Consider the following 57,671-nt stretch of genomic DNA (forward strand, 5'->3'; position numbering starts at 1 on the left):
TGCCATCTTCAAAAATATCCTCGTCCATCGCAGAAGCAGGGTAACTTACGTGCTGTTCTTTGCCCTTAGTGTCTGTAAAGCGAAAATCCACCCATTTTGCCCCACTGGATTGAATTAAGTCTAAAAATTTGTTTGCCATAATGATTTTCCTTTGCTGTTTAAAAATTTGTTGCTTAAAAATTTGTTGCTTAAAAACAAATCGGTTAAAAATAAGTTGCTACAAAACATAAAAATATGAACACTTTATACACTTTTTTGTCAATTGACAAGGGTTAAACGCATATTTTTATACCAATCCAACCAATCATCAAATTGGCTAAATGTAATATTTCAAATTTTATGCCAAAATTTTTTGCTGATTTTTGTTAAAATTTTGCCAAAATCCATTAAAATTTCACCAAATTCGCCCAAAACGCTGTTTTTATTCATTCAGCAAGCACTATTTTGGTGCAATCGCCAAAATTTCACCAAAACGGTGCAACTGGCAATATCTTTAAAAATCATTTTATTGTGTTCTCATTTAATGATACACTAGGTTTATTTTTCACAGTTAACCCAGTCATTTATGCTTTTATTCATTGATAATTTTGACAGTTTTACTTACAACCTTGTGCAATATTTTAGCCTCCTTGGACAAAAAGTCATAGTATGGCAAAACAACCAATATCAGCACGATTTTGCAAAACAAATCAATAAGTTAGCACCAAATTATATCGTTATTGGGCCTGGTCCTTGCACGCCAAATGAAGCAGGAATTTCACTAAATGTTATCCGTGAATTTGCAGGAAAAATTCCGATTTTGGGTGTATGTTTGGGACATCAGGCAATCGGCCAAGCATTTGGAGCATCAATTACCAATGCACCCACTGTCATGCATGGACGCGTATCTAAGATTTTTCACCAAAATCAAGGGATTTTTCAAAATTTGCCCAGTGGGTTTTTAGCAACACGCTATCATTCGTTGGTAATTGATCATCATCATTTACCAAAATGCTTGACGGTAACAGCTTGGACATTTGAAAATGACAATAAGCAACGCACCATTATGGGAATTGCCCATCGCAAGTTAGCCGTGGTAGGCGTGCAATTTCACCCCGAGTCGATTTTGAGCGAACAAGGTCTTACGATGTTACAAAACTTTTTAACTTATTATAATTTAGACAACTAATTATAATTTAGACAACTAGTGTGATAGGAAATAACCCATATGAAACCCAACGATTTAAGCGAAATTTTACAATTAATCAAACAAAATCAACCGCTTAACCAACAACAGATCAGTATTTTATTAACCACAGCACTGGATAAAATCATCAATCACATTGATTTAACTTTTGACGAAATGCAAGCGGTCATGCTCGTGATTATGCAAGGCAACTGTCCTGATGCAATGATGGGGGCAATACTCACCGCGTTGCGAATGAAAAGCGAAAGCATTGATGAGATCAGTGCCGCTGCCAGTGTCATGCGTAAATTATCAACAAAAGTTGACTTATCAGGAATTGATAATTTGGTGGATATTGTGGGAACAGGCGGTGATGGGGCAAATTTGTTTAACGTCTCCAGTGCGTCTATGTTGGTTGCAGCAGCGGCAGGCTGTCATGTTGCCAAACATGGCAGTCGCGGAGTTTCCACCAATTCAGGCAGTTCCAATTTGTTGGAACAAGCGGGTTTATACCTTGGTTTAACCCCAGACCAAACAACCGAGTGCATTAAGACACAAGGTGTGGGTTTTTTGTATGCCCCCAATCACCACACGGCTATGAAACATGCCATGCCAATTCGTAACACTTTGAAAATACGCACGTTATTTAACATTTTAGGACCACTAACCAACCCTGCTGGCGTAAAAAATGCACTCATTGGCGTTTTTAACCAAAAACTTTGTAAGCCACTGGCAGAAGTTTATAAAAATTTGGGCGATCATCACGTTATGGTTGTTGCATCGGCAGATGGCTTAGATGAAATTTCATTGGCCGCCAGCACTTATGTTGCTGAGTTAAAAGACGGACAAGTTAAAACCTACGAAATTTTGCCAGAAGATTTGGGAATTGCATCACAAACCTTACACGGTTTAACCGTCAATTCACCGGCAGAAAGTTTGGCATTAATCAAAGAAGCCTTAGCAAAAAACCCACAAAAGTCAGAAGTTGCCAAAAAAGCAATGGCTATGATAGCGTTAAATGCGGGAGCTACAATTTATGTTGCAAAATTGGCAGACAGTCATCAAGCAGGCGTAGCAAAAGCCTTAGATGTGATTAACAGTGGCAAAGCCTTGGAAAAATTAGAAAATTTGGCAAAATTTACCCAACAGTTTAACAAAAATTAATCGTATCGTAACAAATTATATTTTTCAACTCATACTTTAAGTGAACAATTATGCAACAATTACAAACACCCTCTGTATTAACAAAAATCATCAACACCAAACACCAAGAGCTTGCACAAGCTAAAAAAACCCACAGTTTTTATGATCTGGAACAAATCGCCCATAGCAAAAAAACCGATTTACGCAATTTTGCCAATGCCTTACGCACACAAAAACGCGTAAACATCATCGCTGAAGTCAAAAAAGCATCGCCGTCTAAAGGCATTATTTGCCAAAATTTTGATCCGGTTGCCATCGCACAAGGTTATGAAACCGCAGGGGCAAGTTGTTTGTCCGTATTAACCGATGTTCAGTATTTTCAAGGGGCAGATGATGATTTGGTACAAGCTCGCCAAGCAGTGTCATTGCCTGTTTTGCGCAAAGATTTTATGCTAAATCCGTATCAAATCATGCAATCACGCGCACTTGGAGCGGATGCAATTTTACTGATTATGGCATGCTTATCTCACTCACAAGCTGAAGAATTGCAAGCATTGGCATTAGAACTTGGCATGACGGTATTGGTAGAATGCCACAACCATGCCGAAGTAGAACGTGCATTAAAATTAACAACCCACGAACGCACCATTTACGGTATTAATAACCGTAATTTAAAAAATTTTGAAACTGATCTTAACACAACTGTCCAGTTACGCACGTTGTTTGACAGCAGTCAGTTGCTTGTAACCGAAAGTGGCATTCGCAGTGCAAACGATGTAAAATTCATGTTACAACATAACATTAACACGTTTTTGATTGGTGAGCAGTTTATGAAAACAGACAGTCCAAAACAAGCATTAAGCACTTTATTAACAAGCATTTAATTATTAATAAGCATTTAATTATTAATAAGCATTTAAAATTGTTTTACGCCAATTAAGGCAACAAACGCTTAATTTGCCAATGGTGATCAACCTTTTGGTATACAATGCGATCGTGCATGCGATTGGCTCGCCCTTGCCAAAACTCAATTTTATCCACTGTCAACTGATACCCACCCCAAAAATCCGGTAGTGGAATGTTGCAATTTTGGTATTGTTTGGCAAGTTGATTAAATTTTTCGTTCATTGCACTACGGCTTGCCACAACACCGCTTTGTGGCTGGCTTACCCACGCACCAAGCTGGCTATCAATTGGACGAGTGTGAAAATACCGAGCAGATTGTTCACGACTAAGGCGATCTACTTTACCTGTCAAGCGGATTTGTTGCTCCAAACTTGCCCAAAAAAACAAGGCCTCGGCATTTGGATTTTCGGCCAAATCCTGTCCTTTTTCGCTGTCATAATTGCTATAAAACACCAACGCAATTTCGTCATCACGTGTGATAATTTCTCGCATTAATAAAGTGCGAACGCTTGGTTTATTATCAGCCCCACAAGTTGCCAATGCAAAAGCATAAGCCTCGCCTTGGTAGGTATCTAGGGCTTCATTAATCCAACGCTGCAATAAAGGATAAGGCTCATTTGGCAAGCAAGTTTCATCAAGTTCGCCTTTTTCATACGACAAACGTTTGGCACTAAAGTCAATAGACATGATCGCTCCAATGTAACATTAAGTTAACAAATTAGATAAAATTAATTTAATTGTTCTACATAATGTTGAAAATACTCACGATGTTGCATAAGCTCATCAAAATCAATCGCAAACACGCCACTACCCCCATTGGCAAAGGTTAACCAATCAAATTGAATGTCAGGATAAGCCTGACGCAAAGCCCATTCACTATCGCCCACTTCACACACCAATAAACCATTACGCGTTAGGTATTCTGGAGCACGGTATAAAATCTTATGCACAATGTCCAAACCATCTTGCCCTGCCGCCAGTGCATGATCCGGTTCGTGCAAAAACTCAGGAGGCAATTCTGCCATCGTCGCAGCGTCCACATACGGCGGATTGGTAACAATTAAATCATACTGGTTTTCGGCCAAAATTTTTTCAAATAAATCAGACTCGATAAGATTTACCTGATGGGCAATGTCTTCATGATGTTCTACATTGACACTTGCCACCTCTAACGCACTTTTGTCAATATCACTGGCATCTACATGGGCATCAGGAAAACGACTGGCCAGTGCAATACCAATACAACCAGAACCTGTGCATAAATCCAAAATTCGTTCAGGTTGTGCCAGTTGTTTTTCATACAAACCATGTTGAAAAAATTTTGGTTCTTTTTTACTGCCACTTAGTTTTTCCACCAAATCATTGCTTTCAAAATACGGATAAAACTGCTGACGAATAAGCTCATTCATCGGCGAACGTGGAATAAGCACACGCTCATCAACATAAAAAGGCAAATCACAAAAATACGATAAATTTATCAAATAACTCAAGGGCTTACGTTCAATAATCCTACGCTGCAATAAACTCAATACTTCTGCTTTTTCACTGTCAGTCAAACGACAATCCAAAATCTGCTCATCTGCTGACCAATCAAGCGATAATGTATGCAGCACAATGGCGGCCGCTTCTGCAAACACATCGGTTGTCCCTTGTGCAACAACCACATCGTATTCACGCAATTTACTCACACAAAACCGAATAAAATCGCGAATGGTTTTTAACGATTGTATTGCTTCATCAAACTCATGCTTCATTTCTGCCAATGCGTCATCGTCCAATAAATTGGCATGATTGGCAGCAATTTCGCTTAACAAATTATCAATGTTAATTGTGTTACAGGTTTGTTGTTTGTTTGCAACATTTAAATCATTGTTTAGATTATCGTGTAAATCATTGTTTGGATTATCGTGTAAACTGTCTATCATCGATGACTGCATAATCATTCCACTTTTTTAACAAAATTTTATTATAGGCAATTAAAATAAGGTTTATTGATCTTCAACAACAATTGTCATGCCAGCTGTTTTTGCCCCACGCGTACCGCCTGTTAAATGCACAATTTCGCGCTCTGGATCAAGTTCATTTAGCAAACAAGCCGCCTTGGCTGCTTTTGTTCCGCCACCACACAATACATAAATTGGGCCGTTTGTGCTTGCCAACAGATCATCACTTAATGTCTCCAGTGGCTGATTTTTGGCATATTCAATATGCCCTTCTTGGTAAGATTTTTGATCGCGCACGTCCCAAATAATATCTGTAGGTTTTGGCGTAAAGTCGGTAATGTGTTTTTCAGTTATCATAAAATTTTCCTTAAATAAATGTTAATCTGTTTTGCGTGAACGATGAACTCGGCGGGCTTTAAGTGGTTTTTTCTCTAAGCGTTCTTTACGCCGTTTTGCCTCTGTGTTTAATCCTGCAATATGGCGCGGACGTAACTTAACCAAATTGGCAAGTTTGTCAATCTCGCTGCGATCAAGCTCTATATAGCGACCTGTACGCAACTCTCTTGGTAAACTTACCGTACCGTAACGCACTCTAAGCAGGCGACTCACCTTTAAGCCTTGGCTTTCAAACAAACGACGCACTTCACGGTTACGCCCTTCTTTGAGTTTGACTTGATACCATTTATTAATGCCTTCGCCACCTTTTTCTACAATATCGTCAAATTTTGCCAAACCATCATCAAGCTCCACCCCTTTGGTTAAGTTGTGCAAAATCTCTGTAGTTACATCGCCCATGACACGCACGGCGTATTCACGCTCCACTTCATTAGATGGGTGCATTAAGCGATGTGCCAGTTCGCCATCATTGGTAAACAAAAGCAACCCCGTTGAATTGATATCCAACCGTCCAACCATAACCCAGCGATCATGACTAAGTGGCGGTAACCGTTCAAATACCGTCGGACGCCCTTTAGGATCGTGCGACGAACAAATTTCACCTTCAGGCTTATAATACATTAAAATGCGACGGCGTTTTTCGTTTTCGGCCGTATAACGCAATTGACGACCGTCCACACGAATTTCATCTGATTGTCCAACTCTATCACCGATTTTGGCAATTTGACCATTGACACTCACCCGCCCTTCTTGGATAACAATCTCCATTTGGCGACGCGAACCTAAACCCAAACGCGCGAGGGCTTTTTGTAATTTTTCATCTTTTATAGGCGTGGTTTTCATAAAGTCATTCCTGTACAACATTTCACAATGTGATTAAAACGCTTATTATACGCTAATTTGGCAAAAATTTGGGATTATTTTTGGCAACAACTTGGCAATAACTTGGCAACAATCAATCACATCATGGCCGCTACATCGGGCATTGTTGGCAATTCATTAAGACTTGTCAAACCAAATGCCTCCAAAAATACCGATGTCGTATGCAATAACGCAGGCCTGCCTAACGTGTCCTTATAGCCACGCTCTTCAATCCAGCCTTTGTCAAACAATTGGCGCAAAATATGACTTGACACGGTTACACCACGCACCTGTTCAATATCTGCACGCGTAACCGGCTGCTTATAAGCAATAATGCTTAACGTTTCTAATAACGCTTGGCTAAGTGTTTCTTGACGCTGTGGAAAAATTTGTTGAATCAATGGGCTAAATTCAGTTACAATTTGCAAACGATAGCCATTGACTGTTTTTGCCAACATCAACACGCCTGCCGATAAGCGTTGTTGCAATACGATAAGTGCTCTGTCCAATTCATTTTGGCTAATTTGTAAATATTGGCGCAACTGTTTGTCAGTAACAGGAGATTCCGATGCGTGCAAAACCGCCTCTATCATGCGACTGTGATTAAAAGCGGTTTGGTGTTTGTGTTGAAAGTCGTTCAATTGAAGATCGCTCATTGGTTTAGTTTGCCACCGTTTTTTTGTTAAACACGATTTTTTGCAACAAAAAATCTTGTGCTGAAAAAGTTGCTTCATTTTCGCCCATGTTAACAACTTGCCAAGTACCATCAGCACTCAATTGCCACGCACTGGCGTTGTCTTTTAGATAGTTTTGCAAATCTTCATGAATGCGTTTAAACACAACAGGATCATCAATCGGAAATGCCACTTCCACGCGGTTAAATAAATTACGTTCCATCAGATCGGCACTGGCACAATACAGTTTTGCTTTTTGCTTACCATCATCAAGCGAGCCATTGGCAAAATAATACACGCGTGTGTGCTCCAAAAACCGCCCAATCACAGAACGCACGCAAATATTATCCGACACGCCTAGCAATTGTGGACGCAAACAACAAATAGAGCGAATAATTAAATCTACTTTTACCCCAGCTTGCGATGCTTCATATAGTTTATCAATGATCTGTTTTTCGGTTAACGCGTTGACTTTGATGACAATTCTTCCCTGCTTGCCTGCTTTGGCTTGAGCAATTTCATTGTCAATTAATTGCAACAAGGTATCATGCAAACTAAATGGTGCATAAAGCAACCGCTGTAATTTGGCAGGTTTACCCATACCGGTTAAAATATTAAAAATTTTATGCACATCTTCTGTAATGGCTTCATTGGCGGTAAACAACCCATAATCGGTATAGGCTTTGGCATTGCCAGCGTGATAATTCCCTGTGCCAAGATGTGCATAACGGTGCAATTTACTCTCTTCGCGGCGGATAATGAGCATTAATTTGGCATGAGTTTTATAACCAACCACGCCATATACCACAACCGCTCCAGCTTGTTGTAATAAATTTGCCACTTCAATGTTGGATTTTTCATCAAATCTGGCTCTAAGTTCAATCACCGCCGTTACTTCTTTGCCGTTACGAGCTGCCTCTGCCAAGGCTTGTACGATTTCAGAATTTGCCCCGGAGCGGTATAACGTTTGTTTAATTGCCAATACATTGGGATCGCTTGCTGCCTGGCGTATCAAATTGACAATGGGTGCAAACGCATGAAAAGGGTGATGCACCAGTACATCTTGTTTGCGAATGGCGTGAAACACGTTTTCATTTTTTTCCCACATTTCACGGCGAAACGCTTTTGGAATTTCGTGATTAAATGCCTGATAACGCAGCTTTGGAATTTTAAAATCAAACAAAAGCCGCGTTAAATTAACCGGGCCATTTACCCGATACAGTTGCTCTTCGGTCAGATCAAATTCATTTAACAAAAAATCTGCAATAACTTGTGGACAATTTTCGGTTACCTCTAAGCGCACTTTTGCTCCAAAACGGCGATTATCCAGTTCACCCTCCAATGCTTTGGCATAATCGTCAACATCTTCTGCCAAATCCAAATCTGCGTTGCGCGTTAGGCGAAATTGATGACAACCGGTAATTTTGATGTTGGGAAACAAATCACCAATATGTTCATGAATGACTGCAGTGAGCATAATGTGATGTTCTTTACCCTCTGTCAATTCATCAGGCAAGCGAATAACGCGTGGCAAACTGCGCGGAGCTGGCACAACCGCCAAATCAATCTCACGTCCAAAAGCATCTTTACCATCTAAAGTTACCATAAAATTTAGACTTTTGTTGACCAATCTTGGAAATGGGTGTGCCAAATCAATGCTAATCGGTGTTAACACGGGGGCAACTTGACTGTCAAAATACTCTTTTACCCACTTAGCTTGGACAGGGGTTAATTCATCGCGTCTTAGATACCGAATATCCTGTTTGGCAAGATCAGGCAAAATGCTTTCATTTAAAATCCGATACTGTTCATCAACCGCTTCATGGGCAATTTTAGAAATTTGCAACAACACTTCACTCGGCGGTATGCCATCAATGCTGCTTACCACATCGCCCATTTGTAGATTTTGCATTAAACCTGCCACGCGAATTTCAAAAAATTCATCAAGGTTTGATGAAAAGATAATTAAGAAAAACAAACGCTCTAACAATGGGTGGCGCGGATCGGTTGCTTGCGCCAATACCCGTTGGTGAAACTGCAATAGTGATAATTCACGATTAAAATACAGATCACTGTCGGTATCGGCAAATACATTTGGATAACGGATATGGCTTAAAAGCGTAGTTTCAGTAAGTTCTGAGGTGATTGACATGGCTGTTCCTTAATATCAACACATAAATCTTGAGACGACTTAAAATTGCAAAATCAACCAATCAAAAGATAAGTAATGAACAATGAATAGTTAATAGACAGTTATAATCATATAAGATAAAAACTTAATTTTCAATCTATTTCTTAACAAACTTCAATCAGGCAAATCCGCCCCACCCATGCGACGCAAAATAATCTTGGTTTTATTGTTAAGCCGTTGATTTTTTCGGTTTTTTTGGTAAAATTTTGGATTTGGCAACATCGCAACCAGTGATGCCGCCTCACGCTTTGTTAAACGTTTGGCTGGTTTGTTAAAATAATGTTGCGTCGCTTCTTCAATGCCATAAATGCCATTGCCAAATTCTACCACATTAAGATACGCGGTTAAAATTCGCTCTTTTGTCCACAATTGTTCAATCATCAAGGTAATCAATGCCTCCTCGCCCTTACGGATATAAGAACGTTGCGGAAATAAAAACAGATTTTTAGCAAGCTGTTGACTAATCGTTGAGCCACCGGCAGAGATTTTACCTGCTTTTTGGTTGGTTTTAATTGCGTTTTCAATCCCTTGAATGTCAAAACCTTGATGATTGGCAAAATTGGCATCTTCACTGGCAATCACCGCCCGTTTGACATTGATTGAAATTTGGTCATCGTTTATCCATGTTTGTTTTACATCATTAGACGTAGAAATTCGGTGTAAAATCATAAACATACTGTGATTAATCGGCTGTGTTTTCCAGATCATTAATAACGCCAAAACCATCAAATGCAAGGCCAAAAACACCGTCAATATCCCCAAAAATAAGCGTTTTAACCATGTGTTAAAGCCTACAACAAACTTGGTTGGCATCTGAGAATCGCTATTGGATTTTGACATACATTAACCATTAAATCGCAACTTGTTAAACCAAAAAATATACCTTATTATAGCAGTTTTGGCTATCTTTTATTAGCATACTTTTATCATCATACTTGCAGAGCAACCCTATGAAACCTATACATACTCCAATGATTTGGCAATTATATGGCACGGTCGGCTGTCATTTGTGTGAATTGGCAATCGCCGAACTAACAAAAGCCCAAAAAATCGCAGATATTACATGGGAGTATGTGGATATTGCCACGTTTGACAATCCGTTAACGCACGCATGGTCGGACAAAATTCCTGTTTTGGTAACCCAAAATCATACTTTATTTTATCCGTTCTCTGTCATGGATATTTTAGCTTGTCTTTAAAATTTAGCTTGTCTTTAAAATTTAGCTTGTCTTTAAAATTTAGATTTACTTTAGTTATTTTGCATTTCATGTTATCATTTGGTGGCAAGTTTTTTTTAAACAGTTTTAAACAATCTTTTTTTTAAACAATCTTTTAAAACATTTTTTAATGCACATTTGGAGCAAATATGCCGTTCACAAAACGCATGATAAGTTACATGGTAAGTTTGGGTGCGATCATTGGCAGTTTGGTATTGCCTGTTTCTGCATTTGCCAAAAACGTCGCAACCGCTCAAATTCAAACAGCACAGCACAGTTGCCAGTATTACCTACCAGCAGGACAAGTCGGTTTTTATCACTTTAAATTCCCTGAAGCATCGAGCCGTGATTTGGTAACCGTAAAGGGCTATAAAGTACATCGCATGGCCGCTGATGAATTACGCCGCATGATGGCCGATGCACGCAGTCAAGGGGCAAATTTGACGATTGGATCGGCGTTTCGATCGGTAGATTATCAACGCGGTATCATCAAACGCAAACAAAAAGCCGGGCAAAGCGATCAACAAATTTATTCCGTCTCATCACACCCTGGTTTTTCTGAACACCATACAGGGCTTGCGATTGATTTTGCTCCGATTAATGACAATTTTGCCAAAACCGCAGGTTATCGTTGGTTGCAACAAAACGCCCACAATTACGGCTTTGTGCAAACTTTTTCGTCTACTTATTCAAAAGCCACAGGCATTTCCCAAGAATCTTGGCATTGGAAATATACAGGCACACCTAAGGCCAAAGCCATGCTTGCCAATGGCGAATGTTACGCCAAACCAAAAACAGATTGGCAAGGCGTAACCGATTGATTATTAAGGTTGATTATTAAGCGTTTTCATTTAAAAAAATTTATAAAAAATTAAAAATTACAAATTAAAAAATTAAAAATTACAAAACGATCAATTACGATCTGTTTTGTAATTTTTAACACGCTTATTTTGCTAAAAATTTTAACAAATTCCCCACTTTATCAAAGCATTCTTGATACTCCGCCCTACAATCTGATGCAATGGTTACACCACCGCCCGCCCACAGTTCTACCCTGTCATTATAGGCTTGTAGCGTACGAATTAGCACATTCCATTGCCCACTGCCGTCAAAATTCAGATAACCAAGCGTGCCACAATACGCACCACGATTATCACTTTCCAGTTCATGAATGATCTCAACCGCCCGTTTTTTTGGCGTGCCTGTGATTGACCCTGCAGGCAAACTTTGTAACAGTGCTGTCATTGGGTGAATTTTAGGTTTAAGCGTGGCGGTAACCGTGCTGACCATATGATGTACATTGCTAAAACTTTCAATATCAAATAATTTTGGCACAGCAACCGAACCTGTTTTGGCATATTTACCCAAATCATTGCGCAACAAATCCACAATCATCACATTTTCAGCAATATCTTTTTCACTTAAACTTAATTCATGTTTTAGTTTTTCATCAATATTTGCATCAGCATGTCGAGGACGCGTGCCTTTTATTGGCTTAGTAATTAATTCTATCTGATGATTTTTTTTAACAAAAGTAAAAAATAATTCAGGCGAACAGCTTAAAACTTCCATGCCCTTAACTTTTAAATAACCTGAAAAATCGGTCTGCATTGGCAATTGTAAAGGCGTTAAACAGTCGGCTAATGTTTGGTTTTTTAATTTGGCTTGCCACTGCTGAGTTAAATTAATCTGATAACAATCGCCTGCGTACAGATAGCGTTGCACCTTATCAAAAGCACGCTGATAATCGGCATATTGCCAACTGGCAGACAATGTTAACGGTTTATAGACATGCGTTTTAACCACCAAATTTTGCTCAAAAATCTCGGTAAGCTGCTGTCTTATTGCCACCAAATCAGTTAATTCTGTTGTATAACTTATTAAATACCAATTGTGATTAAGTTTTTGTAAAAAGTAAGGATAATGAGCAAAAAAAGCACAGGGCTTATTATAATCAAGCGAATGTTTTGCCAAATCCGCCAGTGCATGTGCCGAAAAATCATAACTCACAAAACCAATTAAACCATTTTGATAATAATTTAAATCGGCATTGTGATTTTTAACAACAGTGTGATATTTAACAACAGATTGATTTTGCTCACAAAAATCAACCAATAATTGATTAATTTGCTCAAAATTCAATACATAGGTTTTGTTTTTTTGATTGGTTGTAACGTCATTGATCGTAACGTTAAACAAGTTTGGTTGCTCACTAAAATAAACCACAAAACTGGTTTTTGGCAAAAATGCAATTAAATTTTGCCCATGATTATTAAGAAAAACAGGATAAAAATCAGGCATTTTTGCTAAAATTTTAACAATATCCACTTGATGCCAAGGTTGCAAAAACTCGCATGGCAATTGATTGGCAATATTTAGCACAGTTACATCACCATTGTTCAAGTTTAATTTCACCACTTAAATAATCTTGAATTGCAGGAAAATTAAAACCATCATTTTCACCAACAAAACTGATACTAACCCCTTTATTACCTGCACGCCCAGTGCGTCCAATGCGATGCACATAATCATCAGGGCTATCTGGCAAGGTAAAATTCACCACGCACGCCACATCATCTACATGAATACCACGCCCTGCCACATCGGTTGCCACCAAAATATCGGCTTTACCGCTACGAAATTGTGCCAAATATTTTTCGCGCTTGCTTTGTATGACATCACCAGATAAAACAACCACATTGTATTGACGGCTTAGTTTTTCGTATAAACGGTGAACTTGATCTTTACGATTGGCAAAAATAATCAACTTTTGTCCGCTAAAATTTTGAATTAATTGCTCTAATGCCTGATATTTTTCATTTTCAGCAATCATATAAAACTTTTGTTCGATATTTTCACTGGTTTTTTGTTCAGGCTCAATCTCAACAAAAGTCGGTTTATACAACCAACGATACGCCAAATTCATCACATCTTGGTTAAAAGTTGCCGAAAACAACAACGTTTGTCGATGCGTATTTGTAGGCATCATGCGAATCAGTCGTTTAATGTCAGGAATAAAACCCATATCAAGCATGCGATCGGCTTCATCTAGCACCAACACCTCCGTCCGATCAAGGTATACATAACCTTGATGGCAAAAATCAAGCAACCTGCCTGGAGTTGCAATGACAATATCCACAAATTTTTGTTGCAAAGGGCGAGCTTGTTGCTCATAATCCATACCTCCCAACAAACACACTGTGTTTAACTTGGTAAATTGAGTCAATTGCAAACAATCTTGGTAAATTTGCTGTGCCAATTCACGGGTTGGTGCTAAGATTAACGATCGAGTTTCCCCCAAATATCGCTCACCATCTTGATCTTTTTTTAAAGGATTGGTTAACAATTCGTTAATAATGGTTAATAAAAACGTCGCTGTTTTTCCTGTTCCTGTTTGAGCCTGTCCAATTGCATCCTGCCCTGCCAATGTATGCGGTAAAATTTGGGATTGAATGGGCGTTAATTGGGTATAACCGAGTTTGACAATGGCTTTTAACAAAGCAGGGTGAAGCGGTAATTGGGAAAATAATTGAAACACAGCATGCCTTAATATAAGTATGAAAGAATACGAGTATGAAAGATGAATTTGTTATAAAACTTAAGCACCAAGGCTTAAAAATTGATTAAAAAACCAAAACACAAAAAACCAAGCCAACTTGCTTGGTTTAGCTTAAGCAGCTTAGTTTTTTAACATTGGTTTTTAGCATTAGTTTTTTAACATTTGCTTTTAAAAAATATTAATAAAACCGTCAAGCACCATGTATTTACAAACGATTAGCCAAGTTTGGTTACTTCTTCGGCTTGTAAGCCTTTTGGACCTTCAGTAACGATAAATTCTACACTTTGTCCCTCACGCAAGGAACGGTAGCCCTCGCCTTGAATGGAGCGAAAATGCACAAAAATATCCTCGCCTGTGTTGCGTTGGATAAATCCAAAACCTTTTGAATCGTTAAACCATTTAACAATACCTTGTTCACGAACTGACATATTAAATCCTCAATTAACAAAATAAACTAAAACTTGGATCGTTTAAGCAAGCTATCCGTCTGTTAAGTTTTTGTAAGAAAATTTGCTATATTTTTACAAATATTACAGATATTTGCTAAGGAATAATATAACACGGTAAGTGGCTAAAAAAAAGACTTTTTACAATTTTTCACGTTATTTTTTATTCTGATTTGGCATATATTTGGTTAATTTTATTAAACATAAGAATAATTACAGCGAGCGTCCCACCCACCAACCGCATTGGAAGTTTGGCAAAAAACCAATCACGGCATTTGCCAAAATCAGCTCATTGTAAGGTTTGTTGTTTTGCAACAAAAGCCCCAATTCATTAAACCTAGCCCATTGCAATACATTCACACCAAGCCCTTTCGCTAAAGTTAAATTTTGTTGGCTATTTTGGTTCGTTTGCTGATTGTTTTGTTGGTTGTTTGTCGCTTTGTTGTTTGTCGCTTTAATATGGCTTTCTTTTAACGTCCACAATAACGTTTTTGCCAATTGTGCATGCTCCATATCGATTTGGCCAAGCCACTGATTTTCCGCTTGGCTAAAAAATCGCCTAACAACGCCAGATTTTATTGGTTTATTTTCAATGTCCACGCCAATATTTGCCACATTTGCCAACAATACCGCCACTTGGTATTGGCTATGACTAAAACTTACAAACCATTTTTGTGAATTTGCAATGAAACAATACGGAAATTCAGATTCGTTTAATTCACCAATTTGGTGAATTGCTATTTGCAATTGGCTTAACAATTGTCGACAAGCAAGCGAAGATTTGGATTTTGGTTTTGGTTTTGTAAAATTTGTTGTTGCAAAGTTTGTTGTGGCAAAACAGACATCGGAATCAATCGCAACTTGATTTGCCAATATTTCATCAATAAGCATTTCATCAATATTGGCAATTGCAAGCCACGCATTTGCAAGGGTTAAATGATAAATTTGCATCAATCACAAATTTTAACAATGACTAAAAATAATAGCTAAAACCTATCTGTCAAATAAACCTAATCTGTCAAATAAATTAGTAGCTTAATTCAACACGACGGTTTTGAGCATACGCATCTTCGGTTTCGCCCTCTACTGCAGGCTGATCTTCACCAAAACTTACCGCTTCAGTACGAGATACATCGATGCCTTGTGAAACCAAATAAGCTTGGGCTGATTTTGCACGACGCTCACCCAATGCCATATTATATTCACGGCTACCACGTTCATCGGTATGACCTGAAATTTGTACGCGAGCTGATGGATCGGATTTTAAAAATTCAGCTTGCTTGTTAAGCACTGCTTGACCTTGTTCGTCAATTTCACTGCTATCAAACGCAAAATACACCGTACCAACCTCACTCATAGCAGCCGCTGCATTCACAGTTTCTGGACTGTTATTTACAGCAGCACCGCCATTATAGTAGCCATTTGCATTTGCATTTGTATTTGCATTTGTATCTAACACAGCCACCGGTGAAACCACAACCTCTGAGGTTTTTTGTTTGGCAGAGCAACCCGTGAGTACCAAACCACCCACAACCATCGAAACTGTCAATACATTTTTGATATTTAACATGATCTTTCCTTACAAAACCGTAAAAATAATTGCTATAGATTAAACAATTAATGATTTTTTGTAAATAGTTTTAAGCAAAATTTTTAACAATATTGGCTAAATTTTAACAAAAATCCTATAACCGCTAATTCACCAACGAAACTTATCCCAATTTTCAGGATTTGCCCAAAACTTACTGTTTAGCCAATCTGGCAATTGTTTATAATCAAACAGATTAAACTGATAAAGGTTAAAATTTTGTTGGTTAATTTGACAAAAGGTTTGGCAAAAATACCGAAAACCAAATTCAATGGGATTAAGAGGGCTATTTTTGGCATTAAAAACCAAATTGTATTTGGCAAATAAATCACGACAACGCTGTAGGTTTTGTTTAGAAACCGCAATATCTGGTTGATTTAAAATCAAAATGGCTACATCGTACTGCTGATAAAATTTAATTTCATTAAATACATCATTTGGATAAAATTGATAATCAAAATCCGTAAAGTTTTGCTTAAGCATTTGAAAATAATCATGATTTTCAGCAATTAACAAAATACGCACAGGTTTAACTTGTCCATCATCATGCAAAAACTGTAAAGTTTGCTCCAATGCTTGACAAATTGGATTCTTGCTAACGGCTTGATTGGTGGTTGATTTTGGCATGGTTTTGATTCATTTAGATATAACAAAACCTATTTTAGCAAACTTTTTCTTATAAATCAGTAAGCAAATTTAACGCTTTTAACGCTTGTTTGCCCTACCAATTGGGTTTACTGATTTGGCTTTTAACGGTAAAATAAGAAATTTTAGCCCTTTAGCCAATTTTAAGGATTATGTATGCCAACTTACCGCTCCAAAACTTCCACTCATGGCCGCAACATGGCAGGTGCCAGAGCCCTTTGGCGAGCCACAGGCATGACTGATGATGATTTTAACAAGCCGATTATTGCCATTGCCAATTCATTTACCCAGTTTGTGCCGGGGCATGTGCATTTAAAAGACATGGGGCAATTGGTGGCGCGCGAGATTGAACAAGCAGGCGGCGTTGCCAAAGAATTTAACACCATTGCCGTAGATGATGGCATAGCAATGGGGCATAGTGGTATGTTGTATAGCTTGCCCAGCCGTGATTTGATTGCCGATAGCGTGGAATATATGGTGAACGCCCATTGTGCCGATGCGTTGGTGTGCATTTCTAATTGCGATAAAATCACGCCCGGTATGTTAATGGCGGCTTTGCGACTGAATATTCCAACGATTTTTGTGTCAGGCGGGCCAATGGAAGCAGGCAAAGTTTTGGCAAGTACTTTGAGCGATGGACATAGCGTGCATGAAACCGTAACCGATGACAAAGGGCAAAAAGTGCGTAAACTTGACCTTGTCGATGCCATGATTGACGCCGCCGATGACATGATTTCAGACAGCGATGTGGCAACCACCGAACGCTCGGCGTGTCCAACCTGTGGCTCGTGTTCGGGCATGTTTACCGCAAATTCGATGAACTGTTTGACCGAAGCCTTAGGTTTGTCTTTACCGGGTAACGGCTCGCTGCTTGCCACGCATGCCAAGCGTAAAGAGCTGTTTTTAACCGCCGGGCGTACCATTGTCAATATTGCCAAACGTCATTATGAACAAGGTGATGACATGGTTTTGCCACGCAACATTGCCACCAAGGCCGCTTTTGAAAACGCCATGAGTCTTGACATTGCCATGGGCGGTTCTACCAACACCATTTTGCACTTGCTCGCCGCTGCCAATGAAGCGAAAGTGGATTTTAAAATGGCGGACATTGACCGCTTAAGCCGCCGTGTGCCTTGTTTATCCAAAGTCGCCCCCGCCACGCAAAAATACCACATGGAAGACGTGCACCGAGCTGGCGGCGTGATGGGAATTTTGGCCGAACTTGACCGTGCTGGCTTATTACAAACCGATGTGGCAACCGTGCATGAAACCACGTTAAAACACGCCTTAACAAAATGGGACGTGATGAATCCTAACAACACACAGGCTCGGGATTTATACATCGCTTCCCCTGGCGGCGTACGCACCACGCAGGCCTTTAGCCAAAATAAACACTATCCTAACCTAGACTTAAACCGTGAAAGCGGCTGTATCCGCTCCAAAGAACACGCCTATTCACAAGATGGCGGTTTGGCGGTATTATTTGGCAACATTGCCAAACGTGGCTGTGTGGTAAAAACCGCAGGCGTGGACGAAAGCATTTTAACCTTTACAGGACGGGCCCGAGTATTTGAAAGCCAAGACGATGCAGTGGCAGCAATTTTGGCGGACAAAATTGTCGCAGGTGATATCGTCATTATCCGCTACGAAGGCCCAAAAGGTGGCCCTGGCATGCAAGAAATGCTTTATCCGACCAGTTATTTAAAATCCAAAGGGCTTGGCAAAGTGTGTGCATTACTCACCGATGGGCGGTTTAGCGGTGGCACGTCTGGACTTTCAATCGGGCATGCAAGCCCCGAAGCGGCTGAAGGCGGGGCAATTGGTTTGGTTGAAGAATTTGACCGCATTCATATTGACATTCCAAAACGCAGCATTCATTTGGATATCAGTGATGACGAGCTTGATAAACGCCGTGTAAATATGCAAACCCTTGGCAAACAAGCATGGAAGCCTGTTAAGCGTGAACGCTATGTTTCACAAGCCTTGCGTGCTTATGCGGCTTTAACCACCAGTGCCGATACAGGGGCGGTAAGAGATGTGGGGCAAGTGGAGCGATAATTTTAAATAAAACTTGCCAAATCAATAAATTTAGCGTAAAATATTGCACTTTATTGTGTGTTTGATAAACTTTAGCTTTTATCAAAACCATCTCCTTGCTGTTGGCATGGGGTCAATGGCTATTTAATCCGTAAGGAGTCTTTATGAGACATTATGAACTGGTGTTGTTAGTACACCCAGACCAAAGCGACCAAGTGGTTAGCATGGTTGAGCGTTACATGAACCTTATCAAAGAGCAAAATGGTATTATCCATCGCTTAGAAGATTGGGGACGTCGTCAATTGGCATATCCAATTAACAAAGTACACAAAGCTCACTATGTGTTGCTTAACATCGAAGTAGGCCAGCCTACTCTTGATGAATTAGAAGAGCTATTCCGTTATAACGATGCGATTATTCGCAGTCTGATTATCCGCCGTGATGAAGCAATTACCGAAGAGTCACCATTGGCAAAATCCGCTGAAGAAAAGCGTGCACGCAAAGCATCACGCCGTAACGACAGCCAAGAAGATTACCAATCAGCCGATGATGAGTCATCTGACGACGCTGACAATAACGACGAATAATTAAGGAGACTAACCATGGCACGTTTTTACCGCCGTCGTAAATTTTGCCGTTTTACTGCTGAAGGCATTACCCACATTGACTATAAAGATGTAGAATTGCTCAAACAATACATCAGTGAAAGTGGCAAAATCGTACCAAGCCGTATTACTGGTACCTCAACCAAATACCAACGCCAACTAGCGACTGCTATCAAACAAGCTCGTTACCTTGCGTTAATCCACTACACTGACAGCCAAAAATAATCTAAGGAGTGATATATGCAAGTTATCTTATTACAACGTATCGCTAACTTAGGCAAATTGGGTGATACTGTGAATGTAAAAGCAGGTTACGGTCGTAACTTTCTTGTACCACAAGGCAAAGCATTGCCTGCCACTGAAGCAAACGTTCAAAAATTTGAAGCACGCCGTGCTGAATTAGAAAAACAAGAAGCCCAAGAATTGGCAGAAGCCAACAAACGTGCAGAAGCATTGCAAGATGTAAACGTCATTATCCGTGCAAAAGCAGGTGATGAAGGCAAATTGTTCGGTTCTATTGGTACGCGTGATATCGCCGATGCATTGACAAAATCTGGCTTACCAGTTGATCGTTCAGAAGTGAAATTACCCGAAGGTTCACTGCGTAATGTTGGTGAGTACAATGTAACTATCCAACTACATCATGACATTAATACCGATATTTTGGTAACGATTTTAGCAGAAGACAGCAATGCTTAATTGCTAAGTTTAATTGCTAAGTTTAGCTTAAAATTGCTTGGCTTAAATGTTGATTTTCTAGACGCATAAGACTAGAAGCATAAAAAGAGATGACTTTGGTTGTCTCTTTTTTTTGTGGTTTTTGTTTTTGGTTTTTTTTGCAAATTTTGATTAAAAATATTTATTGGTTTTTTGGCAAAAAATTAAGTATAGTGGCTTGCTAAAAAATAATTCATTGATTACCAAACACTTAGAAAATTTTGAGAAAAAAATGCCAGACAATCACTTGCCCAATACACACACTTTACCCAACAATCAGTCGTTTACAACCACCGAAAAAACCGAAAAATCAGCACAACCTATTTTATCCCAAAATACACTACATCAGCCTCACAGCATTGATTTGGAAAAATCTGTGTTGGCAAGTTTAATGTCTTTAGAAGAAAGTTTTGAACGCATTTCTGACAGCATTAACGAAAAAGATTTTTACGCCCAACGGCATCAGTTGATTTTTAATGCCATTATGCACCTTGCCAACAGAAACGAGCCTTACGATGTGGTCATGGTATCCGATTGGCTTGAATCACAAAAACAACTCAACGCCGCCGGAGGCACGGATTATTTGGCAGAAATTTTATCGCAAAGCCCTGCAACTTTGTTTAATTTATCCGCTTATGCCCAGCGAGTGCGCGAGTTTTCGGTATTGCGTCAAATCATCAAGGCGGGCAACCATATGCTCAATCTTGCCTATGACAGCAAAGGGCAAAGCGTTAGTGATATTTTAGATGTTGCCGAAAGCGAGATTTTTGCAATTAACGAACAATACAGTCGCAGCTCACAAAGCAAAGGCCCGGTTCGTATCAATACTGTAATTACCAGTGTGATGGACACCATTCAAACCCTAAAAGGACAACCTGACGGCTTGATCGGATTGCAAACCCCATTTGCAGAATTAAACAACAAAACTCAAGGCTTGCAACGCGGTGATTTGATCATCGTTGCAGCCAGGCCATCTATGGGTAAGACTACTTTTGCGATGAATTTGGCAGAAGCGGTTTTAAATCATACCGATTTGCCCGTGATAGTATTTTCTATGGAAATGCCCGCTGAATCGATTGTTATGCGACTTTTATCGTCCTGGGGTGGCATTGATCAAGGCAGTTTACGCTCGGGCAAATTAACCGAACCTGATTGGTCAATGTTAACCACTGTTATTGCCCATTTGCACAACAAAAAACTGTACATAGATGACAGCACCGCCTTGCCTCCATCTGAGGTGCGTTCGCGTTGTCGCAGAATCGCCAAAGACAATGATGGCAAACTTGGGCTTGTGTTGGTAGACTATTTGCAATTGATGAAAGTACCCAGTTTAGATGGCAACCGCGTTGGTGAAATTTCCGAAATTTCACGCAGTTTAAAAGCCTTGGCACGCGAAATGAACTGCCCTGTCGTTGCTCTATCCCAGCTAAATCGCAGTTTAGAAAACCGCCCCAGCAAACGTCCAATTATGTCAGATTTGCGCGAGTCGGGAGCCATTGAACAAGATGCCGACTTGATTATGTTTATTTACCGTGAGGAGGTGTATAATGAAAAAACCGATGCCAAAGGCATTGCCGAGATTATCATAGGCAAACAGCGTAACGGTCCAATTGGCACAGTTAGACTTGGGTTTCAAGGGCAATTTACCCGTTTTATTAACCTAACTCCAGAAATGTATCAAGGTGAAATTCATAGCGATGCCAATGAATAACTTGTATTAGATCAATCATTTAAATAGAAACAATCATGCGAAATACTCACATTACCATCGATTTATCCGCCCTAGCCCACAATTTACAAATTGCCAAACAACACGCTCCTCACGCCAAACTTATGGCCATGGTAAAAGCCAATGCTTACGGACATGGCGTCAATGAGTGCTTGCCAACGTTACAATCAGCCGATGCCTTGGGTGTGGCTTGTTTGGCAGAGGCCAAAACACTGCAACAAGCCGGTTGGGATAAGCCGATTATTGTGATTGAGGGGGCGTTTTCTTTAGAAGAGTGGCAATACTGCCTTGCCAATCAGTTGCAATGTATGATACATCATACCGAACAGCTTAGTTGGGCATTACAATACCCCTCCAAAGAGCCTAGCAACACACCAATTTGGCTAAAACTCAACACAGGCATGAATCGCCTAGGTTTTAGCGAACACGAGATTTTACAAATTACCAAACAATTATCCGCAATTGGCTATCCGCTGATTTTAACCAGTCATTTTGCCAATGCCGATGTAAAAAATCACCCACAAAATAAGCAACAGATCAGTATTTTTGAACGCGTTTTGTCAACCTTAAAACAACAAGTTAGTCCAACGGTACAAGGTTCACTGTGCAATTCAGCAGGCATTGTTAATTTTGCCGAACATCAACATGATTGGGTGCGTGCAGGCATCATGCTGTATGGTGCAACTCCAATTTCCGAACAAACTGCCGAACAATTAAACTTACGCCCTGTCATGCAATTTAAAGCCAGTATCATGGCAATTCACACACTCGATACTGGTGATTGTGTGGGCTATGGCAGTCGTTGGCAAGCCAAACAACCTTGTCAAATTGGCATTGTTAGCGTAGGTTATGCCGATGGTTATCCAAGAGTGATTAGCGATGATGCGTATGTGGTGGCAAAAATTAGCGATAAAATAGAACATTTGTCGATTATTGGACGAGTGGCCATGGATATGCTTATGGTAGAAATTCCTGCAAACAGTAACGTAACCTTGCACACGCCTGTACAATTATGGGGCGACAAATTGCCAATTGATCACGTTGCCAATTGGAATGCCACGGTAAGTTATGAACTGCTCTGTTTGGTAACAAAACGCCCAACATGGTGCTATACCGTTGATTAGATCAATGAACCAAGTGTTATTAATTAGAAATTTTATAAGGTATTATTATGTATTTTTTACTATCACCTGCCAAAAACTTAAACGAAACCGATACACCGCCACTTGAGTTTGATCAGTACAGCCAACCTAAACTTATGCCTTCGGCCTGTGAATTAATGTCCATCTTAAAACCCTTAGATCCAACAGATTTAATGCAATTGATGCATATTTCACATAATTTAGCAGAACTAAATAAACAACGTAATGATGATTGGCAATGGAGTGAAAACCTGCCATTTAGCCAACACCAAAAAGCAAAACCTGCGATTTATTTATTTGACGGTGATGTGTATGCAGGTTTGAATGCTTATCAACTGAATCTATCACAAATTTTATATTTAAATCAACAACTTGGCATTTTATCAGGCTTATATGGTTTGTTAAAACCGCTGGATTTAATTTTGCCTTATCGCTTAGAAATGGGGATAAAACTTGCCAACGCACGCGGTAAGGATTTGTATCAGTTTTGGGGCGACACAATTGGCAATCTGATCAATCAGCGTATGGCTAAAAATGGCGACAAGGTGTTGGTAAATTTAGCGTCCAACGAATATTTTAAGGCGATAAATCCAAATGTTATTCACGCCGATATCGTAACGCCACGCTTTGAAGATGGCAAAAATGGTGTTTATAAAGTGGTGAGTTTTTATGCCAAAAAAGCCCGTGGTTTAATGGTGCGTTATGCCTGCGAAAATCAGTTGACACATGTAGATGAGTTAAAAAACTTTGCTTTGGACGGTTATTATTTTGTGGAAGAATTTTCTGATAGCAAGCAACTTTTGTTTCGACGAGACAATGATTAAACAGGCAATAGCTAGGCTTAACAAGCCAGCCCACCAGATTTTAACCGATTAACGCATGGTATTGGCTTGTACAATTTCAATCCAATAACCATCTGGATCTTTGATAAAAGCAATATTTTTCATCATGCCTTCTTCTGGGCGTTTTTGAAAAACCACGTTATTTTCATCAAACCACGCCACGGCCGCCATTAAATCAGGCACAGCAAAACAAATATGTCCAAACCCTTTAGGCTCGCTATTGCCATGATGATAGGCAAAATCGGCATCGTTTTGTGTGTCATAATTGTGCGTTAACTCCAAAACCCCACGCTGACTAAAGGTAAATTCTGCACGTTCGGCGGTATCTTGTGCAGGTAAATTGGCAATTTCATTATCACTAAGTTTTGCCAAAAAATACAAATCAAACTTGGCATCAGGGTATGATTTTTTGTAAAGCAAGGTCATACCAAGCACATTTTGGTAAAAATCCAGTGATGGTTTTGGATCTTTAATGCGCAACATGGTATGATTAAAGGTATAACTTTGTGTTTGTTCAGAAATTTTTGTTGCTGTGGTTTTTGTTGCTGTGGTTTTTGTTGCTGTGGTCATGCTATCACCTTGATAAAATTTGCTAAATTTATTTTAAAAAATTTATTTTAAAAATGCAACCTTGCCTGTTTTTAAATCATACACCGCTCCAATAATCAACAACCGCCCTGCATCTACCAAATCCTCTAAGGCTCGAGAACCGTGTTTAAGCTGGCTGACTGACATGCGCACATTGGCTTTAATACCACGAGCAACCAGTTCATCAGCATCTACTGCTTGTCCGCCTGCTGTGTAAATTTCGTGCAAATTGTACACGCTTGGACGTATTCTATCCACAATGGATTGTAAGTTTGGTGAAAAATACTGTTCAGGATTAATTAACGTTTCCACACAAGCGGTTACCGCCCCACAATGCGAATGTCCAAGCACAACCACAAGTTTTGTGCCAAATTTTTCAGTAGCAAATTCTACCGAACCAATTTGTGACGGTGCAACAACATTGCCTGCCACACGGATAACAAACAAATCGCCCAAACTTTGATCAAAAATAATTTCAGCGGGCACGCGAGCATCCGAACAACCCAAAATAATTGCATAAGGGTCATGTACATCGGTCAAAGCATTGCTTGCCAACAGGGTGGCATTTGGATTTTTTAGGCTTTCCACAAAACGAGCATTGCCCTCTTTTAGCATTTGTAGGGCTTGCTCTGCACTTTCAACGATGGTTTGCATGATAAGTAACAACCTTGCTGTTATAACATCGCCAAAATTGACGATGTTTTATGGCTACTATTAAAACTTATTTTTAAAACTTTTGTTAAAAACTGCTGTTAAACGCTTGTGCATGAATTTTCATTCAATCAACGCAACGTTACAAACTCCTCCGATCCTGTTGGGTGAATTGCCACTGTATTGTCAAAATCCGCCTTGGTTGCTCCCATTTTAATCGCCACTGCAAAACCTTGGATCATCTCATCAACTCCAAAACCCACACCATGTAAACCAACGATTTTTTCATTATCGCCCTGACAAATAAGTTTCATGCGACATGGCTGACGATGCTGTGTTACGCCACCGTACATTGGTGTAAACGATGAGTTATAAACCTTGATATTATCCACGCCAAACTGTTTGATCGCCTGATCTTCGGTAAGTCCAATCATACCAATCGGCGGGTGGCTAAACATCACCGTTGGAATTAAGTTATAATCCAAATGCTCATTGGGTTTATTGTTAAACAAACGTTCAGAAAGACGACGGCCACTTGCAACTGCAACTGGTGTCAATGCCACGCCGTTTTCAATAATATCACCAATTGCATAAATATTGTCAACACTGGTGTTTTGGAATTTATCCACTTTAACAAAACCGTTGGCGTTTAATGCAACACCCACTTGTTCCAGCCCAATATTATCGGTTGCAGGGTTACGTCCAACCGCCCATACCAAGCAATCCACATCGAGCGTTTCACCATTGTTAAAATTTAAGGTTAAACTGTCGTCAGCATTTTTTGTCACTTTGTTAATTTCAGTGCAAGGGTGCAACTGAATGCCATCGGTTTTCATCACCCCCACAAGTGTATCTACAATATCTGCGTCAAATTCTTTTAGTGGTTTTTCACCGCGTAAAATCAAATGTGTCTTTACACCAAGGCCATTAAACACACCAGAAATTTCAACACCGATATAGCCACCGCCCACCACAGCGACACGATTTGGCAGTTTGGTTAAATCAAACAATTGATCCGAATCAATGCCAAATTGTTGACCGTCAATGTTTGGACGCGTAGGACGCCCACCCATTGCAAGCACAATTTTATCAGCGGTAACCGTTTGGATATCACCATTTTGCAAGGTAACCTCAACGCGGTTTTTATCAATGAATTTGGCAAAACCATTAATCACGGTAACGTTGTTTTTTTCAAAACCACGATCGTATACTTTATGCACATGTTCAATATAGGCATTGCGAGATTTTACCAAAGTTGCATAATCAAATTTATTCAGCGTAATGTCAAAACCATAATCGGCGGCATATTTATTTAACGCTTCTGCAATTTGGGCGCCATACCAGGTGATTTTTTTTGGCACACAGCCTACATTCACACAAGTTCCACCAATGTGTTTTGCCTCAATAATCGCGCATTTTTTGCCATATTGGGCAGCTCGGTTCACACTTGCAATACCGCCAGATCCGCCACCAATTGCAATGTAATCAAAATGTTGTGCGTTTGTCATAAAATTTCCTTAAGTTTTAAATATTTGTTAATAATGACAATATGGATAAAATAAATCTATTTATTATAACAAAATTTGGCAAAACTAAGCATTATATTTTTATAAAACATTTTTTTATAAAACATTTTTTATAAAACCAATGACTGTATTTTTTGATTTTATTTTGTGATTGTAGTTTTTTGTTAATCACTCTATAATAACTGCCGCTTTTTTAAAACCAAGCCAAAAAGCGTTTTATATGACGCCGATCGATCCCAAAAGGTAATAAAATCAATGCCTACACAACAAATCAATTTAAAATCAGGCAATAAGCGTATTAGCACCGCCCCGATGGTTGATAACACCCTGCTCAAGAAATAAACAAATAAAATCAATAAGTTAAATAATTTATATTATAAAAATACGCAAATTTTCCGCAAAAAAATATCCCCACACCTTCTCGATGTGGGGATATTATCAAGCTTCATTTTTTGATACCCTCCCATCACTATCCAAGAGGGGTAAATCGTATCTGTGTTTTGCAGGATTTGGTAATGTACCGCACCAACGATAGCCTAACACACGGCTGGTGGCAAATGGCACAATACTAACCTTGTCGGACTGGTTGCCACCCAATACCATAAGATTGCCTTTTCTATCACGCCCAACAACAAAACCAACATGACCACTGGCGGACTTAGGTGTGCCACGCCAAAAAACCACGATACAACCATAAGCAGGTTTGTCTAATTTTGTGCCAGCTTTTAGCCACGCCCTTGCCATAGGAAAGGCATTTGGAATATGATATCCCAAACCACTATCAGCAAGCACACCGCCAACAAAGCCGCCACACCACGCTGTCTCGTCGTTTTTGAACACAGCAGGTGGCTGCTGACCAACCGCTTCAAAAGCAGATCTCCACAACCCAATAATAACTGGATTGTGTTTTGCCCATTTTATTTCGGTTATACCAACAAGCTTGCGTGCATTGGCAATCCATTTTAATTCATTTGCAATTGTCATAATCAATCTCCTGTTTTTCGGTTGATGTGTTTTTCAATAAGTCTCGTTACAAGATCAATGGCATTGCCACCTGCATGACCGCTGACGGCAACCAATACCGCTGTCAATAATTGTTCAATTTCTAAAAACTCACAAAAATAAAACGTAATTAAGCCTGCAAATCCTGAGATGACAAGCTCACCAATAAGTTTGACAAACACAACACGCAATTTTTCTGGTTGTTTTTGTTCATTGAGCCGTCTGATAAACGCTACCAACCCTCCTCCCATAGCAAGCAGTCCTACCCAAATGTAAGTGAGTAGCGTATAAGTAGTGGGATCTTTTTCAGGCATGGTTAACTCCAATAAAAAACCGCCAAATGGCGGTAATGGTAAAAAATCCAATTAAAATTTGGTTAATAATAAGACAAATACATGCTAAACCCAACGGCCATCTACCCACCGCCATAACTTATCATTGTTTGGTATTGGAGTTAGAGTAAAGTCTTTATTGTCCAATAGGTCTTTGATGACATCATCAGGATTGCCTGTGTCTTGGTATAAAAATGTACCGTCTGATTTTTTGTAAATATATAGCACAATAAGCATGCTACCTCCTTACGCCTAATAACTGAAAACTACGTGCCGTAATCACAACAGGATATAAAGCTCTATCACTACTTGACTTGCCTGAATTTAGCCCACGGCTTTCCAGTGTAACCGTATAAATCTGCTCGCCTTGTGGTGGTTTATCTATTAAGGTTGCAAGTGTGATAAATTCATAATCTAATTGCTTGTATGGGTGTGTTGAAATGTGTCTGTTATCCCCATAGCCTGTTGTGATGGTATCGGTTGCCATATGCCCTTCCATTCTGATCACTCTAAGCGTGGTGTCATTTCGCTTAATACGGATAATCACCACCCCATTTGAGCCGTCATTATTACCGCCCGAACGAGCGGTTAATTTCTCAAAAGTAAATTGGATTGACACTGCTCCCCCACGAGCATCAAGGCTAACACGGTTAATTTCTTCTTCGGTGTCAATGGTATAAAACGCAAACTCCTGTGGTGAGTATTGTAGTCTAGGCACAACAACTGCTTCGCCTTTGATTTGTAAAGTATCAACCTGTGCTATACCAATCTTAGCGGTGGTAATTGCCCCATCTTGGATTTTGGCATTCATAATCTGGCCATCTTGGATTTTGGCACTGCTAATTGCACCGTTGGCAATTTTGGCATTTTCAATACTGGCATCGGCTAAATGTGCATTTTTAATAGAAGCCTCTGCAATAGACGCAGTGTTAAACCACGCCCCTATCGGATAACGCACACCGTCAATCGTAATAGGTCGTGTCGTAAATACAAACGGTTTTTTGCTTAATGTTGTTGAACCAAAATAAATCTGGTCAGCATTAATACCAAAACTGCTGGTTACTTGCCCATTTTGTAACTCACTCATCAAACCATAACCACTGATAAAGCCGTTATTGTCTACCGTTACCGCTTTAACCGCTTTTACGCCATTGACTGACTGTTCAACATTGCGAATACTGGCTATCTGGCCACTTACGCTTGTTTGCAAGGTGTTAATTTTGTTGGCTTGTGCTGTGATATATCCGTCCACTTGGGTAACACGCGTGGTTAAGTCATGTAGGGCGGTGGCGGTTGCTTTATCATTTAGATCGCTTTCAAGCTGTAACAGCTTTTGAGCGGTGGTTGTTTGTAAACCATTAATATTTGTAACAAGCGTGGTAATTTGGTTTTTAACACCGTTTAGCCCATTTTCAATACCGTCAATTTTGGCAATCGGTTGCCTTAGTTTTTGATCTAAATGCAACTCGCCAATATGGCCTGACAAAATCTCAAGCACTTTATTGGCATCTGCTGATGTCGTCCCACTTACCCAATCTGTCCAGTCTGATACATTGCCAAGTTTGTCTACGATACGCCCACGGTAAAACTGGGTTAAGTTGCCTTGTAGTCCTGTAATTTCGTGTTTGTTGGTTGGATAGGCAAATGTACCAAGCGTGGTGATATCACTGTAACCGTTTGGACTAAGCTGTATTTCTGTAAAATTTGCGTCTTCTGACTTTTCTCCAAAAACCCAACCAAGCTCCATGCCAAACAATACCCCTTGAACGGTTAATTTGGCAAGTTTTATAGGCTTGCCTTGCTTGCCTTGAATTTTAGTTAAGTTTGAATATGTTGCCAGACTTGCTTGTCCAAAAGCGTTAATAGCCGTTACGCGTGCTTCATATTGTCCTGCGTATACACCACCAATCTCAATGCTGTTTGTACCTGTAAGTGGCAAAGCTTGCCAATTGCCGTTGTCTTTTCGCCATTCTGCTTGATATTTTACCGCTCCTGTCGCTTGCTCCCATGAGATGACAAGCGTGGTAACGGTTACGCCTTGATTGATAGCATGATACGATGACAAATTGACCGATATTGTAGGGGCTTGTACAGTAGGATTAATGACACTGATCGGATATTCATCAATATACGCCCCTGCGTCAATCGCGTCATATTTGGCAGGGTTGTATTGCACTGCGGTGATGGTAAATCGGTGATTGTCATCTGCCGTTACTGATAACACACGAAATTTCATGGTAGCAAGATCTTTGCTGTCTAGCACCCACACATTTTCCACACTGATACTATCAAACGGCTTAGTAACAGTAACTTTATCACCACTTACCGCTTGTATTTGTCGTCTTTGACTGATACCATCATCACCGTTAATCACAAGCGTGTCATTTGCATTGGCAACGATAAAACGATCCAACGTAACGACGGTTTTTTTATCATTTATTGCCAATACACGACCGCCTGTTGCACGCCCTGCAAACAACTCATCGCTAATTTCAATCACTTTGCCAGGGCTTGGCATATAGCCGTCTAAACCCACTTTAAACGTTACCATGCGTGTTTCAAGTTGTTCAGACTTTAACGCCCAAAGTCCTGCACGCTGGGCTTGACCTTTAGATGTACAGCCAAAAGCTGAAATATCAACAATACGCACGCCAAATTTGGCAATGGCTTTTTCATCTCTTACGTATTCATACTCGGTTTTAAAGTGATTATCAGGGTTATCCCATGCCACTTTTGCAACAGTATGTCGATCTCTGGCTTTTGTGCCTGTGTACTCAAACATACCGTCAATGACATTGGCACGGCTAAATGAGTACATGCTATCTTGTGGAATGTCCGCGTCCAGTACAATACTTGTACCATTCCAGTAACTGATTGCACGAAATACGCCTGCCAATTTTGACAACAAATCAAACGCACTTTGTGCTGATTGAATATAGACATTGACTGCAAAACGCGGTTCACGCCCTCCCATACCATCATCTACCATTTCATCACAATACTGGGCAAGGCGGTATAAAGACCATTTGTCAATCATATACGCTTTCAGTCGCCCACCCAAACCGTAACGCTCGGCGGTGCATAAGTCATAATACACCCACGCAGGGTTATTGCTGTATGCCAATTTAAATTCACCATTCCACAGCCCATCATAAGTATAAGACACAGGATCATAGTTGGTTGGCACTTTGATAATCAAGCCCTTACAACGAGCTGACATCTTGGCAACATTGCCAAAACTTTCAGCATCATAGCGTAAACCCAATAAAGCAGTGTTTGGATAGCGTAATTTTAAATCAATGATCTCGGTAATTGCTGATATGAACATTTTGTCCAAAACATAATCAGATGTGCTATTTGGTGTGATGCGTCGCACACGCACTTGCCAACCAGTTGTAGCAACAGGCAAATCAATGCGATGTGAGCGTTCGTAAGCTTCCGATGTCTTAGCATTGATCGATGTATTTAAAACTTGTACCCAGCCACCCTTGTCTGTCTTAATATCAATAGCATAATCAATTTTTACCCCATTGACATCACCATTTTCAGTATCTTGTGAACGAAGTGCTCCCCATTTTAAACGTATCCGTAGAGCATCAAGATCAAGATTATTAAACGACTTTACCCACGGCGTGGTATGCTTTAATTCCACACCCACACCTGTTTCATTTGCTATATCGGGAAAACCATCAATGTAGGTTTGGTCGTTTGTGCCTGAACGAAAATCCACCTTGACATTTGGAAAATTAAACTCGCCGTTGTCGTTTTGTAGTGGCGTATTATCCAAGTAAACCGACTTATAGCCATCTACAAGCCCTGCAATTTCACCTTCACCCAACCCATAAAGTATGCTAATGTAAGTTTTTGATTGTGCAGAGTCTGGAGCAATGATGGGCTTGTGCTGTTTGTTGCCGTCTTTTTTAGCACCATAAATGGTCATTTTTATTGTCTCTGATTGTGATTGTGTCTATACTTGTGGTTATAATGTGTGGTTACAATGTGTGGTTACAATGATTACAACATGTCCTCTGAAAGTTGACTTGCCGACATGATAAATCCACCAATTTCTCGTTCACCGTATAAAATCGGTATGGGATTGCCTTGTGCAACAGTCGTAACTGCACCGCCAAAACCTTTGTTTGCTTTGTTTCCGTCTTGATTTTGGTCTTGTGTGTCCGCTTTTGGCATAAACATTTGTGCAATACCCCCTGCCATCAAGCCAATCCCTGCACCAATCAAACCTGCACCTACTGCCCCTGCCGCCCCAAAAGTCATACCAGTTACCACAATGCCTGCTGCTACCATGACCGCTCCTAACACGGTTTGTAACACGCCGCTTTTTTTTGACCCCTCCACCACAGGCACAACTCGGATAATCTTAGCAGTGTGAGTCATCTCAAGCTCACGCTCGCCAATGTTGTGCGTGTCATTAAACACCGCAAAACGCAATCCTTGTCTATGAGCATTCATCATAAATTGTTCAAAACCAACAAGCTGTACGCATAAAGCACGCATGGCTTCTTTGGCACTGTCTACAGACAACTTAAACGATTTGCCAAATTTTTTGGCAAGAATGCCGTGTAAAATGATTGTTTTCATAATTAAACCCCCTGCCTTGAATGATGACGCACCGCAAGAACCGTCCTATCCGCCCACTGCTTGCCATAAATTTCACGCACGCTTTGCCGTCCGTAAGGGTGATGTAAAATTAGGGTATTACCAACACAAGGTGGTGTCATCTCGCTTGTTAGTACGCCGTTATTCCCAAGCCAAATCAATGCATGATTGACATGGTGCGTCCTCCCCACACGACAAAGCAGGATATCGCCATATTGCAAATGATGTTTATCCACCGCTAAAAAACCTGCATTTTCAAAGTTCTGTTCATAAAGTGGTAGATGCATCGGATCTTCCCACCATGCATCAGTGCGTTCAAACTCTAGCAGCAGTATGCCAAATTCACGTTCATAAAAATCACGAACAATGGCATAACAATCTTGCACGCCATGAATGTAATTTCGCCCCAAAAGTGGCGGTTTATACCCACACGGCTGATACAAGCCAAACGAAGGTTTTTCGCCGTACTCGTGTTTTGACACTGCGACAATAACCCAAGGCAAACCGTGCAATTCAATCTGTAATTTATCCAAATCAGATGGTAAAACCCCGCCATCTGGGTGGCTATGCACGATTGCTTGGATTTTACCGAAACTTTCTGCTTTGGCAAAATCTTTAGGGCAAATGGTAAATTGTTCATTGTCTACCGCTGTATTGACACAAGGAATATAATTGCCATTGACAATCACGCCGCAACACTCAGCAGGATAACAATCAAGGGCGTGGGCAATAATGGCGGATTTTAAAGATTTGGTAAGTTTCATATGATACTTCTTATTAAATCCCAGTTAAACCACTGGCAGGGCAACCCCCAAACGGTAAGGGCTTATTTCGCCCATGACGCAAAACGCATGATTTCATACGCCCACCACATTTATCCAATACAGGATTGTCTGTTGGCTTATCGGTTTCATCAAACATTGCCGTGCCTATATAACCACACGCTTCTGACCTATATTGTCCATGTACCGCCAAATAACAATAATTATTAATCTCACGCACAGGGATTTTTAGCCCCTCCAAATCAATCGGATTGGCAAGTTCAAAAGTAACCTGAGCGTGGTTTTCTGATGTTTTTTGTTCTACAAACCATAGCTGTTCTTTACATTCATCACCAGCATTAGGATTGCCCTTGTCAAAATTCACCGCATCAAGATATTTGGCAAGCGTTGTGATAACCTTAAGGCTTGCAGTAGCAAAGTCATTAAACTGCAAACAATATGCTGATACCGCACCTTGCACCCCTGCAATATTGTTGGCAAGGGTTAACACAGGCGTGCTTGCCTTGCCATCTGATCGCATTTCAAGCCCTGTTACCGATAAAGCTTGTGGCATAAACGTTTGACCACGAAAGATGATATTGCCCTCGTTTTTGTCATGGTTGTGTCCGTGAAAACGTAAAATTCCAGCACCCATTTTGGTTGCATCAAGCTCAAACAACGTAACCATACCGTCTACTGTAAGTTTTTGAATGTCGCTATTAAAAGACATAACTGTTATTCCGTTCGTGAATAAAGAGCGTTTTCATAATTTACGCCATCAATAAATATAAAACCCATCAGAAGGCTTGTTCAAATTTAAGGCTTATCTGCCAAAAATTGCCTTTTCTTTGGCTAAGTTCATAATCTTGGCAGGTGTATTTGTGGGTATTACCGTGCGGATCATTCCAAAGAAAAGGGGTAATACCTTTGTGCTCATCAAGAAAAGTTTTGATTGGTTTAATGACGGTTTCTAAATCGCCTGTTTTTATCCCTATCCAGTTTGTACGCTTGTTGTTAATGCCTGTACTGACACGCTGAGTATAGCCGTCATCAAACTGCGTTTTACTGACTGCGTGATACACATCGGCGGATATCCCCATATTCATTGTCCACTTGAAAGTTTTTAAGCTCATCATAGCCTCTTATCGCTGATTACGCACAAAATTATAAATCGAACCGTTTTGGCGCATTTCACCTTGTAATACCGCAAGCATAGCGGCTTTTAAAACCTGTCCAATTTGGTTTTGGTTTGTGTCTTTGACATCGTGCGTACCATCTGCATTGATTGTAATGTGCTGATTGACAACAACATTACCGCTTTGCAAGCTGTTTAACTTATCATCTAAGGTTTTGGCGGTATGGCGTGGCAATACACGTTCGCCTTTTTCAAGATTCCAAGTTCCGCTTTTAGGAATGGACATGATGCCATCGTGGGCTTGTCCAACTGGCATAACCACTGACTTAATTGCACTTACAATCTTTGCCCCATGCAAAACCGCCGCCGTCATATCAGCTAAGCCTGCAGGAAAGCCTTTGGCTAAACCGCTTGAAATGGCTTGTTGCATCGCAATGCTTGCCTGTGCTATTGCAAAACCTTGTTGCATAGCAAACATTGCACGGTATAGCCGAGACTGTTCACCCAATCCGTCTTTGGTAATACCAACAAGCCCACTAAAAATGCTTTCACCATCACCAAGCACCAAAGCGTGCATGGCACGACTGTGGGCTTGTTCGATCTTTAACCGTTCCGAAACGCCCCACGCTTTTATGTTGATACGCTCTTGTTCGGTTAAACGCTCATTATCAAGCAAAGATTGCATGCCCTTATCCAGTACGTCAAACTGATTGGCGGTGCTGTCATTTAGCTTGGTGTAATGACTTTTGGGTATGGCAAGTCCAGTACTTTGACTGATAAGCTGTTTGGCATGCTCCATATCCAATACCGATTCTGTAATTTTGGCATGGGCTTTTAAAACATCAAGTTGGTCTGTCAATGTATCAAGGCGACTTTGCTCTTCGGTTTTTAGTGATTGCACAAGGTCGTTGTATTGTTTTTGAACAAATAACCGCTCTTTTAATTGTTTGGTATGTTCAAATTGTGATTTAACATCTTGGTATTGTGTGTCAAAACCGTGTTCAAGCAATTTTGTGTATTTATCCAAAAATGCCACTTCCTCTTGTTGCAAAAGCATTGAATTTTTATGCAATTCATCTTTGGCACTCAAAAGTTCAATTTGGTTATAAAGCTCCAAATTTTGTTTGTTTAAGTCATGATCTGCTTTGGCAATATCATAATTTACCGCTTGTGTTAGATAATGGTTATAAAGCACACTCTGTTTGTCAAATGTGGATAAAATGTTAGAAATATCCTGTAAATCATAAAGCAATTCATCAAAACGACTGTCTTTACCAAGCAAGGCTATCTCTTTTGTCCAGCCAAGGTCAAGTTTTCTTAAATTGTCAATATTTTTGGCTTGGTCTACAACATTAGCCCATTGTCGCAAATCCTCTTTTTGCTTATCCGATGCCTGAATAAATTGTCCATATTCAATCTCAAAATTGATTTTATCAAGCTCGCTAACAAAAGGTTTGTGCAACTCCCATCTCATTTTTTGAAAGGTTTGCACTTGCTCTGTATAGGCTTTGTTTAACTTGTCAACTTCATCTTTGGCAAGTTTGGCACTGGTTGCTACGCCTTTGTTGGCATGACTTGCTTTTTTCGCTCCGATGCCTGCCTTATTGCCAGCTTCGCCTACATTTGTCATTGATCCTGCCAAACCAAGGTTTGCATCTTTGGCTTGTTTGGCTGAATTTTGTACTTTGGCATACGCATTAACCACTTGATTTTCTAAATAACCTGGATTATTTTTGGCGACACTTGTACCAAAACCCCCAAAACCAAAATCAACGTGGCCATAGTTTATGCGATCAGTTTTCACTTTACCAATATGTGCGATCGCCCCACCGCCAAACATACCAGAAACAGCATTCATGCCGTCAATGATGACATTAATCTTACTGATTTGGTTATTGATAAGCGTTTCAAAAACAGATGCAATAAAATTGCCAATGCCTTTAACCACATTGGCAATCCCAGTGAATAGCGAGCGGATGTTTTTGAACGCATATTGAGTAAAAGTTACAACCGTGGCTGCCGCCAAATCAAATACCCTAGCAATAATTTGTAGTACACCAACAAAACCTTTATGTGTGCCTGCAAAAAACCCACCAAAGGCAGTTTGAGCAAAACTTGTGGCATGAGCCGAGCCACCCATAACACCGTCAAAGTAATTAGCCGTTACCGTCCATGCCTTACCCAATCCATTTACCACATAACCAACAAAATCCGTTGCCAAAATACCTGCCACGCTAAGTGCATTTCCAAGCGACTTTATCGCTCCGTTTAAGCCTTCGGTGCGTGCAATGGTCATACCTATCACGGTAGTTAGAGCAATGATGGGGTGAGCTGCAACAATGCGACCAAGCGACATAAATGCACCACCAAGCCCTGTAACCACACGAGTGGCAAGAATCCCAACCCCAATTGCTGTACGTTTGGCAACTGTAACTCCTGCTAAGGCAAGCGTGTGCAAACGTGCTGATGCTGTCGCGGTGTTAAAACCAGTTGCCAAACCTACCAATGAACGAGCATAATCAATGGCGGTTTTTATAGCGACATTGGTTAAGTAAATATAGTGGGTTTTTGTCAAACGCAGCAACATAAGCTGCGTGGATAAAGTGTTATATGCTGCAATTTGTCCTTGTACGCTAAACGCATTGGCAATACCAGCTTGTGTGCTTGCCAATGTGGTTTTGGTTAAGGCGATAAAAGATGTAGCCAATACTGAATTTTTAACGACATTGGTAGCCCATATAGCACCCAACATGACGCCCATACCAACAAGTGTACGAAAGTTTGTAGCAACCCATAACGCCACATTTGCCAAATTTTGAGACAACATGCTGTTTTGGTTCATGATGTCATCTACCAAACGATCGTACTCGCTTTTAATGTTCTGTACGCCTTGTGCAAATGTGGTGGGCATTTTGTCAATTATTTTTTGCAATTTGTCATAGCCGCCCAAAATAGCGTCCATCATGACTTTGCTTGTGATTTTGCCCTCACTTGCCATAGCACGCAACTCACCGCGAGACACCTTTAAGCTATCGGTCAAAAGATCAATAATCGCAGGGGCTTGAGCGGATACCGAATTAAACTCTTGACCACGCAACACGCCCATATTCATTGCTTGACCAAGCTGTGTCAAGGCTGCTTCTTGTGCCAAAGCTGAACCACCGCCAATACTCATTGCCATCGTGATATTGCGTGTAAAGTCTAACACTTGTTGTTGGCTCGCCCCTAGGCTATCCAACGCACGCTTACTGGAGGCGTATAAATTGGTAATCCCATCAATCGCCGTCCAGTAGTCTGTACTGATTTTGCGTAAACCTTGCAAAACAGCACGATACTCTTCCACACTTTGAGTGTTAATGCGAACTTTACTTGCCAAATCCTGCATGCGATCGGCGGTTTGCACAATATGAGACAGGCTTATTGCACTACCCAAAGACGCAAACGCAATTCCAAGCTGTCCGCCCACAAACTTGCCATAATCAGCAACCGTTTTTAGCTCCTTTTTGGTGGCATCGGTTGCCTTTTTCATATCACGGATATAGTTGGCGGTGTTGGCGTGCAATAAGATGTCCAGCCGTGATAAAACTTTTGCCATGCTATTTTTTTCCAATAAAAAACGCCAACGGTAAAGCCGTCGGCGTTTAGATAGAATTTCTGATTTTGTGAAATTATACCCTAAAATGGTCTAAATTTCAAGGGCTGTTTTTGACATTAGCCAAGTTTACCATGTCCAGTGCAAGCCCGACATTCAAAGAAATGGCGTGCAATGAGTCAATAAGATGGCTGTCATTTTCATAGTTTGGATCAACCAACAAGCCGTTAACCATTGCAACCACGCATTTTAAGTGTGCGTTACTTGCATCTATTGCCGATAGGCTACAATGCGGCTTTACTACAGCATAGCTATAATTTTGATTTGGTGCGTGATAAACATTGCAATTGGCATTGTCGTTGAAATTTACAGTAATACTCATAAACTTTTTTCCTTATTCCAAAAAGCCTGCAACATTTTTGCGATTAATCATCTGATTAACAATCGTTCGGCTAAAATTAGCCGTCAATGCTTCTAATAAAAAGGCTTTTTGTACAATGTCTAATTTTGCCAAACCATAAGGTAAATGACCCGCTTCAACCTGCTTCATATTTAGGATATATTCATCACCTCCCAACTCGCGCATAGCCCATGTGCCATCATCTTGGATACGCACGATAAACTCTTTACCTATTGCAGGTGGTATGATGGTGATATGATTAACAGTACTGTGGTAGTGGTTTTTGCTAGACAAACAAGGAATAGCCCCTGTGTTTAACGCATCAAAAGCACGGATAACCATCAAAGAAAATTTAGCACTTATCCACATAGCATAGCGGTAAACCAGTTCACGGCAGACGAATGTACCGCCTTTTGTGCCCTCTTTGGTGATGACTGCAATTTGGTTGATTTTTAAACTGTGCAAATCTGCACAGTTAGAATTTTGCTCAACTTCAGCAATCAGTTCTTTGGTTTCTTGATTGCGTAGGAAAAATGCAGGACGATGCTTATCAGCACCACCACTGGCTTTGTGTAAATCGTTAAGGGAATATAAGCCGTTATGGGTAGAAATGGCTTGATTGGCAATTACAAGATTTGTCATAGAACACCTTATGGTTAATTTTCTGAAAAATGCCTGTTAGGGCGTTAGGGGGTTCAGAAACCGCCATAAGTCGGTTGGGATTATTCGCGTGGCAAGCCACCTTATCTCTCCACCCCCCTAACATAATCTTGTAAATTATGTTACCCAAATTTGGGTAGCTTAAATTATGGCGTGAGAATTTGCACATCATAATTTTTAAAAGGGGTTGCTATTTAATTTATGTTCCTAGAATTCTAGGAGCTTAAATTTTTTGCATTAAAAAACCACGATAACGCTGTGGGGTAACGCTTATGAGTTCGGTTCTGACACCTTAACTAAATCATACCCTACCTATTTTCATTTGTCAAGCCCTTTTTATCAGTTAAAAACAGAGTGGTGATTTTAACTGATAAAAATACACCCCCAACATCGTCTTTGCTTGTCAAGCAAAAATATGCTACACTGTGTAATTATTTAAATGGCGGAATTCCGCCATTTCTCAACACTAGAACGGCTGTTTTACCAAATAATTTAAGCAACACTTTGCAAACACTCCAAATCCGCTTTTGATGCAGTTTGTTCACGCAGTTTGCTGATAAGTACTTGCATTTTTTCTATTTGCTGACTGGTTGTCATTGCCGTATCCGTTGCCAAACTTGCCACAATGGCGTCATCACCTGTAGCCGTTTCCATTAACTGAAAAATCAGCCAATCTAGTTTTTTGATGCGGTCATTAACAAAGCAAGCCAATTCATCTAACTCAAATAATTCTTTTTTCATCGTCATCTCCTTATTCCCATTCGTGCGTGATTTTGTTTAATGCTGCTTTGGCAATTTTTGCCATTTGTTTGTCTGATACATGCCAAGAACGGTAACGCAACAGATCAGGCAGGTCGTTATGACTGGAGACAAACTCATCTTTATCCATTTCACGCATGGTCATAGTGCCCTGCATATTGACAGTCGCAATAAAGGTTTTGTACAACTCCCCACCGTGTGGAATGGGTGGGTTGACGATGTTGATTGTGGGGAGTTGGTTGGGGCTAACTGCCACGCCTTTTGTCCAATAATCAAACAAGGCTTGGTAGCATTCTTTTTTATAAGTAATGAGTTTGTCTTTGATTTCGGCTTTGACACGGTTTGTGTCTACGCCAAATAGCCAACCGTTTAAATACTGAATTGGTAGGCATAGCATTTCACGATTTTTGCCGTCATTTCCAACTGCGGTTATGATAACCGTAGTTGAATTTAACACTTCATCACGGTTAATACGTTGGCGTTGTGCATCCCAATCAAGACCGATATTTTCACAGATTGGTTTAAGTGCGGTATAAACCACATTATCTTGAATGGTTGCCAACAAGGTTTGACCATGAAAGTCAATGGAGGCGAGTTGATTAGTCATAAGATACCTTTGAGATTTAGTTAGTAAAAGTCGCATAGGGCGACAGGTTTCAACTACTGCTCAAAGACAGCGAAGCTTATTTCCATAAAGGTATTGTATTCAGCTTTCTCAACCCGTCATAAGACGAATTTGGCATTACTAACTGGCTTGGTATCAACAACAAACACAAGCTTAGTAATTTTTAGGCACAAAAAACACGCACTTTCGGGGCGAGATTTGATACCGCTTTGAGTTTTAGTAGTTTCTATATCATACCCCACTCAAAACCAAAAATCAAGCCCTTCTTTCATTTTTCTTATTCATCACCTCTTTGCATATTGACAGTCGCAATAAAGGTTTTGTACAACTCCCCACCGTGTGGAATGGGTGGGTTGACGATGTTGATGGCAGGAGAATTGGTAGCAACTTCATAAGTGCCTGTTTTGCGGATAGTGGGAAGTACTTCGGAGGTTACCCATTTTTTAAAGCGTTTGGCTTCATCTTTTGTACTACCTAAAATTAAAGCATACATACCGCTTTCGTTGACAAAATTTACAGACTGTTTGCCTCCTTTTGTAAGGGTGTCGGCTTTGGCGACATCCTCTGCTTCAACGTGATTTTTTATGGCGTCTCTTGGGTTTGCAAAGCCCAAAATGGTTGCTAAATCGTTGGCATGAAAAAACAACTCACCGTCTTTAACGAGAGTTTGAATTTCAGTGGTTTCAAATGAAAGAATGGTCAGATTAGACATTGGTATTTTCCTTTGGTTTGTTTAAAAACCTATCACCGAAAACGCCAAGTTAGGGTGATAGAGAACTTGCAGGATTGGCGTACCGTACCAAAGGCAAACGGCGTATCTTGCGATACTCCCACAACTCCCTATCATATAGAGACATTGCAACAAAAAACACGCTTAAAGGCGTGTTCTTATCGCCAAAGGTTTCGGAACGCCAATTCCGACGCTAGATTTTGCTAGCATTTAATTATCATACAAAAAACAACCCAATAAGTCAAGCCCTTCTTTCATTTTTCTTATTCATCACCCTTTTGCTTACAAAACCTTACCTAACAAAAACACAACAAGCCCTCCTGTCAAAAGCGTGGTGGCAATTGGCAACCAAGGATACCAGGCAAGTTCTTTGGTTAGTTTTTCGGTTCTTGCACGGCTTTCGGCCATGTCTTGTTCGAGGCGTTTGCGGCTTTCTTCCATTCTTTGCCGGCTTTCTTCTATATCAAGGTTTAATTTGGCAATGTCTAACATTTTTTGTAACCTTTGTAGTTCATCATTGGTTAAATCTGCTAAATTTTCAGGGAGCATTTTGATCTACTTTATAGCACTTTGTTTTTTATAGCACTTTGTTTAAAGCAATTTGGTGATTAATGCCCCCATAAGACCCGCTATAAGCGCAGTTGTTATGGTGATATAGGGGTAAAACCTTGCTTCTTTGTCAATCTTTTGTTGCTCGGCTCGGAATTTGTCATTTTCAACACGCATTTGTTCAACTGTGGCACGACTTTCCTCCGTTCGTTGCCTGCTTTCTTCTATGCGTTGCCTACTTTCTTCTAAATCTTTATCGAAGCGTTTTCGGCTTTCTTCCATTCTCTGCCGGCTTTCTGCTATATCTTGTTGAATTCTAGCAATATCGTGATTTAATTTGGCAATGTCTAACATTTTCTCTAGCCTCTGTAACTCATGATCGGTTAAGTCTTCTAAATTTTCAGGGAGCATTTTGGTCTACTTTATAGCACTTTGTTTAAAGCAATTGGGTGATTAAAGCCACAACAAGTCCGCCGATCATTGCACTGATTAGCGTGATATAGGGGTAAAACCGTGCTTCTTTGGCAATTTTTTCGGTATTGGCTTTCATTTGCTCAACTGTAGCACGGCTTTCATTCACGCTTTGCCGCGTCATTTCTATATCCGCTTGGATTTTGGCAATGTCTAACATTTTCTCTAGCCTTTGTAGTTCGTGATCGGTTAAATCTTCTAGGTTGTTGGGGAGCATGTTTTACCTTTTTGCTTACAAAACCTTGCCTAACAAAAACACAACAAAACCGCCTGTTAAAATACCCGTCAAAAGCGTGGTGGCAATTTGTAGCCAAGGATACCAGGCAAGTTCTTTGGTTAGTTTGGCGGTATTGATTCGGCTCTCCTCCATTCTTTGCCTGCTTTCTTCTAAGTCTTTTTCGAGGCGTTTTCGGCTTTCTTCCATTCTTTCTCGGCTTTCTTCTAAGTCTTTATCGAGTCTTTTTTGGCTTTCATTCACGCTTTGCCGCGTCATTTCTATATCCGCTTGGATTTTGGCAATGTCTATCATGGTTTTTAGCCTTTGTAGTTCGTGATCGGTTAAATCTTCTAGGTTGTTGGGGAGCATATTTTACCTTTTGCTTACAAAACCCTGCTTAAAACCACCGTAATAAATTATAGGCTATCCCAGTGGAACTCACCAATACAGCTTACAGTAGTTATATCACATTGAATAATTATACAGTCAAATCAAAACCATTGCAAACCTGTCTATAATCAGTAGATTTGCATAGATTTTAAAAAAAGTTAGTAGCCCAATTTCAACCAAGCCGATTAAACATCGCCAACGTCCGCTCCATTTGGCGTTGTAGCTCCGCCTTTTGCTGTTCTAGTTCATGGGCTTTACGTTCATCGTCCGTCATAGGATTTGGATCAATAATGATATAATCAGACAACTTACCGCCTGCTATAGCATGGGCAACTAAAGCAGACTGTATGTCGCCACGATACCCACCAAAAGGATCCAGGCGGTCATATGCTTGCCACTCAGCAAACTCATGCACACTAAGCGTACGCTCAAGCTCGCTTACGGTTTTACCAAGATGCCCTGCCAATTTAAACAAAAACCGACGCTGACGGTCGGCTATGAGTTTTTTTCGTGGTCGTCCATATCAACGTCCAGTCCATTGAGTTTATTAATCTCTTTAATCACTGCCAACATGGCTTTAAAATTAATCTGATTAATCTTATCCAAATCGCCAATGTCAAATAGACGATTGCCTTTTTCATCACACACACCAAAAATAAAAGACAATGCCATATTATTGTTTTCATCATCTTTTAAATATTTGGCAATTTGTGCTTGCTCGCCTACGCTAATTTGACGGATATAAATATCACCATCAAACTCTAAAATATTGATTTTCTTTGGTGCATTGCTTGCTGATAACCCCACCAACAGTGCATTTGCAATCGTTGCTTTGCTCATAAATAATCACCTTTTTGTTAAGTTTAAATTTTGGTTAAATCACTTGTGATTGTGATTGTGCCTGTTTTGCGGATTTTCTTTTTGGTGTCTGAATTGTCTGCGGTCAATTTGACAATCATGCCTTTAAATTGACGCGACTCGCTTGGTGCAGACACATATTTTAATTGCCAAAAAAGCTCTGTGCCACTCTCAAAACTCGTTTGTAGCAATTGGTGTGTGCTGTCTTCTAAGTCTAAGACATACTCAAACTCAATTTCGGACTCTTCTTTAAAATTCACAACAGCCTTAATGGTGCGGTTGTCGTCTGTGGCGGTTACCTCGTCTGTGGTTTTTTCCTCGGAAGGGTGATCGCATTTTTGCAAATGTTCCACTTTCTGATAATCATCGTCGCGTGTTGATACGTTTAATGTAAAAAAGCTATCTGCCAAATTTTCTACAACTTTTGCCATAAAATAACTCCTATTGTGGTGGTTAAAAAACTTCTAATTCATGCTTAAAGTTTGCCAAAAACCATATTCAATTATGGCTCTAAACAATCCGCTTTCTTTATCATAAACATATTGCATGCCGTGATAAATAGACGGTTTAATGCGATCTAATTCATTGACAACCTGATAAGACAATGCCAAACAATCATCATAATCTTGACAATAAACATCTATTTGCACATTTGTCCACTCGTGTCCTGTAATGCCATACAAAGAATTATCAGGTTCGGTGCTGATAATTTGATAAACGATATAGGGTGGTTTGTTTGGGGTATTTTTGGGGATAAATAGTGGATAGCATTTACCGTCCACAAATTGAGCTAATTTGTCATATATGATTTGACTGGCGTTCATTTTATGATCTTATCAATTTCGTCTTTTAAGGTTTTTGCAAACGCATTGACAGCAATTTGCACATTTTTATCAAATGCAGGGCGTAAAAATGGCATAGCAGGGGTATGAATTGTGCCGTATTCCACAAAATGCCAGTAATTGGGATATTCTTTTTGTTTTGTGCCTTTACCAACATAAATCCCCATTGCCACGCCTTGACCGCCAAGTTCGCCCATCTCGTGTTTTGGCACTTTGCGTTTGCGAATGGCAGAACGAAGCAGTCCACGTTGAACAATCACCCTCCGACCGCTTTTGGTTATCATAATATGCGGTTCTTGGGCTACGGTTGCATAAAATTTGGCATCTTTGCGTATGGGATTTAAGGCTTGATTTAAGGCCTTTGACAAAATTTTGTCTTTTAGCTTATTGTCAAGCTCGGCTATGGCTTGGTTGAATATATCCAAGCCTGCCACATCAATACTGCCTATCATCTGCCACTCCTTTTAGTATCAATGTCAAATATTCTTTACCGCTTTGATTGTCTGCAAGTGGTTCGCCAACAATCTCATACATACGCCCTGCATATTGCACACGCATACTATGGATTAAATCAGTGCGATGGCGGATTTTGGCTTTTGCTGTGATGTTGGTTTGCTGAGTTTGCCCTGCAATAATATCCTTGACAGATAAGGGAGTAAAGTGTCCGTAAATCGTGCGGATATGCTCCCATTGTGTAACACGCACCGCCCCAGTTGGTGAACGAATGGCAGTTTGCTGATAAATTTTTAATCGATGACGTAATTCTGTGGCTTTCATGCGCTTTTCCTAATCGTTTTCCTAAATCGTGGGCGTGCGATAAGGTGACAAAATTTGGCGAACTGGAGCAGGTAAAAAGTTGCCAAATTCTGCCCCATTTTCGCTGTTGCGATTGTCATCAAAATAGCCAGTCATCAGCAGTGTTGCCGTTTTTAATACAGGCAACATCTCGTTTGTTATTTCATCTGTGATATAGTTTTTAACCAACAGTGTGGCGGTTTGTAGATAAATCTTTAAAATCTTGTCATGGTCGTTGTCATCATAACGCAAGTGGTGTTTAACTTCGTCAAGCGTGGCAAATTCCATTGTTAATCCTCCAATTGAGCATAAGCTTTAACGCGCGGTTTTGGTTTTGGTGTTTTGAGTGATTTTTCACTTTGGGCGTTAAATGGATTGTCGCTGTTGTCGCGTTTTGCCAGAGCTTCAAGACTATAATTTTGTTGCTGCATAAGCGGTGAATCACCGCCAACAACAGGTGGCAAACCTAGTGTGGCTCGTGCTTCATTGGGGCTAAAAATACCACTCAATGTTCCTTCTTTTAAATAAGTGATTTGGCTTGTGCTGTCCATACGGATTAAGGCGGATAAATTTGCTTCGCATTCTACGCCTTTTTCAAAACCTAAGTGTTCATCAAGCAGATTTTCAATAGCCTCTATATAGTGTTGCAAACAATCACTATAATAAATCTCGTTTAAATCCGATGGTTTTTGCCCTGCTTTTAATTCACCCATGCCAACCTTGTAAGCTGGTACATGAAATACCGAGCATACTGTCTCACCACTCATTTTTAGCTGTTCTAAGGCTTGAGCATCTGATGATGACATGCCAATGCTTTCATACTTTGCACCATCTCCTAACACTGCAATACCGCCACGATTAATTCCACTATAATTGGCTTGCCATTCAGCCTTAACTTTGTCCGCTTTGGCTTGGTCTATGCTTGAAGGAACAGACAAAATACCGCTAGGGCGCGATGAGTTGCCAAAAAAAGTTTTAGATCCTGTCTGTATGCAAAGCCCCAATCCCACGCTTACAGCACACGCCGTTAAAGGTGATAACCCAACAAGTGGGTGATAAAAACAGTTGTAACGGTCGTGAATAATCTCGCTTGCTGGCACAATCATGTCATGGGTGATATTAAATAACTTATCAGCACTGATTTGGTAAAAAACATCACCATGATTAGACACCAAAACCTTGACGCGATCAGGGTTTAAAACGTGCAATTGCCATACATCACCAAAAATATCAAACTGTTTCAAAATATAAGCGTTGCCACGCAATAACTTAGAATTTATCCAGTTTTCAACAAATTGTTGCCATGTCTGTATTTTGTTTGGCTTAGCAAGTATTGATTTGGTGCGTGATTTGGCTGGCAACAATACGCCATTTTTGACGGATTTGGTGGCAATACGTAACTTGCCAACATCGGAGCTAATAAGCGACACGCACGCAAAAACAGCGTGAAAGCTTATCACATCGGTGCGTTTTAACTCATCATTTTTTTGCCACGCGCCACTATAAGGTTCGTGGATAAGCGGTTGCCACGTGGTGATGGGTGTTGCATTAACCGACTTTTTACCAAACAATCTATCAAACAATCGCATTTGCATTTTCCGTGGCTTTGGCTTTTTTGGTTCGTTTTTTGGGCTTGGCTATTGCATCTTGCTCACTCTCCTGATAATTCTTGGCAATTTCAAGGGCAATTAATACTTTTGCTTGATCGTCTGGTATGTCGGCAATATCGCCCGCTTGCCCAAGAGGGGCATTTTTAAGATATCTGATTTTCATACAATTCCCAAACTTAGCCTGTGTGTTTTTTACCTGTGTGTTTTAGCCTGTGTACTTAATATAACCCACCGCTTGGACGTGGCGTTTTTTCCAGCGGATAAAGCGCTCGGCGCGGATGGCGGTTAAATTATGCTGAAACAGGTTTATCATTTTTGGCGATGCGTCATCACCCATGTTAATGGTTGCTTCAGTAGATACTGAAAAATCCACACCACCGTCATCAGCAAGCAGAATTTCGCTTGGAACAATCAGTACAATCTTGTCGCTCAAATTGCCAGATGTTTGCACTGGCAAGCCCTTGAACGAACGCTCACCAACCAAATTCATACCCTCAAAATAAGTTCGTCCCAGTGTGTCTCTCATACTGCTAATTTGCATGGCTCTCGTCTCACTCATAGCCCATATAGCACCCTCTAGCCCAATGCCAGCATTCACCATTTGAGAAATAAGCGTTTGCGTGTCAGCATCAATCTTATCGGCGGTTATGCCAGTTGCTTCAACAGCAACCACCCCATTTAGCACAGATGCAGGCGATTCTGTAGTTTCGGTTTTATCAGGGTCAAAAAACTGATTGTCAATAAACTGAGCAACCGTTTTTACCAAATCATCACGCACAAGCTGATCGGCTTTTGGATTGCTAAAGCGGATTAATTCATCAGATAAAAGCACAATCCCTGCAATTTTGGCGTGTCCTAGAGTCATAGAACCAAATTGTGGATTGCCAACAGGTTTCATTTTGCCCTCGCCTACCCAACCTACAGAACCGCTTGCGGTTTGAGTTGGAATTTTGACGTTAAAAGGAACTTGACGCATGTTGCTTGCGATTTTATCCACAACGGTTTTTTGACGCACAAGTTCTATAAACTCGCTTGCTAAATTGGCATAATCTACCAATTCTTTACCAAAATTGCTCTCCGTAGTCGTACCAACAACCGCTTTTTGCACACACGCATTTACCACGTTATCAGGAGCTTGCCAACTTTCTAGCACTTCACGCGTGGTAACACCGCCTTTAGACTTAGTGGCAATGGCGGATGCTTTTACCAACATCGCAAAACCTACCCCTTGCTCTAAGTGTCGCAAGTTTTTGGCTTGCAACACTGCAGGAATGGGTGCACCAATTGCCGAGGCTTGTGCTTGCTCTGGATTTTGTCCGTCAATTGCCGTCATGCTTGGTGTGGCATTTTCTACCGATTTAATAAGTTTTTCCAATCGATTGGCAGATTTTTCAAGACGGGCAATATCATCTTCAAGCTCAGCAATGGTATTTTCGTCATCATCACTTGGCGTATGGCCAGCCACTACCGATTTTGTCATCATCTCGCCAATGTGCTTTTGTTTGGCTTGGATTGTGGCTTGGATTTGAGTTAGTTGTGCTTTGTAGTTCATACAAGTTTCACTCCGTTTTTGGGTAAAATTAAAGCAACCGCACCGTTTTTTGTTAGCTTACCATTTTTTGTAAACTTAGATGTGGTGGCTTGTTTGGTTTGGGCTTTAGGCAAAATGGGGTTTATTGACAAATTAAACGCATCTTTGATTTGCTTAACACTGGCAATCCTTGCATAAGAATTGGCAGGGACGGTTACAACCGAAAGCTCATACCACTCCCATTGTGTGATGTGCAAGCCATAAGAGTTTTCAAGATAGCTGTATTCTTTGATTTTAAAGCCAACCGACAAGCCTTTAAGCAAGCCGTTTTTGATACTATGCCACGCTTCATCAATGCGTTCTTTGAGTTTGCCGTCATCTGTGATTTTGGCAATTTTGGCAGTGATTTGTATGCCTTTATCGGTTACAACTGCGTGGGTAACCTCGCCAATCGGCTGACTGTGATTGTGATGAAACAATAGCGGAATGGGCAGGGCAAATTTTGCCCCTTGTGGCTCTAAAATATCGTCGTCGCGGTCTAGGCTTGGCGTTGTAGCCATGCCTGTAATAATGCGTTCGTCATCGGTGTCGGTTACGGATTTAATGGTTAAAGTTGAGTAGGCACAGGTCATAGGATTTTCCAATAAAAACCCCGTAAATAACAGGGTGATTTTAAAATTTATGCTTAATAAAACCTTAATGTTAAAACTTAAAAATCATATTGTCCTCATATTCTGAAGTGTAGTTTACATAGCTTTGTACGCTCACTTTTTCAAAACCGCCAATACGCTCCCACATCACAGGCTCGCAGTCTTTTAAATAATCCATATAATCCAACAACTCACTTCGTGTACTGCTAAAAAGCAGATAAGGCGGACGGACAAGTTTCATCAGTCGCAAAAACTTTGTCATACCAAAATAGCCTGTCATAGCATACGCCTTTTGCTCGGTGCAGATATAAGGCGGATCAAGCAACAACATGGTATTTGGTCTGTCTGCGTATTTGGGTATTAATATCTCAAAACTCTCGTTTGTAACCAAAATTCCATTCAAATAGCCATCTGCACGGTCATAATCATTGGTGCGGACGGTATTGTACATTTGGTTGTCGGCAAGCTCGTCAATATGAGCAATTTGTTTGCCACTAAATAACAACCAAGTACTAACACTTCTTGTGTCTATATAGCCATCAAAATCAGCAATTACCTGTAAAATACGTCCCTTTAACCCATCTGGTATCCGCTTTTGGCGTGGCACATCTTTGGTTAATCCAAACAAAATAGTACGCAAACGGTTAATATCGTCAATATGTGCCAGTCGCTTAGTGTAGCCGTCAAAGTCATTGTAAATCACAGTTGCTTTGGGTTTGCAGGCTTTGGCATTGTTGGCAAGCAGTCCGCTACCACCAAACACATCAACAATTGTCCAACTTTCACCATCATTTGGGATTTTCTCCAGTATTTTGCGAAATTCTTTCAAAAACATGCGTTTTTGCCCCACGAACGGTAGGGGTGCTTTTTGATATGCTTTGATCATCAATATTGCCTGTAATTGGAGTCTCTTGGGCTTCCGATAAGGCGTTCTTGACGCTCAAAACATTAAACGCTTTACAGCGTGGACATTTGATTTCTAGGTTGTTAAAACTTCCTATTTTGGCTAATAACCGCCCACAAGAGCGACAATTTACTTGTTTCATGGCTTTACCTGTCGCAATTTTATTTAAGTCAAAAATAAACCCCCACATCGTCTTTATCCCTTGGCGGCGCAGGGTTTTGGCTCATTAATGCCGTCGCATTGAGCATGGCAATCACAGGGTCAATTTTGCCGCTGCCGCTTTCGGCTTTGCTCATCACCACGCCCGCGCCTTGTGTTTTAACGCGCGCATTGCCCACGCACCACGCCATTAACGGCTGATTGCAATGGAATAAATCGCCACTGGCAATTTTGCGCTCGCACACTTTTTGGTAGCCGCCCAATTTCCAGCCTTGGGCAATGCCTTTGATTTTGTCGCGCCCGATGCCCGCCGCTTCTAGGCTGATGACGATGTCGTCTGCGCCTGCTGGGTCAAGCCCAATGCAATCTAGCTTACCGCTGTCATGGATTTTTTTGGCAATGTCGGCAAATTCGGCCACATCTTGCCCAACTTGGTCAACCACAACCAAATCGCCATCTTGTTCAAAATCGCGATAGCGCGGCTCGTCTTGTTTGCGCCGCTCTAGGGCAATCGGATGACACCACGCGCGCACCCACACCCACCACTGCTTGACTTCGTGCGGGCGGTTAAAGTCATCGGTATAAACGTATTTTGGCTTGGGTAGCCGCCCTATAACCGCGCAGCCTAGCAAATCGTCAAGGCCGCCGCCGTCGCCGCCAACAGTGATGACTTCCGCTTGCGCAATCAGTTCATCAAGGCTAAATTGGCGCGCCGCACTTTGCCAAAATTCCGCCGCCGCCCAGCGGTTGGCGCGCAAAGAAATGCCGATTTCAACGTTCAAATGTTTGGCAAGCGCCGTTTGTAGGCTGTTTTTGTCGTGCGATTGTTTAGCGCGATTTAAGGTATCGGTTAGATACTCTAAATTAACGCTCGCGCCCAAATTGGGATTGGTCATATGCCAGTTTTGCGGGTCTAAATAGTCGCCACTTTCTAGCAAATTTTTGGGAAATTCATACAACAATGGCAAAAAGCGCGCATCGGTAACGTTGCCATCGCGCACATCGCGCGCATAATCTAGCTTTTCTTTGAACACGCCCGCAGGCGGCTCGTCGCTCATGGTGGACAGATAAATCACAAATCCCTCAGGGCGGGAAGCCAGCCCCCCTTTGGCTTCTTGCAACATCGCGGCGGCGTTTTGGCGCTTGCCAAACACCCACAATTCATCAATTAGCACATACGTTGCCTTAATCCCGGCCAGCGAATCGCTTTCGGCGGCAATCACTTTTAGCGTGGCATAGGTGGCGCGGTGGGTGATGGTTTTGGTATGCTCTGAAATGTTAAACAGCGCCATCAATTCGTCATCGGCGCGTATCATGTCGCGCATCGGGTTAAATGAATTGTTGGCGACTTCTTTGGTGGGCGCAATAATCACCAGCTCGCACGAATGGCGCTCGTTTAAAATCAGCGCAGTCAGCATAATGCCCGCCGCTAGGGTGGATTTTGAGTTTTTCTTGCTAATTAATAAGAAAAACTCATTAATTAGCCGCTTTTGATTGATTGGGTCATACGCCCCAAAAATTGCCGCCACGAAGTCGCGCGCCCACTCGCGCGTAACGGCCGCCATTTTGGGCCGCCCCAACACATCAACCAGCACCAGCTCGCCAAACACGCGCAAGGCGACATCGCACGGCGCTTTAAACAGCGGTGCGCACGGCATCAGGCTGTCGCCATCGGTCAATTTTTGCGCCCAATTGGGGCAGGCGGTGGTCCAGTTTGGGGTCATTTGTTAAAATTATTTTCCACGAATTGAAAGACGCATTATCTGCTTTTTAAGCAGAATGCTTTGGATTAAATCTTATTGCAGTAACCTGCTCTCAAATATATCCGCTTGATTTGATAAAGTGGCAAAACGTCCGCTCCTAGATTTATGATATGCGTTATCTAATATATCCTCTTTCTTGCCAGTTTGAGCAAGTTTTTGTTCTGTATAAGGCAATAAAGCAATCGCAGCACTGATACGCTCTTTTGGCGTGTACAAATCGTCCGCGTTATTAAATACCGCGGTCAAAAATTCCAGTGGCGTTTCGTATTTGGCATTTGCTGATTTTGGTGTAGCGGTTGGTTTATCGCCTTGATTGGCTTGATCTAGCCCACTTTGCACCGCTCTTAGTTCAGCAATAAAGGCTTGCACATTTTTACGCTTGTTCATGTCTGACACAAATTTTCGAGCCGACTCATGATTTTTACAACCGGCCTCAAGGGCAGATGTATGAAAATCCTTACCACTCGCCACAAGACGAGCATATCGTTCCTGTCTTGCTGTAAACGCCATTTTTAACCTTTCTTAACTTTGTTATATTGTAATTTTATGTAAATAATGTTACTTGGAGAAAATGGAGATTTTCTCCAAGTAAGAATTTTTTTTATAAACGAGTGGGCGTGTGGTGTCCGTGTCATCAGTCTAAAATTTGTTTAGATCCCCCCACCACTTTCGAACTGAGTTTTTTGGGTGTGGCAGGTGTGGCAAAGGGCTTGTAGGTTGATAGGGTCGTTCGTACCGCCAACAGCGATGTTAACAATGTGATCCAGTTCTAAGCGACAACCAACGCGACCACACATTTGGCAAGTGTAATTATCACGTGCCAAAATCTCACCACGCAGTTTACGCCACTTACGACCGCCACGTCCGTTGCCCCAGTTACGTTTTTGGGTATGGGCGGTGATGGGTTTTAGGCGTGGCTGTAGGGTAGTTAGTCTCATCTGTTAAGCAAATTGTCCAATAAAAAACGCCAACAGCAATTAAGCTATCAGCGTTCGGTTACAATTGTTTAGTTACAATTATTGATTATGGCAAAATGATACCCTAAACTGGTCTAATTTGTCAATAACCTGTTTTGAAATTTTTTCCAAGTTGTTTACAAACCTTGCCAGCAACAACCCAAGCAATGCCTATAACGTTGCACACAACATTTTCACAAACAGCATTCATATTGTGGGTTCGCCAAGTCTGACGGCTAATGCCCGCTGTGATTGCTCGCTCTCTTTCGCTAAACGCATAATTTTTGCCAACTGGTATGGGGTAGCAAATCTCGATCAAGGCGGTAGCAATAATGGCGGTATGGTATCTTTTTGGCACGCCTTTGAAATAATCAGCAAATTCAGTTGCCAAACAAGACAATAAATTGTCATGGCTTACCTTGCATTCATAAAAATAATAGCGATAACAACAATCAGCAAAAAAGCTGACCTTTGCAAATGATTCAGCCGCTGCAATAAGCTGAGCTTTAGGTATGCAATGCTTTGACATGGTGCGTCCTTGATTTAAACTTTGAGACATTATGAAATGGTGTGCACAGTTTTGTCAAAATTTTTAAACCCTGCACAAACCCTGCACAAAATTAACCCCTTTGAAACCCTTGGTATTTATAGCTTTTTAAAAAAAGTGTGCATAGTGTGCATAGTGTGCAGGGTTTAAACAGAATTTTTGAAAAACTTTTTTTTAAAATAAAAATTTGTCTTATAGGCAGAAACAAAAAAACCCTGTAACATTGCACAGGGTTTGCTGTAGGCTAGTAATATCAAGGGCTAGAAGGTGTGCAGGGTTTGATTTAAACCATGCACAGACCCTGCACACCATGCACAGTTTTTAAGATAAATTAGATAAAGGGATTGGAGTTTTCGTATGAAGATTGAGTGTTGTCTCGTGGCGGTAAGTGATTGATTTGAGTTTGCATTATAGCATTTTTAAACGCGGTTATGCAAAGCCCAAAAGCATGTTGGCTTGGTTTTTTATTCATATCCAAACCAATGATAAATGCCATCGCTTGCTTGGTTTTTGGTCTTAGATTGTTGCCAACTTTTTGGCTGTATTGATAGCGGATGCGTTCTTTATGCTCACGAAGGGCAACGTGCGTTAAAAACTTGGTGCTGCTAGTACCACGTTCGCCATTACGTTTGCACCAAAAAGTATAGTACTCGTAAAGGTCGGTTGTCAAGCAAGTGGTGTAAGGTATGTCTAGCTCGCCATTTTTCCAATAAACATAAAACCGCTCCCAACTTGCCATGCTAATCTCTTTTAGGCGTGTTTTGGCATCGGTGGCGATGGCGTTGCTGTGGGCGTTTTGTGTGCCGACATTTTTAAGCAAAAGATAAGTATAAAACGCTCGTATCCGCTTTTGACTGGGGTCATCAAGGGCTTCGCTCACTTCAGTGCGAACCGATTCAGGGATAATCGCATTGGGGTATAACACCACATGGCGGCGGTCGTTTTCATCAAGTGATAAGGGCTGCATTTCGTTTGATAAAAACACGGTATTAACAAAGTTATCTTGCGTCCAACCGCTCATAAACTTTTTATTGATGTACACAGTGTCGCCTGTGATAAGCTGCTTGACCATACCCATGTGCGAGTAGCGGTCTTTGCCTTGAAAAATCTCTTCAAAGACAGTGAATAATTTACCGTCCACCCAGTCATTATACTGGCTTTCTAATTGCCCTTGTCCTAATGTGAGCAGATAAGAGCCGTAAATTTGCCGCATGATGCGGTCAAAAAACAAAGACTTACCTGCCCCTTGGATATGCCCATGTACAATTAAGGCGGTGTCCATTTTTGTGCCTAAATTTTGTAGCGGTATGGCAAGCCAGTTTAGCACCCAATCTAAAGCGTGAATGTCATTGCCGCAAAGATGTTTGACAAGCTCAACGATGCACGAACACAAGCCTAGCATAAAATGCTCGTTAAATTGCTTACTGTCAATGCCAAGCTCTTTGGCGGTGTAGGCTTGTAGGTCAAATGGCTTGAATGTATTGATGTAATTTTCGTTATTTGGTGGGCGTTTTTGGTTGGTTGGGTCAAACCAAATGTTATCAGATTCAACTTTTTTGCGGATTTTGGATTTATTCCACTCGTTAAATTCGTTGGGAAACTCCAGTCTTAGCGTGTCAATCGGTTGCCTTTTGCCTGTTTTAAAATTAAACACTTCTTTGGTGCCTTGGATATACCAGTATTGCTCAAAGATGTCTTTATAAACTTTGGCAACTTGCTTGGCGTGATTGTCCTGCACCACTCGGCGGTCAATGGTTTTTTGCTTGCCGCCAAACAGCCACGCATTGGCAAGCTCACGCCCCACCAAGCCAGTGAATTGGGTTTTGGTCATCTCGGTGTGGTTGGTCAAGTCATAAATTTTGTTGGTGATTTTGCCAATTTCACCAATTTGAGCAAAATTTTCATTGACATATGCAAGCGTGTAGTTTGTTACATCGGCTGATTTTTTGGGGCGTGGGTGGTTTAAGGCATGATTGATTTGGGCTTTGACAACGTCCATGCCAAAATAAGCGTGCAAATCATTATAATCGGTCAAATCGCCCGTTAATGTGCGTTCATCACCGCCAAAATCGGGGCTAATCACTTCGCCCGCTGTGAGCGTTGCCGATTTTTCTGCTGCTAAAAGCCCTGTATTTTTGCCCGTGTTTTGAGCAGTGGCTTTGTCGTCATCGGCACAAAAAATCAAGCGGTGCTTAGGATATAAAGTGCGAATGATTGGTGCGCATTTCACCATGTTGCCCGCATCAAAGGTAACTATGGTGGCATGCTTGCCGCCCACGCTTTCAAACACGCTCGCTGCCGTTGCATAACCTTCACAAACAAAAATCACATCCGAGCGGGCGGTGTCGCCGAGCGTGTAAAACGCCGTGCCAACCAACCCGTCTTTGACAAACAATTTTTTGCCATCGGCATTGATGGATTGCACATTACAAAGGGTGATGTTGCCTGTTTTGGTATTGTGATAATAAAGCGGTATCAATAAATTGCCGTGCGTATCCACTTTTAACCCGTGCGAGCTTACACCTTTTTTGGTTAAATAGGGGTGGTCGGTGGCAACATTGGCATTGTTAAACCTATCTTGGGCGGTTTGGGCGGTGGCAAGTTGGGCTTGTTGTTTGGCTTGAGCTTGGGCAGCTTCTCGCTCACGCTGCTGTTTTGCCCACGCTTGTTTTTCTGCTTGACTGATGGGTTTACCGCCGTCAATACCCAAAATATCAGCAATTAACGCATGGGTTTCGTAAGCGTCTTTGTGAGTAAACTCTCGCACCAAAGTATAGCCGTTGCCTGCTCCGCATTGGTTACAAATCCACGAGCCAGAGCCGCCCTTGTCATCACAACGAAAACGGTCTGTGCCGCCGCATAAAGGGCAAGCTTGGTGCTTTTTGCCACTGCCTTGTAAAGCGATACCGACGGCAGGGAAAATGCGGCTGACGTAGTTGCCGTTGGCTTGATTTTGGATAAGCTCAAAGTTAAGCGGTGGGCGTTTATTATTCATTATGCACCCCCTAATACTTTACGCAATTCTTTGGCGTAACCAATGCTTTCTATGTTATATGCCAAATCATTGGCATAAGCGGTACTGGATTCTTCTATAGCCTGTATGGCTTGCCAAACACTGTCATCATCACCCATGCAGATACGGCGGATTAATTGCTTTTCTGTTTCACGGCGACAGGTTATATAAGTGCGCAATATTCTCTCAATGCGATACAGCTCGTTTTTGACAATATTTAGCTGATCATAGCGAATATCGGTAACACTGTTTACTTCACACAATGAACGCAAACGAGCATAAATGACATTGGTAGCCGTGATGTCGTAAAACGCATTCTTTGCAATCAGTAACACAGCACGGCGAAGATTGCCATAGTCAGATTGGGAGAGTTTGGGGGATTGGGGCTTGGATTGTGAGGCAACTTTGGTACAAGGGACAAACCTGCCTTGTGTCATAGCATCAAACGCACGAATGACTATTAGACTAAATTTTGGGCTAATCCACATGGCATAGCGATAGACCAGTTCTTTGCAGACATAGGTGCCACGATTTATACCGCCATTGACTGTCTTAACTGCCACTGTTGGAATTCCAACAGTGAAATTTTGGCTTTCAATTTCAGTAATTAAGGCTTGAGTTTCTTGATTTTGCAAAAAGAATGTTGGGCGATGGCGGTTTTCGCTACCACTTGCTTTATGTAGATCGTTTAAAGAGTACAAATCGCCAAGCATGCCGATGGTCATATCGGCTAGGATGAGAGTATTAGACATTACTGTCTCCGAATGATTAGTTGATATAGAAGTCGCACAGTGCTTAGTAGGCATAGGGCGACGGGCTTCAACTACCGCATTCGGACGGCGGAGCTTATTTCCACGGCTGTGGTGTTGCATTAGGCTCTCTCGACCCGTCATAGACGTGTGTTTTATGCGTGTAGGCACGACAAAAGTCGTAGGCATAAAAATGCCGCAAGGTAACGGATGCGGATAACCGCCGAATGAAATAGTAGTACCGTTATCGTACACTGTTTGAGTGGTGGTGTCAAGAGAATGGTGATTTTGGATAAGCTCAAAGTTAAGCGGTGGGCGTTTATTATTCATTATGCACCCCCTAATACTTTACGCAATTCTTTGGCGTAACCAATGCTTTCTATGTTATATGCCAAATCATTGGCATAAGCGGTACTGGATTCTTCTATAGCCTGTATGGCTTGCCAAACACTGTCATCATCACCCATGCAGATACGGCGGATT

67 protein-coding genes (2 of these 67 cut by a window edge) are annotated in these 57,671 nt (G+C 41.0%); 12 read left to right on the forward strand and 55 right to left on the reverse strand.

Annotated features, from left to right (window positions below):
* Positions 1-145: the beginning of a type I glutamate--ammonia ligase gene (gene glnA / locus MOMA_RS09135; protein WP_454786180.1), read on the reverse strand. The gene continues 1,271 nt to the left of window position 1, outside the view; only the first 145 of its 1,416 coding nucleotides appear in the window; it begins with the start codon at positions 143-145; its stop codon lies beyond the left edge, outside the window.
* A gap of 420 nt (positions 146-565) precedes the next feature.
* Between glnA and MOMA_RS09140 the strand changes: the two genes are divergently transcribed.
* Genes MOMA_RS09140 through trpC form a run of 3 tightly spaced genes read left to right on the forward strand, consistent with a single transcriptional unit; the run spans position 566 to position 3,192 of the window.
* A complete protein-coding gene (locus MOMA_RS09140; RefSeq protein WP_009502246.1) occupies positions 566-1,168 on the forward strand; it encodes an anthranilate synthase component II in 603 nt (200 codons plus the stop codon).
* A gap of 39 nt (positions 1,169-1,207) precedes the next feature.
* Entirely contained in the window at positions 1,208-2,329 is a 1,122-nt protein-coding gene (gene trpD / locus MOMA_RS09145) for an anthranilate phosphoribosyltransferase (protein WP_009502247.1), read from the forward strand.
* A gap of 50 nt (positions 2,330-2,379) precedes the next feature.
* Positions 2,380-3,192, forward strand: coding sequence for an indole-3-glycerol phosphate synthase TrpC (trpC, locus tag MOMA_RS09150; RefSeq protein ID WP_009502249.1), 813 nt, complete (start codon positions 2,380-2,382; stop codon positions 3,190-3,192).
* 52 nt (positions 3,193-3,244) lie between these two features.
* Here trpC and pdxH read toward each other — a convergent pair whose 3' ends face one another.
* The 7 genes from pdxH to mtgA form a co-directional block, all read right to left on the reverse strand.
* Positions 3,245-3,901, reverse strand: coding sequence for a pyridoxamine 5'-phosphate oxidase (gene pdxH, locus MOMA_RS09155; RefSeq protein ID WP_009502251.1), 657 nt, complete (start codon positions 3,899-3,901; stop codon positions 3,245-3,247).
* Between the two features lie 41 nt (positions 3,902-3,942).
* Entirely contained in the window at positions 3,943-4,968 is a 1,026-nt protein-coding gene (prmB, locus tag MOMA_RS09160; protein WP_264622283.1) for a 50S ribosomal protein L3 N(5)-glutamine methyltransferase, read from the reverse strand.
* Positions 4,969-5,202: 234 nt separating this feature from the next.
* Positions 5,203-5,514, reverse strand: a complete 312-nt coding sequence (locus MOMA_RS09165; RefSeq protein WP_009502253.1) for a rhodanese-like domain-containing protein — start codon at positions 5,512-5,514, stop codon at positions 5,203-5,205.
* A gap of 21 nt (positions 5,515-5,535) precedes the next feature.
* The gene (rluB, locus tag MOMA_RS09170; protein ID WP_040625423.1) at positions 5,536-6,381 is read right to left on the reverse strand and encodes a 23S rRNA pseudouridine(2605) synthase RluB; all 846 of its coding nucleotides are present in this window, start codon (positions 6,379-6,381) and stop codon (positions 5,536-5,538) included.
* 131 nt (positions 6,382-6,512) lie between these two features.
* Positions 6,513-7,070 carry an SMC-Scp complex subunit ScpB gene (scpB, locus tag MOMA_RS09175; RefSeq protein ID WP_009502255.1) on the reverse strand — a complete coding sequence of 186 codons (558 nt, stop codon included), beginning with the start codon at positions 7,068-7,070 and terminating at the stop codon, positions 6,513-6,515.
* Positions 7,071-7,074: 4 nt separating this feature from the next.
* On the reverse strand, positions 7,075-9,240 hold the full coding sequence (ppk1, locus tag MOMA_RS09180; RefSeq protein WP_009502256.1) for a polyphosphate kinase 1: 2,166 nt from the start codon (positions 9,238-9,240) through the stop codon (positions 7,075-7,077).
* 153 nt (positions 9,241-9,393) lie between these two features.
* Positions 9,394-10,119, reverse strand: coding sequence for a monofunctional biosynthetic peptidoglycan transglycosylase (gene mtgA / locus MOMA_RS09185; RefSeq protein ID WP_009502257.1), 726 nt, complete (start codon positions 10,117-10,119; stop codon positions 9,394-9,396).
* 110 nt (positions 10,120-10,229) lie between these two features.
* Between mtgA and MOMA_RS09190 the strand changes: the two genes are divergently transcribed.
* Complete coding sequence (locus tag MOMA_RS09190; RefSeq protein WP_227498103.1) at positions 10,230-10,478, forward strand: glutaredoxin family protein; 249 nt, start codon at positions 10,230-10,232, stop codon at positions 10,476-10,478.
* Between the two features lie 167 nt (positions 10,479-10,645).
* Positions 10,646-11,317, forward strand: a complete 672-nt coding sequence (locus MOMA_RS09630) for a M15 family metallopeptidase (protein WP_009502259.1) — start codon at positions 10,646-10,648, stop codon at positions 11,315-11,317.
* A 124-nt stretch (positions 11,318-11,441) separates the two neighbouring features.
* Here the strand turns inward: MOMA_RS09630 and MOMA_RS09200 are convergent, their stop codons facing one another.
* From MOMA_RS09200 to MOMA_RS09225, 6 genes are all read right to left on the reverse strand, one after another.
* On the reverse strand, positions 11,442-12,911 hold the full coding sequence (locus tag MOMA_RS09200) for an anthranilate synthase component I family protein (RefSeq protein ID WP_227498104.1): 1,470 nt from the start codon (positions 12,909-12,911) through the stop codon (positions 11,442-11,444).
* Positions 12,886-14,034, reverse strand: a complete 1,149-nt coding sequence (locus tag MOMA_RS09205; protein WP_009502261.1) for a DEAD/DEAH box helicase — start codon at positions 14,032-14,034, stop codon at positions 12,886-12,888. The genes MOMA_RS09200 and MOMA_RS09205 overlap by 26 nt, the downstream gene beginning before the upstream one ends.
* A gap of 236 nt (positions 14,035-14,270) precedes the next feature.
* Entirely contained in the window at positions 14,271-14,483 is a 213-nt protein-coding gene (locus MOMA_RS09210; RefSeq protein WP_009502262.1) for a cold-shock protein, read from the reverse strand.
* 231 nt (positions 14,484-14,714) lie between these two features.
* The gene (locus MOMA_RS09215) at positions 14,715-15,452 is read right to left on the reverse strand and encodes a 4'-phosphopantetheinyl transferase family protein (protein ID WP_009502263.1); all 738 of its coding nucleotides are present in this window, start codon (positions 15,450-15,452) and stop codon (positions 14,715-14,717) included.
* Positions 15,453-15,528: 76 nt separating this feature from the next.
* The gene (gene pal / locus MOMA_RS09220; RefSeq protein ID WP_009502264.1) at positions 15,529-16,071 is read right to left on the reverse strand and encodes a peptidoglycan-associated lipoprotein Pal; all 543 of its coding nucleotides are present in this window, start codon (positions 16,069-16,071) and stop codon (positions 15,529-15,531) included.
* A 129-nt stretch (positions 16,072-16,200) separates the two neighbouring features.
* On the reverse strand, positions 16,201-16,716 hold the full coding sequence (locus tag MOMA_RS09225; protein ID WP_009502265.1) for a DUF6231 family protein: 516 nt from the start codon (positions 16,714-16,716) through the stop codon (positions 16,201-16,203).
* A gap of 174 nt (positions 16,717-16,890) precedes the next feature.
* On the opposite strand from MOMA_RS09225, the gene ilvD reads away from it, so the two are divergent.
* The 7 genes from ilvD (at position 16,891) to yaaA (ending at position 23,788) form a co-directional block, all read left to right on the forward strand.
* A complete protein-coding gene (gene ilvD, locus MOMA_RS09230) occupies positions 16,891-18,792 on the forward strand; it encodes a dihydroxy-acid dehydratase (RefSeq protein WP_009502266.1) in 1,902 nt (633 codons plus the stop codon).
* 143 nt (positions 18,793-18,935) lie between these two features.
* Complete coding sequence (rpsF, locus tag MOMA_RS09235; protein ID WP_009502267.1) at positions 18,936-19,358, forward strand: 30S ribosomal protein S6; 423 nt, start codon at positions 18,936-18,938, stop codon at positions 19,356-19,358.
* A gap of 15 nt (positions 19,359-19,373) precedes the next feature.
* The gene (gene rpsR / locus MOMA_RS09240; protein WP_009502268.1) at positions 19,374-19,601 is read left to right on the forward strand and encodes a 30S ribosomal protein S18; all 228 of its coding nucleotides are present in this window, start codon (positions 19,374-19,376) and stop codon (positions 19,599-19,601) included.
* 15 nt (positions 19,602-19,616) lie between these two features.
* On the forward strand, positions 19,617-20,075 hold the full coding sequence (gene rplI / locus MOMA_RS09245; protein ID WP_009502269.1) for a 50S ribosomal protein L9: 459 nt from the start codon (positions 19,617-19,619) through the stop codon (positions 20,073-20,075).
* Positions 20,076-20,325: 250 nt separating this feature from the next.
* The gene (gene dnaB / locus MOMA_RS09250) at positions 20,326-21,804 is read left to right on the forward strand and encodes a replicative DNA helicase (RefSeq protein ID WP_051012767.1); all 1,479 of its coding nucleotides are present in this window, start codon (positions 20,326-20,328) and stop codon (positions 21,802-21,804) included.
* Between the two features lie 35 nt (positions 21,805-21,839).
* The gene (alr, locus tag MOMA_RS09255) at positions 21,840-22,946 is read left to right on the forward strand and encodes an alanine racemase (protein ID WP_009502271.1); all 1,107 of its coding nucleotides are present in this window, start codon (positions 21,840-21,842) and stop codon (positions 22,944-22,946) included.
* Positions 22,947-22,993: 47 nt separating this feature from the next.
* On the forward strand, positions 22,994-23,788 hold the full coding sequence (gene yaaA / locus MOMA_RS09260; RefSeq protein ID WP_009502272.1) for a peroxide stress protein YaaA: 795 nt from the start codon (positions 22,994-22,996) through the stop codon (positions 23,786-23,788).
* A 48-nt stretch (positions 23,789-23,836) separates the two neighbouring features.
* Here the strand turns inward: yaaA and gloA are convergent, their stop codons facing one another.
* The 41 genes from gloA to MOMA_RS09650 all read right to left on the reverse strand — a co-directional run.
* Positions 23,837-24,376, reverse strand: a complete 540-nt coding sequence (gene gloA, locus MOMA_RS09265) for a lactoylglutathione lyase (protein ID WP_009502273.1) — start codon at positions 24,374-24,376, stop codon at positions 23,837-23,839.
* 42 nt (positions 24,377-24,418) lie between these two features.
* Positions 24,419-25,048 (reverse strand): carbonic anhydrase, encoded by a 630-nt coding sequence (locus MOMA_RS09270; RefSeq protein WP_009502274.1) that lies wholly within the window; start codon positions 25,046-25,048, stop codon positions 24,419-24,421.
* 128 nt (positions 25,049-25,176) lie between these two features.
* Positions 25,177-26,553 carry a glutathione-disulfide reductase gene (gene gorA, locus MOMA_RS09275; protein ID WP_009502275.1) on the reverse strand — a complete coding sequence of 459 codons (1,377 nt, stop codon included), beginning with the start codon at positions 26,551-26,553 and terminating at the stop codon, positions 25,177-25,179.
* A gap of 456 nt (positions 26,554-27,009) precedes the next feature.
* Positions 27,010-27,555 carry a TIGR02594 family protein gene (locus tag MOMA_RS09280; RefSeq protein ID WP_009502276.1) on the reverse strand — a complete coding sequence of 182 codons (546 nt, stop codon included), beginning with the start codon at positions 27,553-27,555 and terminating at the stop codon, positions 27,010-27,012.
* 2 nt (positions 27,556-27,557) lie between these two features.
* A complete protein-coding gene (locus tag MOMA_RS09285; RefSeq protein WP_040625432.1) occupies positions 27,558-27,887 on the reverse strand; it encodes a phage holin family protein in 330 nt (109 codons plus the stop codon).
* A gap of 84 nt (positions 27,888-27,971) precedes the next feature.
* A complete protein-coding gene (locus MOMA_RS09890) occupies positions 27,972-28,142 on the reverse strand; it encodes a hypothetical protein (RefSeq protein ID WP_161600317.1) in 171 nt (56 codons plus the stop codon).
* Position 28,143: 1 nt separating this feature from the next.
* On the reverse strand, positions 28,144-31,845 hold the full coding sequence (locus MOMA_RS09290) for a host specificity protein J (protein WP_009502278.1): 3,702 nt from the start codon (positions 31,843-31,845) through the stop codon (positions 28,144-28,146).
* Between the two features lie 74 nt (positions 31,846-31,919).
* A complete protein-coding gene (locus tag MOMA_RS09295; protein WP_040625216.1) occupies positions 31,920-32,507 on the reverse strand; it encodes a tail assembly protein in 588 nt (195 codons plus the stop codon).
* Entirely contained in the window at positions 32,507-33,286 is a 780-nt protein-coding gene (locus MOMA_RS09300) for a C40 family peptidase (RefSeq protein ID WP_009502280.1), read from the reverse strand. Before MOMA_RS09300 ends, MOMA_RS09295 begins: the two co-directional genes overlap by 1 nt.
* Positions 33,287-33,299: 13 nt before the next feature.
* Positions 33,300-34,013 carry a phage minor tail protein L gene (locus MOMA_RS09305; protein ID WP_009502281.1) on the reverse strand — a complete coding sequence of 238 codons (714 nt, stop codon included), beginning with the start codon at positions 34,011-34,013 and terminating at the stop codon, positions 33,300-33,302.
* A 67-nt stretch (positions 34,014-34,080) separates the two neighbouring features.
* Positions 34,081-34,416 (reverse strand): phage tail protein, encoded by a 336-nt coding sequence (locus MOMA_RS09310; RefSeq protein WP_083874869.1) that lies wholly within the window; start codon positions 34,414-34,416, stop codon positions 34,081-34,083.
* 9 nt (positions 34,417-34,425) lie between these two features.
* Positions 34,426-38,013 (reverse strand): tape measure protein, encoded by a 3,588-nt coding sequence (locus tag MOMA_RS09315; protein ID WP_009502283.1) that lies wholly within the window; start codon positions 38,011-38,013, stop codon positions 34,426-34,428.
* 97 nt (positions 38,014-38,110) lie between these two features.
* A complete protein-coding gene (locus MOMA_RS09320; protein WP_009502284.1) occupies positions 38,111-38,392 on the reverse strand; it encodes a hypothetical protein in 282 nt (93 codons plus the stop codon).
* Between the two features lie 12 nt (positions 38,393-38,404).
* Entirely contained in the window at positions 38,405-39,052 is a 648-nt protein-coding gene (locus tag MOMA_RS09635; RefSeq protein WP_009502285.1) for a KilA-N domain-containing protein, read from the reverse strand.
* A 510-nt stretch (positions 39,053-39,562) separates the two neighbouring features.
* Entirely contained in the window at positions 39,563-39,811 is a 249-nt protein-coding gene (locus tag MOMA_RS09330) for a hypothetical protein (RefSeq protein ID WP_009502286.1), read from the reverse strand.
* Between the two features lie 10 nt (positions 39,812-39,821).
* A complete protein-coding gene (locus tag MOMA_RS09640) occupies positions 39,822-40,436 on the reverse strand; it encodes a phage antirepressor N-terminal domain-containing protein (protein WP_009502287.1) in 615 nt (204 codons plus the stop codon).
* 295 nt (positions 40,437-40,731) lie between these two features.
* Entirely contained in the window at positions 40,732-41,166 is a 435-nt protein-coding gene (locus MOMA_RS09340; protein WP_009502288.1) for a BRO-N domain-containing protein, read from the reverse strand.
* 300 nt (positions 41,167-41,466) lie between these two features.
* Positions 41,467-41,733 (reverse strand): DNA-binding protein, encoded by a 267-nt coding sequence (locus MOMA_RS09345; RefSeq protein WP_009502289.1) that lies wholly within the window; start codon positions 41,731-41,733, stop codon positions 41,467-41,469.
* Positions 41,734-41,775: 42 nt separating this feature from the next.
* Positions 41,776-42,144 (reverse strand): hypothetical protein, encoded by a 369-nt coding sequence (locus MOMA_RS09350; RefSeq protein WP_009502290.1) that lies wholly within the window; start codon positions 42,142-42,144, stop codon positions 41,776-41,778.
* 25 nt (positions 42,145-42,169) lie between these two features.
* A complete protein-coding gene (locus MOMA_RS09355; RefSeq protein ID WP_040625218.1) occupies positions 42,170-42,421 on the reverse strand; it encodes a hypothetical protein in 252 nt (83 codons plus the stop codon).
* 15 nt (positions 42,422-42,436) lie between these two features.
* Complete coding sequence (locus MOMA_RS09360) at positions 42,437-42,790, reverse strand: hypothetical protein (protein WP_009502292.1); 354 nt, start codon at positions 42,788-42,790, stop codon at positions 42,437-42,439.
* 193 nt (positions 42,791-42,983) lie between these two features.
* Positions 42,984-43,286, reverse strand: a complete 303-nt coding sequence (locus tag MOMA_RS09365) for a phage tail assembly protein T (RefSeq protein WP_009502293.1) — start codon at positions 43,284-43,286, stop codon at positions 42,984-42,986.
* Between the two features lie 20 nt (positions 43,287-43,306).
* Complete coding sequence (locus MOMA_RS09370) at positions 43,307-43,651, reverse strand: phage tail assembly chaperone family protein, TAC (protein WP_009502294.1); 345 nt, start codon at positions 43,649-43,651, stop codon at positions 43,307-43,309.
* Positions 43,652-43,674: 23 nt separating this feature from the next.
* Positions 43,675-44,100 (reverse strand): phage tail tube protein, encoded by a 426-nt coding sequence (locus MOMA_RS09375; protein WP_009502295.1) that lies wholly within the window; start codon positions 44,098-44,100, stop codon positions 43,675-43,677.
* Between the two features lie 33 nt (positions 44,101-44,133).
* Positions 44,134-44,493, reverse strand: coding sequence for a hypothetical protein (locus MOMA_RS09380; protein ID WP_009502296.1), 360 nt, complete (start codon positions 44,491-44,493; stop codon positions 44,134-44,136).
* On the reverse strand, positions 44,490-44,963 hold the full coding sequence (locus MOMA_RS09385; protein ID WP_009502297.1) for an HK97-gp10 family putative phage morphogenesis protein: 474 nt from the start codon (positions 44,961-44,963) through the stop codon (positions 44,490-44,492). Before MOMA_RS09385 ends, MOMA_RS09380 begins: the two co-directional genes overlap by 4 nt.
* Positions 44,947-45,288 (reverse strand): phage head closure protein, encoded by a 342-nt coding sequence (locus MOMA_RS09390; protein WP_009502298.1) that lies wholly within the window; start codon positions 45,286-45,288, stop codon positions 44,947-44,949. Before MOMA_RS09390 ends, MOMA_RS09385 begins: the two co-directional genes overlap by 17 nt.
* A gap of 21 nt (positions 45,289-45,309) precedes the next feature.
* Positions 45,310-45,594 carry a head-tail connector protein gene (locus MOMA_RS09395; RefSeq protein WP_009502299.1) on the reverse strand — a complete coding sequence of 95 codons (285 nt, stop codon included), beginning with the start codon at positions 45,592-45,594 and terminating at the stop codon, positions 45,310-45,312.
* Between the two features lie 2 nt (positions 45,595-45,596).
* Complete coding sequence (locus MOMA_RS09400) at positions 45,597-46,895, reverse strand: phage portal protein (protein WP_009502300.1); 1,299 nt, start codon at positions 46,893-46,895, stop codon at positions 45,597-45,599.
* Positions 46,882-47,079 (reverse strand): hypothetical protein, encoded by a 198-nt coding sequence (locus MOMA_RS09405; RefSeq protein ID WP_009502301.1) that lies wholly within the window; start codon positions 47,077-47,079, stop codon positions 46,882-46,884. The genes MOMA_RS09400 and MOMA_RS09405 overlap by 14 nt, the downstream gene beginning before the upstream one ends.
* A gap of 42 nt (positions 47,080-47,121) precedes the next feature.
* Positions 47,122-48,468, reverse strand: a complete 1,347-nt coding sequence (locus tag MOMA_RS09410) for a phage major capsid protein (RefSeq protein WP_009502302.1) — start codon at positions 48,466-48,468, stop codon at positions 47,122-47,124.
* On the reverse strand, positions 48,465-49,079 hold the full coding sequence (locus MOMA_RS09415) for an HK97 family phage prohead protease (RefSeq protein ID WP_009502303.1): 615 nt from the start codon (positions 49,077-49,079) through the stop codon (positions 48,465-48,467). The genes MOMA_RS09410 and MOMA_RS09415 overlap by 4 nt, the downstream gene beginning before the upstream one ends.
* Positions 49,080-49,149: 70 nt before the next feature.
* A complete protein-coding gene (locus MOMA_RS09420) occupies positions 49,150-49,983 on the reverse strand; it encodes a hypothetical protein (RefSeq protein ID WP_040625220.1) in 834 nt (277 codons plus the stop codon).
* Complete coding sequence (locus MOMA_RS09760; protein ID WP_152411827.1) at positions 49,886-50,143, reverse strand: Com family DNA-binding transcriptional regulator; 258 nt, start codon at positions 50,141-50,143, stop codon at positions 49,886-49,888. The genes MOMA_RS09420 and MOMA_RS09760 overlap by 98 nt, the downstream gene beginning before the upstream one ends.
* A 28-nt stretch (positions 50,144-50,171) precedes the next feature.
* Positions 50,172-51,884 carry a terminase large subunit gene (locus tag MOMA_RS09425; RefSeq protein ID WP_009502306.1) on the reverse strand — a complete coding sequence of 571 codons (1,713 nt, stop codon included), beginning with the start codon at positions 51,882-51,884 and terminating at the stop codon, positions 50,172-50,174.
* A gap of 72 nt (positions 51,885-51,956) precedes the next feature.
* Complete coding sequence (locus MOMA_RS09430) at positions 51,957-52,433, reverse strand: hypothetical protein (RefSeq protein WP_009502307.1); 477 nt, start codon at positions 52,431-52,433, stop codon at positions 51,957-51,959.
* 140 nt (positions 52,434-52,573) lie between these two features.
* Positions 52,574-52,861: an HNH endonuclease gene (locus MOMA_RS09435; RefSeq protein ID WP_009502308.1), complete on the reverse strand. Its 288-nt coding sequence runs from the start codon at positions 52,859-52,861 to the stop codon at positions 52,574-52,576.
* Positions 52,862-52,982: 121 nt separating this feature from the next.
* Positions 52,983-53,408 (reverse strand): hypothetical protein, encoded by a 426-nt coding sequence (locus MOMA_RS09440; RefSeq protein ID WP_040625442.1) that lies wholly within the window; start codon positions 53,406-53,408, stop codon positions 52,983-52,985.
* Positions 53,409-53,757: 349 nt separating this feature from the next.
* Entirely contained in the window at positions 53,758-56,421 is a 2,664-nt protein-coding gene (locus tag MOMA_RS09445) for a DUF5906 domain-containing protein (RefSeq protein WP_009502310.1), read from the reverse strand.
* Complete coding sequence (locus MOMA_RS09645; protein WP_227498072.1) at positions 56,421-57,518, reverse strand: KilA-N domain-containing protein; 1,098 nt, start codon at positions 57,516-57,518, stop codon at positions 56,421-56,423. The genes MOMA_RS09445 and MOMA_RS09645 overlap by 1 nt, the downstream gene beginning before the upstream one ends.
* Positions 57,518-57,671, reverse strand: part of the annotated coding region (locus MOMA_RS09650) for a KilA-N domain-containing protein (RefSeq protein WP_009502311.1) (this coding region is incomplete at its 5' end). 524 nt of the annotated region lie beyond the right edge of the window; 154 of its 678 annotated nt are in view. The genes MOMA_RS09650 and MOMA_RS09645, both read right to left, overlap by 1 nt.

It is taken from the genome of Moraxella macacae 0408225, assembly GCF_000320365.1.
Classification (GTDB): Bacteria; Pseudomonadota; Gammaproteobacteria; order Pseudomonadales; family Moraxellaceae; genus Faucicola; species Faucicola macacae.

Bases quoted from the DNA above. Each gene is read 5' to 3' on its own strand.
- MOMA_RS09400 (WP_009502300.1), bottom strand. From the start codon at position 46,895: ATGCGATTGTTTGATAGATTGTTTGGTAAAAAGTCGGTTAATGCAACA.
- dnaB (WP_051012767.1), top strand. From the start codon at position 20,326: ATGCCAGACAATCACTTGCCCAATACACACACTTTACCCAACAATCAG.
- MOMA_RS09190 (WP_227498103.1), top strand. From the start codon at position 10,230: ATGAAACCTATACATACTCCAATGATTTGGCAATTATATGGCACGGTC.
- MOMA_RS09385 (WP_009502297.1), bottom strand. From the start codon at position 44,963: ATGATAGGCAGTATTGATGTGGCAGGCTTGGATATATTCAACCAAGCC.
- MOMA_RS09270 (WP_009502274.1), bottom strand. From the start codon at position 25,048: ATGCAAACCATCGTTGAAAGTGCAGAGCAAGCCCTACAAATGCTAAAA.
- trpD (WP_009502247.1), top strand. From the start codon at position 1,208: ATGAAACCCAACGATTTAAGCGAAATTTTACAATTAATCAAACAAAAT.
- scpB (WP_009502255.1), bottom strand. From the start codon at position 7,070: ATGAGCGATCTTCAATTGAACGACTTTCAACACAAACACCAAACCGCT.
- rpsR (WP_009502268.1), top strand. From the start codon at position 19,374: ATGGCACGTTTTTACCGCCGTCGTAAATTTTGCCGTTTTACTGCTGAA.
- MOMA_RS09305 (WP_009502281.1), bottom strand. From the start codon at position 34,013: ATGTCTTTTAATAGCGACATTCAAAAACTTACAGTAGACGGTATGGTT.
- mtgA (WP_009502257.1), bottom strand. From the start codon at position 10,119: ATGTCAAAATCCAATAGCGATTCTCAGATGCCAACCAAGTTTGTTGTA.
- MOMA_RS09215 (WP_009502263.1), bottom strand. From the start codon at position 15,452: ATGCAAATTTATCATTTAACCCTTGCAAATGCGTGGCTTGCAATTGCC.
- MOMA_RS09140 (WP_009502246.1), top strand. From the start codon at position 566: ATGCTTTTATTCATTGATAATTTTGACAGTTTTACTTACAACCTTGTG.
- rplI (WP_009502269.1), top strand. From the start codon at position 19,617: ATGCAAGTTATCTTATTACAACGTATCGCTAACTTAGGCAAATTGGGT.
- MOMA_RS09320 (WP_009502284.1), bottom strand. From the start codon at position 38,392: ATGAGTATTACTGTAAATTTCAACGACAATGCCAATTGCAATGTTTAT.
- MOMA_RS09375 (WP_009502295.1), bottom strand. From the start codon at position 44,100: ATGGCAAAAGTTGTAGAAAATTTGGCAGATAGCTTTTTTACATTAAAC.
- MOMA_RS09390 (WP_009502298.1), bottom strand. From the start codon at position 45,288: ATGAAAGCCACAGAATTACGTCATCGATTAAAAATTTATCAGCAAACT.
- trpC (WP_009502249.1), top strand. From the start codon at position 2,380: ATGCAACAATTACAAACACCCTCTGTATTAACAAAAATCATCAACACC.
- pdxH (WP_009502251.1), bottom strand. From the start codon at position 3,901: ATGTCTATTGACTTTAGTGCCAAACGTTTGTCGTATGAAAAAGGCGAA.
- MOMA_RS09300 (WP_009502280.1), bottom strand. From the start codon at position 33,286: ATGAAACTTACCAAATCTTTAAAATCCGCCATTATTGCCCACGCCCTT.
- MOMA_RS09420 (WP_040625220.1), bottom strand. From the start codon at position 49,983: ATGATCAAAGCATATCAAAAAGCACCCCTACCGTTCGTGGGGCAAAAA.
- MOMA_RS09415 (WP_009502303.1), bottom strand. From the start codon at position 49,079: ATGACCTGTGCCTACTCAACTTTAACCATTAAATCCGTAACCGACACC.
- MOMA_RS09345 (WP_009502289.1), bottom strand. From the start codon at position 41,733: ATGCTCCCTGAAAATTTAGCAGATTTAACCAATGATGAACTACAAAGG.
- yaaA (WP_009502272.1), top strand. From the start codon at position 22,994: ATGTATTTTTTACTATCACCTGCCAAAAACTTAAACGAAACCGATACA.
- ppk1 (WP_009502256.1), bottom strand. From the start codon at position 9,240: ATGTCAATCACCTCAGAACTTACTGAAACTACGCTTTTAAGCCATATC.
- MOMA_RS09760 (WP_152411827.1), bottom strand. From the start codon at position 50,143: ATGAAACAAGTAAATTGTCGCTCTTGTGGGCGGTTATTAGCCAAAATA.
- MOMA_RS09435 (WP_009502308.1), bottom strand. From the start codon at position 52,861: ATGAGACTAACTACCCTACAGCCACGCCTAAAACCCATCACCGCCCAT.
- MOMA_RS09350 (WP_009502290.1), bottom strand. From the start codon at position 42,144: ATGCTCCCTGAAAATTTAGAAGACTTAACCGATCATGAGTTACAGAGG.
- MOMA_RS09890 (WP_161600317.1), bottom strand. From the start codon at position 28,142: ATGCTTATTGTGCTATATATTTACAAAAAATCAGACGGTACATTTTTA.
- MOMA_RS09280 (WP_009502276.1), bottom strand. From the start codon at position 27,555: ATGACAATTGCAAATGAATTAAAATGGATTGCCAATGCACGCAAGCTT.
- MOMA_RS09425 (WP_009502306.1), bottom strand. From the start codon at position 51,884: ATGACCCCAAACTGGACCACCGCCTGCCCCAATTGGGCGCAAAAATTG.
- MOMA_RS09315 (WP_009502283.1), bottom strand. From the start codon at position 38,013: ATGGCAAAAGTTTTATCACGGCTGGACATCTTATTGCACGCCAACACC.
- MOMA_RS09340 (WP_009502288.1), bottom strand. From the start codon at position 41,166: ATGTCTAATCTGACCATTCTTTCATTTGAAACCACTGAAATTCAAACT.
- MOMA_RS09440 (WP_040625442.1), bottom strand. From the start codon at position 53,408: ATGTCAAAGCATTGCATACCTAAAGCTCAGCTTATTGCAGCGGCTGAA.
- MOMA_RS09355 (WP_040625218.1), bottom strand. From the start codon at position 42,421: ATGCTCCCCAACAACCTAGAAGATTTAACCGATCACGAACTACAAAGG.
- MOMA_RS09285 (WP_040625432.1), bottom strand. From the start codon at position 27,887: ATGCCTGAAAAAGATCCCACTACTTATACGCTACTCACTTACATTTGG.
- MOMA_RS09445 (WP_009502310.1), bottom strand. From the start codon at position 56,421: ATGAATAATAAACGCCCACCGCTTAACTTTGAGCTTATCCAAAATCAA.
- MOMA_RS09395 (WP_009502299.1), bottom strand. From the start codon at position 45,594: ATGGAATTTGCCACGCTTGACGAAGTTAAACACCACTTGCGTTATGAT.
- MOMA_RS09210 (WP_009502262.1), bottom strand. From the start codon at position 14,483: ATGTCAGTTCGTGAACAAGGTATTGTTAAATGGTTTAACGATTCAAAA.
- MOMA_RS09310 (WP_083874869.1), bottom strand. From the start codon at position 34,416: ATGAGCTTAAAAACTTTCAAGTGGACAATGAATATGGGGATATCCGCC.
- gorA (WP_009502275.1), bottom strand. From the start codon at position 26,553: ATGACAAACGCACAACATTTTGATTACATTGCAATTGGTGGCGGATCT.
- MOMA_RS09225 (WP_009502265.1), bottom strand. From the start codon at position 16,716: ATGCCAAAATCAACCACCAATCAAGCCGTTAGCAAGAATCCAATTTGT.
- MOMA_RS09330 (WP_009502286.1), bottom strand. From the start codon at position 39,811: ATGAAAAAAGAATTATTTGAGTTAGATGAATTGGCTTGCTTTGTTAAT.
- MOMA_RS09370 (WP_009502294.1), bottom strand. From the start codon at position 43,651: ATGAGCAAAGCAACGATTGCAAATGCACTGTTGGTGGGGTTATCAGCA.
- MOMA_RS09165 (WP_009502253.1), bottom strand. From the start codon at position 5,514: ATGATAACTGAAAAACACATTACCGACTTTACGCCAAAACCTACAGAT.
- MOMA_RS09645 (WP_227498072.1), bottom strand. From the start codon at position 57,518: ATGAATAATAAACGCCCACCGCTTAACTTTGAGCTTATCCAAAATCAC.
- MOMA_RS09380 (WP_009502296.1), bottom strand. From the start codon at position 44,493: ATGAACGCCAGTCAAATCATATATGACAAATTAGCTCAATTTGTGGAC.
- MOMA_RS09635 (WP_009502285.1), bottom strand. From the start codon at position 39,052: ATGACAAATCTTGTAATTGCCAATCAAGCCATTTCTACCCATAACGGC.
- MOMA_RS09640 (WP_009502287.1), bottom strand. From the start codon at position 40,436: ATGACTAATCAACTCGCCTCCATTGACTTTCATGGTCAAACCTTGTTG.
- MOMA_RS09405 (WP_009502301.1), bottom strand. From the start codon at position 47,079: ATGAAAATCAGATATCTTAAAAATGCCCCTCTTGGGCAAGCGGGCGAT.
- MOMA_RS09410 (WP_009502302.1), bottom strand. From the start codon at position 48,468: ATGAACTACAAAGCACAACTAACTCAAATCCAAGCCACAATCCAAGCC.
- ilvD (WP_009502266.1), top strand. From the start codon at position 16,891: ATGCCAACTTACCGCTCCAAAACTTCCACTCATGGCCGCAACATGGCA.
- MOMA_RS09360 (WP_009502292.1), bottom strand. From the start codon at position 42,790: ATGCTCCCCAACAACCTAGAAGATTTAACCGATCACGAACTACAAAGG.
- MOMA_RS09630 (WP_009502259.1), top strand. From the start codon at position 10,646: ATGCCGTTCACAAAACGCATGATAAGTTACATGGTAAGTTTGGGTGCG.
- pal (WP_009502264.1), bottom strand. From the start codon at position 16,071: ATGTTAAATATCAAAAATGTATTGACAGTTTCGATGGTTGTGGGTGGT.
- MOMA_RS09430 (WP_009502307.1), bottom strand. From the start codon at position 52,433: ATGGCGTTTACAGCAAGACAGGAACGATATGCTCGTCTTGTGGCGAGT.
- MOMA_RS09290 (WP_009502278.1), bottom strand. From the start codon at position 31,845: ATGACCATTTATGGTGCTAAAAAAGACGGCAACAAACAGCACAAGCCC.
- alr (WP_009502271.1), top strand. From the start codon at position 21,840: ATGCGAAATACTCACATTACCATCGATTTATCCGCCCTAGCCCACAAT.
- gloA (WP_009502273.1), bottom strand. From the start codon at position 24,376: ATGACCACAGCAACAAAAACCACAGCAACAAAAACCACAGCAACAAAA.
- prmB (WP_264622283.1), bottom strand. From the start codon at position 4,968: ATGAAGCATGAGTTTGATGAAGCAATACAATCGTTAAAAACCATTCGC.
- rpsF (WP_009502267.1), top strand. From the start codon at position 18,936: ATGAGACATTATGAACTGGTGTTGTTAGTACACCCAGACCAAAGCGAC.